A 55,807-nucleotide genomic window follows, 5' to 3' on the forward strand; every position below is an offset into this window, starting at 1 on the left:
ACGTGGTGCTCAGCGAGCCGAGAGCAGCGCGCTGACCTCCTGCGCGGCGTCACCGGCCTGGAGGAGGTGCTCCAGGTTCTCCGGGAGGGTGTCGCCGCGCTTGGTCACGGCCTGGGCGTACAGCCGCCCGGCCCGGTAGGAGGAGCGCACCAGCGGCCCGGCCATGACGCCGCTGAAGCCGAGCTCCTCGGCGGTCTCCTTGTGCACCAGGAACTCCTCCGGCTTCACCCAGCGCTCGACCGGGTGGTGCCGGGGGGAGGGCCGCAGGTACTGCGTGATCGTGATGATCTCGCAGCCCGCCGCGTGCAGGTCGCGCAGCGCCTCGGCGACCTCCTCCGGGGTCTCGCCCATGCCCAGGATCAGGTTGGACTTGGTGACCAGACCGGCCTCGCGGGCGCGGGTGATCACCTCAAGGGACCGCTCGTAGCGGAACGCCGGGCGGATGCGCTTGAAGATGCGCGGCACGGTCTCCAGGTTGTGCGCGAGCACCTCGGGCCGGGAGTCGAACACCTCGGCCAGCTGCTCGGGCACCGCGTTGAAGTCCGGGATCAGCAGTTCGACGCCGGTGCCGGGGTTCAGCGCGTGGATCTGCCGCACGGTCTCCGCGTACAGCCACGCGCCGCCGTCGGCGAGGTCGTCGCGGGCCACGCCCGTGACCGTCGAGTAGCGCAGGCCCATGGCCTGCACGGACTCGGCGACCCGGCGGGGCTCGTCGCGGTCGAGGTCGGCGGGCTTGCCGGTGTCGATCTGGCAGAAGTCGCACCGGCGGGTGCACTGCTCACCGCCGATGAGGAAGGTCGCCTCGCGGTCTTCCCAGCACTCGTAGATGTTGGGGCACCCGGCCTCCTCGCAGACCGTGTGCAGGCCCTCGCGTTTGACCAGGCCCTTCAGGTCCCGGTACTCCGGGCCCATCTTCGCTCGGGTCTTGATCCACGAGGGCTTCTTCTCGATCGGCGTCTGGCTGTTGCGCACTTCCAGCCGCAGCAGCTTCCGACCCTCAGGTACGACGGTCACGACACCAACCCTACGTCACGCGGGGTCGGGCGCGACGCCCGTCAACTCGGCCGTGAGGTCCCACAACCGGGCCGCCGCGAGGTCGTCGCGGGCCGCCGCCGTCGACCTCGCCGGGGCCGGGTGGCCCCAGAAGCCGCCGAACCCGTCGGGCCCGTAGTAGCCGCCGCCGGTCACCAGTGGCGAGGTGGCCGCGCAGAGCTGCGGCAACGCTCCCATGGCCGGGGTCTGGGACACCGCGTCGGTGATCTTGCCGCCCCACTCGACCAGCGCGTTCCGGTGCGCCTTCGCCATGGTCGCGCTCAGCTCGGTCCGCGAGACGCCGGGGTGCGCAGCGACGGAGGTCACGTCCGCGCCGGACAGCCGCAGCCGCCGGTCCAGCTCGCGCGCGAACAGCAGGTTCGCGAGCTTGGACTGCCCGTAACCGACCCACGGGGTGTAGCGGCGCACCTCGAAGTTCGGGTCGGCCAGGTCGAGGCCGCCCAGCCGGTGCGCGACGGACGACACGGTCACCACGCGGGCGCCCGCGCGGGCCCGCAGCGCGGGCATCAGCAGCCAGGTCAGCGCGGCGTGCCCCAGGTGGTTGACGCCGAACTGCGACTCGAACCCGTCGGCGGTGCGGGCCAGCGGCGGGGCCATCAGACCGGCGTTGTTGACCAGCAGGTCCAGGCCGTCGCCCGCCAGCTCCAGCACCCGCTCGGCGGCGGCGCGCACCGACGCCAGCTCGCCGAGGTCCAGCCGCACCAGCTCGGCCCGCCCGCGCCGGGAGACCCGCTCGACGGCGTCCTGACCGCGCTCCGGCGAGCGGCAGGCCAGCAGCACCCTGGCGCCCCTGGCGGCCAGCACCGCGGCGGTGCGCAGGCCGAGGCCGGAGTTCGCGCCGGTCACCAGCGCGGTGCGCCCGGTCTGGTCGGGGATGTCGACTTCGGTCCACTTGGCCATGGTGTTCTTCTACCGGTCGGCGACCGCGGCGGTGGCGGCCGGGGTGGTCGAATCGCGGGAGCCCGGCACCCCTCGTTAGCGTTGGACCGGTGGAACTCCGGATCTTCACCGAACCCCAGCAGGGCGCGAGCTACGACGACCTGCTCCGCGTCGCCCGCGCCGCCGAAGCCGCAGGGTACGGGGCGTTCTTCCGCTCCGACCACTACCTGAAGATGGGCTCGGTCGACGGCCTGCCCGGCCCCACCGACCCGTGGATCACCTTCGCGGGCCTTGCCCGCGACACCAGCACCATCCGCCTCGGCACGCTCATGACCGCCGCCACCTTCCGCTACCCCGGCCCGCTGGCCATCAGCGTCGCGCAGGTGGACCAGATGTCCGGGGGCCGCGTCGAGTTCGGCCTCGGGGCGGGCTGGTACGAGGAGGAGCACACCGCCTACGGCATCCCCTTCCCGAGCGTGCGGGAGCGGTTCGACCGGTACGCCGAGCAGCTGGAGATCATCACCGGCCTGTGGGCCACCCCGGTCGGCGAGGACTACACCTTCCAGGGCGACCACTACCGCCTGATCGACGCCCCCGCGCTGCCCAAGCCCGCCCAGGACCGGGTGCCGGTGCTGATCGGCGGCAAGGGCGCCAAGCGCACGCCCGCGCTGGCCGCCAAGCACGCCACCGAGTTCAACCTGCCGTTCGTGGACGCCGAGTTCGCGGCCAAGCAGTTCGCCCGCGTCGACCAGGCCTGCCGCGACATCGGCCGCGACCCGGCGGAGATCACCCGCTCGGCCGCGCTGGTGGCCGCGATCGGCAAGGACGACGCCGAGGTCGCCCGCAGGGCCGCCGCGATCGGGCGCGACGTCGACGAGCTGAAGGCCAACGGCCTCGCGGGCACGCCCGCCGAGGTCGTTGACCGGCTCGGGCAGTGGCGGGAGCGCACCGGCGTCGAGCGGATCTACCTCCAGCTGCTCGACCTGGCCGACCTCGACCACCTGGAGCTGGCGGCGGCCGAGGTCGCGCCGCAGCTCAAGGGCTGAGTCCCACCCGGCGGCGGGACGTGCGCGCCCGCCGCCGGGACGCGCCCACCCGCCCGGCTCAGGCCAGCGCGGCGCGCAGGTCGGCGAGCAGCGCGCCGTCCAGCAGCGCGCCCAGGACCAGGTCCTCGAACTCCCGCGCCGCCGCGTGCCGCTCCTGCGGCACCTCCGCCAGCAGGACCGCCACGACGCCCACGCGGCCGTCCGCGAAGCGCGCGTGCCCACCCGCCGCGAGCACGCCAGGCAGCGCGCCGCCCGCGAGTCCGACGCCCAGCACGCCCTCCGGCGCCTCCCGCCCGGCCCCCAGCCACGCCCGGCAGCGGGGGAGCGCCGGATCGGTCGCCAGCGCCCGGTGCGCCCGGCTCAGGCCGTCGGCGGCGCCGCGCCACGTCGTGCGCGCCCACGGCCGCAGGCCCTCGTACCCGGTCGGCGCCTGCGGGAGCCTGCCGAGCACCTCCAGCCGCACCCCTGGGTCGGTGAGGTAGTCCGGCGCGTCCCGGTCCAGCACCAGGCGCACCCGGTGGTCCAGTGCGCTGGCCACGGGCGCGTCCGGCCAGCCCAGGCGGACCGCCGCCGCCCGCAGCGCGGGCTCGCCGAGCCGGTGCAGCAGCAGGTCCGCCGCCGCGTCGTCACCCCTCCTGACCAGCGCGGACGCCAGGTCGTCCAGGTCCACCGGGTGGTGCGGGTCGTCGGCGTGCGTCCCGTCGGTGGCGGTGATGCCGAGGTCGGCCAGGGCGGACGCGTGCGCGCCGCCGTCCTGGCCGAGGTGGTGGCGGTCCCAGTCGGCCGCCGGGACCGTCCCGGTCGCGCCCGACAGCTCGTGCGCGGCCAGGTGCAGCGGGGTGATCGCGGCGGCCAGGGGCTGCGGCGCGTGCGGGCGGTGCACCAGGGCGGGACCGGCGCCGGGGTCCACCACGGCGGCCACGCGCTCGCGGTTGTCGGCCAGCCAGTCCAGCCAGGTCGAGCCCGCGCGGGACTCGGCCTCGGCGGGGCGCCCCAGCAGCAGCGCGGCGCCCGCCGCGCCGGTCGCGCGCAGCAGGCCGCGTCGGGTCATCGGCACGGTGGACTCCCCTCGCAGGCTTCCGCGTCGGAACCCTAGGAGGGGAGTCGGCCCGCTGTCAGCGCGCGGATGCGGTCAGGACCCGTTCGGGGGCGGGACCCGCCGGGGACGCGCTACCCGTTCGGGTCAGGCGCCCTGCACCGCGAAGGTGATGCCGGGGGCGGACGGCGCCTGCTTGGCCAGGGTGCGGTCGGTCAGCGGCAGGTCGCCGTTGAGCGCGTCGATCACGGCGGCCTGCGCCAGCGGCAGCACCTCGGCGACCGTGACGTCCCTGCCCAGCTCGTGCGAGAGCGACGCGACGCCCGCGTCCCGGATGCCGCACGGGATGATGTCGGCGAACGCGTCCAGCGAGGCGTTGCAGTTGATCTCGAACCCGTGCATGGTCACGCCGCGCTGCACCCGGATGCCGATCGCGGCGACCTTGCGCTCGGGACCGCGCTCGTCGGCCGCGATCCACACGCCGCTGCGCCCCTCCACCCGACCGGTGGGCACGCCGAGCTGGTCGCACACGTGGATGAGGGCCTGCTCGACCCGCCGCACGTACTGGACCACGTCCAGCGGCTCGGCCAGCGCCACGATCGGGTAGCCGACGAGCTGGCCGGGCCCGTGCCAGGTGATCTTGCCGCCCCGGTCAACGTCGATGACCGGGGTGTCGCCGCCCTTCGGGCGCTCGTCGTCCTCGGTACGCCTGCCGCAGGTGTACACCGGGGGGTGCTCCAGCAGCAGCAGGGTGTCGGTGGCGGTGCCGTCCGCGCGGGCCGAGGCGAGCTCCCGCTGGAGGTCCCAGGCGGCCTGGTACTCGATGGTGCCCAGTTCGCGCACGTCGAAGGGGGTGTTCTCGGCGCGGCAGGAGGAGTCGGTGCTGCTCACCACTCGACCCTACGCCTGCCCGCGATCCCCGGTGACCAGCCGGGCCAGCCGCTCGGCGCTCGCGCCGCCCGGCCGCGCGGTGTGCAGCACGACCCGCAGGTCGTGGCCGGGCACCACGAGCGCGTGCACGTCCAGCTCCAGCCGCCCCACCACCGGGTGCGCCACGACCTTGCGCACCACCGGCCGCTCCCGCACGTCGCGCGCCGCCCACGCGGCGGCGAACTCCGGGCTGTGCGCGCCGAACTCCTCGGCCACCCGCGCCGCGCCCAGTCCGGGGAACCGCACGGCCGCCGCGCGCAGGTCGGCCGCCGCCCGCTCGGCGAACGCGCCCGGCTCGACCTCGCCGCACAGCGTCCCGCCGAACCGCCGGGACAGCGCGGCCAGCCCCCGCTCGCTCGCGGGCAGCTCGGCGAAGTCGGTGAACAGCGCCACCGCCGCCGCGTTCCAGGCCACCACGTCCAGCGCGGGCGTCACCGCGTAGGCGGGCGTCGCGCCCAGCCCGTCCAGCAGCGTGCGCACCGCCTCCGGGACGCCCGGCTCCGGCTCCTCGCCCACCGGCGCGTGCCCGGCCAACCGCGCCAGGTGCTCCCGCTCGGCCCCGGTCAGCCGCAGCGCCGCGCCCAGCGCGTCCAGCACCTGCGGCGACGGGTGCGGCGCCCGGCCCTGCTCGACCCGCTCGTAGTAGTTGACCGTCACCCCGGCCAGCGAGGCGACCTCCTCGCGCCGCAACCCCGGCGTCCGGCTCGACGGCGCCCGCCGCAGCCCGACCTGCGCGGGTCCCAACGACTCCCGCCGGGCCCGCAGGAACCCGGCCAGCTCACGCGCGCTCACCCGACCAACCTTGGCACGCCGCGCGCCGCAGAGCAGGTCCGCTCCCCTCCCCGCGAGCCCCGGACCGCCGGGAGGGGGCTCGACCGGCAGTGCCGCGCCCGGCGCGCGGCCCGCACGATCGACGGCGTGGACAACGACCCCGAGCTGACCTTCCGCCGACTGCTGGAGCACCTGCTGGCCAAGGACATGGACGCCGTGGCGGACCTGTGGGCGGTGGACGGGACCGCCGAGTTCCCGTTCGCCGAGGCGGGCTCCCCGACCCGCCTGGAGGGCCGCGAGCAGGTGCGCGCCTACCTGGCGGGCTACCCGGACCTGCTGGACGTCACCGGCGTCCCCGCCCTGGTCGTGCACCGCACGGCCGACCCGAGCACGGCGGTGGTCGAGTTCACCGCCGTCGGCCGCGCGACCGCGACCGGGGTCCCGTACCGGCTGGACTACGTCTCCGTCGTCACGGTCGAGGAGGGCCTCTTCACCGCGTACCGCGACTACTGGAGCCCTGTCGCCGCCGCGCGGGCCACCGGGGCGCTGGGCGGCCTGACCGCCGCGCTCGACCGGGAGGCGGGCGCGTGAGCGTCGCGGTGATCGGCGCGAGCGGGACCACCGGCCGGGCGCTCACCGCGCTGCTGGAGGCGGACGGCACGCCGTTCCGGCGGGCGAGCCGCACCCCGGCCCCCGGCGCGACCCGGTTCGACTGGCACGACCCGAGCACGCACCGGGCGCTCCTGGACGGCGCGACCGCCGTCTACGCCGTCCCGCCGCCGACCACCGGCGACCCGCTGCCCGCCGTGCGCCCGCTGCTCGACCTGGCCCGCCGCAGCGGCCTGCCCAGGCTGGTGCTGCTCGGCTCGCTGGCGGTCCTGCCCGACGCCCCAGGGGCCGCCGAGATGGAGGCCGAGGTGCGCGAGACCCCCGGCTGGACCGTGCTGCGGCCCGCCGGGTTCATGCAGAACTTCACCGGGGCGCACCCGGTGGCCGTGCGGCTGCGCGAGCGCGGGCAGCTGCTGTCGGCGGGCGGGGACGGGCGGGTCGGCTGGATCGACGCGCGTGACGTGGCCTCGGCCGCGCACGCCGCCCTGCTGGCCGACCGGACCGCGAGCGAGCACCGGCTGACCGGCCCGCAGGCGCTCAGCCACCGGGAGGTCGCGCGGGTCGTCGGCGAGCGGACCGGGCGGGCCGTGGAGGTGGTGGAGGTGACCGCCGCCGAGCTGGCCGGGCACTTCCGGGCGGCCGGGATGCCGGAACCGTTCGCCGACCGCCTCGCCCGCTACAACGCCTCGATCCGCGACGGCGGGGAAGGCGGGCTGACCGACGGGTTCGCGCGGCTGACCGGCCGCGAGCCGGGGACGTTCGCCGCGTTCGTGGACGACCACCGCGCGGAGTGGGCGGCTGGTTAGTCGCTCGGGGCGGGCGGGGGCGGACTGGTCGGGGGCCGAACTGGGCCGGGTCGGGCTGGGCTGGACCGGGCCAGGCCGCGCCGTGCTGGACCGGGCCGGGGTTGAGTCGAGCCGCGCCATGCCGGGCTTGGGTGGGCCGGGTTGGACCGCGCCGCGCTGGGCCGGGCCGGGCCATGCCGGGCTGGGGTTGAGCCGCGCCACGTCGGGCTGGGCCACGCAGGGCTGGGGCTGTAGCCGCGCTCGGCCGGGCTGGCTGGGGTGCGCAGGCCTGGGCCGGGCTCGCCAGGGGCGGCTGGGCCGTGCTGGTTGGGGCGGGCTGACCAGGCCCTGCCCGGTCGGGTCCGGGCTGATCACGCCCGGTCTGGTCAGGCCCGGTCTGGTCAGGCCCGGTCTGGTCAGGCCCGGTCTGGTCAGGCCCGGTCTGGTCCCGCCCGCCCCGGCCCGATCTGGCTTCGTCAGGCCCGGTCCCGCCGGGTCTGTCCGCGCTCGGGCCCGGCCGACGCCGGGCTCGGCGGCAGCCGCAGCACCGCGCAGCAGAGCAGCCCGGCCCCGGTGGTGGCCAGCACCGCCCCGACCGTGTCGGTGAACCAGTGCATCTCCAGCACCACCCGGCTGAGCGCCGTCAGCACCACCGCCAGCGCCCCGCCCGCCACCACCAGGCGCAGGTACCGCCTCGCCAGGCTCGCGCACACCACCGAGGCGGTGAACGCCACCGCCGTCACCGCCGTGACGTGCCCGCTCGGGTAGCTCCACTGCGGGTAGTCGATCGGCCTGATCCGCCGGTACCCGTACCTGGCCCACACGGTCATCCAGCACACCGCCAGCAGCACCGCCCACCGCGCCACCAGCGGGTCGCGCGCGATCACCGCCCGCGCGGCCAGCGACACCAGCGCGACCGCCGCCAGCCCTGGGCTCAGCAGCAGGCTGATCACCGTCGCGGGCAGCACCACCCCCGACCCCAGCTCCAGCGCCGCGTCGTGCAGCGCCACGTCCACCCCCGGCGCGGGCGCGCCCCGCACCAGCAGGCCGAGCAGCACCGAGCAGCCCAGCAGCAGCGCCCCCAGCGCGAAGAGCGTGCGCACTACCGGGGTGTGATCGCGGCGGCCACGGCCGACCCGAGCGCCGGGTGCAGGAACGTGAAACCGGACCGCTCCAGCGCCTTCGGCACCGCCCGCTGCCCCACCAGCACGCCCTCCTCGGCCAGCCCGCCCAGCACCGCCTTCAGCGCGAACGACGGCACCACCCAGGGCGTCGGCCGGTGCAGCGCGTGCCCGAGCGTGCGGGTGAACTCGGCGTTGGTCACAGGGCTCGGCGCGGTCAGGTTCACCGGCCCGTCCACGGTCCCGGTCTCCAGCACGTGCCCGATCGCGGCGACCACGTCGTCCAGCGCGATCCACGGCATGTACTGCCGCCCCGACCCGAGCCTGCCGCCGAGGCCGAGCGAGAACAGCGGCTTGAGCTTGCCGAACAACCCGCCCGACGGGCTGATCACCAGCCCGGTGCGCAGCTTCACCACCCGCACCCCGGCCTCCTCGGCCTGCCGGGTCGCGCCCTCCCACTCGCGGCACAGCGCGGCCAGGAACCCGGTCCCGGACGGGGTGGCCTCGTCCACCAGCGCGTCACCGGTGTCGCCGTAGAACCCGACCGCGCTCGCGTTCACCAGCACCGGCACCCGGTGCTGCACGACCGCGGCGGCCAGCACCTCGGTGGGCGCGGTGCGGGTGTCGAGCAGGACCTGCTTGCGCGCGTCGTTCCACCGGCGGTCCCCGATCCCGGCCCCGCACAGGTTCACCACGGCGTCGACCCGCTCCAGCGCGCCCTCGTCGATCTTGGCCGAGGGCGGGTCCCAGGACCGCTCGTCCGGGGCGGCGGGCCTGCGGCGCACCAGCCGGAGCACGTCGTGGCCCCCGGCTCGCAGCGCCGCCACCAGAGAAGTGCCGATGAGACCCGAGGAACCAGCGATGACCACGCGCATGGGGTTGATCGTCTCTCAGCGCGGCGCGGCTCGCACACCGGCTCACCGCGCGGGTGGGGTGCGGTCCGTCGCACCCACCCCCGGAAAGCCCTCCCCCTGGGAAAGCCCCACCCCGGAAAAGCGGAGAACCCGCTCCCCCTGATCGGGGAGCGGGTTCTCGCGGGTGCTGCCGACCGTCAGAGGCCGAGGTCGCCCTCGAAGGCGCCTTCCTCCAGGCGGTTCTTCATGGTGCTCAGGAAGCGACCGGCGTCCGCGCCGTCCACCAGGCGGTGGTCGTAGGTCAGGGCCAGGTAGGCCATGGACCGGATCGCGATGGTGTCGTCGCCGCTCGCGTCGGTGATCACCACGGGGCGCTTCTTGACCACGCCGACGCCCAGGATGCCGACCTGCGGCTGCTGGATGATCGGGGTGTCGAAGAGGGCGCCGTTGCTGCCCAGGTTGGTCAGCGAGAACGTGCCGCCGGTCAGCTCGTCCGGGGTCAGCTTGTTCGCGCGCGCCCGACCGGCCAGGTCGTTGATCTTGAGCGACAGGCCCGCCAGGTTCAGCTCGCCCGCGTTCGAGATCACCGCGTTGAGCAGGCCGCGCTCGGTGTCGATCGCGATGCCCAGGTGCTCGGCGCCGTGGTACGTGACCTCCTTCTTCGCCTCGTCGATGGAGGCGTTCAGCACCGGGTGCTGCTTCAGGGCCTCGACCGCCGCCTTGGCGAAGAACGGGAGGAACGTCAGCTTCGTGCCCTCCCGCTGCTCGAACGCGGCCTTCGCCCGGTTGCGCAGGCGCGCGATCCGGGTGACGTCCACCTCGAACACCTGGGTGAGCTGGGCCGACATCTGCAGCGACTCGCGGGTCCGCTGGGCCACGATCTGGCGCAGGCGGGGGAGCTTCTGCGTGGTGCCGCGCTTGCCGCTGGTGTCCACGGCGGGCGCGGCGGCCGGGGCCTTCTTGGCCTCGACCGCGGCCAGCACGTCCTGCTTGCGGATTCGGCCGCCGACGCCGGTGCCCTTCAGGGAACCGAGTTCGATGCCGTTCTCCGAGGCCAGCTTGCGCACCAGCGGGGTGACGTAGGGCGCGCCCTCGTCACCGGACTTCTCGGCGGCCGGAGCCGGGGCGGCGGCGGGCTTGGGGGCCTCCTGCTTGGGGGCCTCGGCCTTGGGCGCCTCCTGCTTCGGGGCCTCGGCCTTCGGGGCCTCCTGCTTGGGGGCCTCGGGAGCCGGGGCGGGCTTCGGGGCCTCCTGCTTCGCCGGGGCCGGGGCGCCGGAGCCGATCACGGCCAGCTTGCCGCCGACCTCGACCGTCTCGTCCTCGCCCGCGGTGATCTCCAGCAGCGTGCCCGCCACCGGGGACGGGATCTCGGTGTCGACCTTGTCGGTCGAGACCTCCAGCAGGGGCTCGTCGACCTCCACCGAGTCGCCGACCTGCTTGAGCCAGCGGGTCACGGTGCCCTCGGTGACGCTCTCGCCCAGCGCGGGCATCGTCACCGGGGTGCCGTCGGCGCTGCCGCCGGACGGCGCGGCCGGGGCGGCCTCGGGCTCGGGGGCGGACTGCGGCTCGGGCTCGGCCTCCTCGGCGGGGGCCGCCGGGGCGGGCGCGGAGTCCGAGGGCGCGTCGCCCTCGGAACCGTCGCCGATCACCGCCAGCTCGGCGCCGACCTCGACGGTCTCGTCCTCCTGGGCGACGATCTTCTGCAGGACGCCCGCTGCGGGCGAGGGGATCTCGGTGTCGACCTTGTCGGTCGAGACCTCCAGCAACGGCTCGTCGACCTCGACCCGGTCACCCTCCTGCTTCAACCAGCGGGTGACCGTGCCCTCGGTGACGCTTTCACCGAGTGCGGGCATCGGAACGGAGATGGCCATCGTTCGCTGACTCCTCGTGCGTTAAGTCGTTCGGCTGACTGGGGTGCGGCGGTCAGCCGTGCACGTGCAGCGGCTTGCCGGCCAGGGCGAGGAAGGCCTCGCCGAGGGCTTCCGTCTGGGTCGGGTGGGCGTGGATCAGGGGAGCCACGTCCTCCGGGTATGCCTCCCAACCGTAGATCAGCTGGGCCTCGCCGATCAGCTCGCCGACCCGCTCGCCGACCATCGTGACGCCCACGACGGGACCCTCGGGCGCCTTGACCAGCTTGATGCCGCCCGCGGTCTTCAGGATCTGGCTCTTGCCGTTGCCCGCCAGGTCGTAGACGAAAGTCTCGACCGAGCCGTACTTCTCCTTGGCTGCCGCCTCGGAGAGGCCGACGGAGGCGACCTCGGGCTTGCAGTAGGTGACGCGCGGGATGCCCGCCTCGTCGATCACCTTGGGGTTCTGCCCCGCGATCTCCTCGGCGACGAAGATGCCCTGCTGGAAGCCACGGTGGGCCAGCTGCAGACCACGGACGATGTCGCCGACCGCGTAGACGTTGGGGAGGTTCGTGCGCAGGCGCTCGTCGGTGGTGACGAACCCGCGGTCGATCTCGATCCCGGCTTCCTCGTAGCCGTGGCCCGCGCTGTTCGGGCCCCGGCCGACGGCCACCAGGAGCAGGTCGGCGTCCAGCACGTCGCCGTTCTCCAGCGACACCGACACCCCGGTGTCGGACTGGGTGGCCCCGGTGAACTTCACGCCGGTCTTGAACTTGATGCCCCGGCGGCGGAACGCGCGCTCCAGCTGCTTCGAGGCGTACTCGTCCTCGGCGGGGACCAGGCGGGGCAGCGCCTCCACGATGGTCACGTCCGCGCCGAAGGAGGCCCACACGCTGGCGAACTCGACGCCGATGACGCCGCCGCCGAGCACGACGACCTTCTCCGGGACGTAGTCCAGGTTCAGCGCCTGGTCGCTGGTGATGACCCGGCCGCCGATCTCCAGACCGGGCAGGCTGCGCGCGTACGAGCCGGTGGCCAGCACGACGTTCTTGCCGGTGTACTTGACGCCGTCGACCTCGACGGTGTTCGGGCCGACGAACGTGCCCGCGCCCTGGACCATGGTGACCTTGTTGGCCTTCGCCAGGCCCTGCAGGCCCTTGTACAGCCTGCTGATCACCCCGTCCTTGTACGAGTTGACCCCGGCCATGTCGATGCCCGCCAGCGAGGACTTGACGCCGAACTGCTCGCCCTCGCGCGCGTTGTCCGCGACCTCGGCCGAGTGCAGCAGCGCCTTGGTCGGGATGCAGCCGCGGTGCAGGCAGGTCCCGCCCAGCTTGTCCTTCTCGACCAGGATGACGGACAGGCCCAACTCCGCCGCGCGGAACGCGCAGGCGTAGCCGCCCGATCCGCCACCGAGGATCACCAGGTCGGCGGAGGTGTCGGTCACGGATTTCTCCCTAGGAGAGCTTGATGCCTTACTCCGCGCGGGTGCGCGCGGGTGATTGCCATCTTGTCACTACACCGGCGGGCGCGGCGACGCGGTGTCCTCTTCGGAGGATTTGGCCGGGCTTTCACACCTCAGCCGGCACCATGTCCGACAACAGTGGCTTTGGGAGGTTCGCAGGTGGGCCTTTTCGATCGTTTCCGCAGGAAGAGCCGTCCCGGCGTGCTGCGCGCGCCGACCTCGGCCGACACCGGCCACCTGGAGCGGTGGGCGGCCGAGCGGCGCGGGGTCGAAGCCTACGTCGAGCCCAAGACGACCGTGACGGAGACCACTGTCGTCCTGGTGGCCCACGACGGCGAGTGGACCAGGCGGCGCATCGACGGCGAGGAGGGCGCGAAGCGGTTCGCGCGCAAGCTCGGGATGCCCATCTACGACGCGGGGATCGTCGGCTACCCCAAGCGGATGCGCGAGTACAGCCGCCGGAAGTCGGCCGGTGAGAGCTGACCGGAGCAGGCCGTTCGGCTGCCCGGACTGTCGGGAAGATCACCCCTTCGGGAGCCGCCGGGGGTGGGCGGAAGCGTCGCGCGCGTGCGTAGTACTGCTGTGCACATGATCAACTCCCTGTCCCCCGAACCCCTGCTCGTCGTGCGCCTCGGGGGCGCGCGGTGAAGCTCGCAGTGCTCGGCGCGAGCGGCCGGACCGGCGCGCTCGTCGCCCACCTGGCGCGCGGGCGCGGCCACCACGTGACCGGTGTCGTGCGCACCGGCAACGGCACCGGCACCGGCCGCGACCACGTGGCCGACCCGCTCGACCCGGAGGCCCTCGCGCCCGCGTTCGCCGGCGCGGACGCCGTGGTCAGCGCCATCGGGCCGCGCTCGGCCCGCAAGCCCACCAGCGTGCTCGTCGACAGCGCCACCAGCGCGATCGCCGCCATGCGGCTGGCCGGGGTGCGCAGGCTGCTCGTGGTCAGCAGCAGCGCCACCGCCGAGTCCGGGGACACCCCGGTGGTCGCGGCGCTGGTCAAACCGCTGCTGTGCTCGGTGTTCCGGCACGCCTGGGCGGACGTCTCGGCGATGGAGCCGGTCGTGCGCGCCAGCGGTCTCGACTGGACGCTCGTGCGCGCGCCGATGCTCACCAACGGGCCCGCGCGCGGGCGCTACCGGGTGCAGGAGGAGCGCAGCGTGCTCGGCGGGCTGTCGCTGTCCCGCACCGACCTCGCCGCGTTCCTGCTCGACCGGGTCGAGGACCCGGAGTCGATCGGGAAGGCGCTGTCGGTGGCGTACTGAGAACGCGCGCGGCCCCGGCGGGGAAGTTCCCGCCGGGGCCGCGCGATCGGTCAGAACCCGGAGGTCAGCCCTTGTCGGCGATGTCCGCGAGCAGCGCAGCCAGGGTCCGCACCGGGACGCCCGTGCCGCCCTTGGTGGTGTACCCGCTGGCCCCGCCCGTGTGGTACGCCGGGCCCGCGATGTCGATGTGCGCCCACTGCACGCCCTCGGCCACGAACTCCTTCAGGAACAGGCCCGCCGACAGCATCCCGCCCCACCGGTGCCCGGTGACGTTCGCCAGGTCGGCCAGCCGCGAGTCCAGGTCGCCGCGCAGCTCCTCCGGCAGCGGCATGGCCCACGCCTGCTCGCCCACCGCGCGGCCCAGCTCGGCCACCCGGTCGCGCAGCTCGTCCGTGCCCATGACGCCCGAGGTGCGCTTGCCCAGCGCCACGACCTGCGCGCCGGTCAGCGTCGCGACGTCGACCAGGTAGTCCGGGCCGTCCTCGCACGCGCGGGTGATCGCGTCAGACAGGATCAACCGGCCCTCGGCGTCGGTGTTCAGCACCTCGACGGTCTTGCCGCCGTACATCTTCAGCACGTCGCCGGGCCGGTAGGCCGCGCCGGACGGCATGTTCTCCGCCATCGGCACCCACGCGGTGATGTCCAGCGGGTACTTCAGCTTCGCCGCGAGCACGACGGTGGCGACCACGGCCGCCGCGCCGCTCATGTCCGAGGTCATCTCGTCCATGCCGCCCGCGGGCTTGATGGAGATGCCGCCGGTGTCGAACGTGATGCCCTTGCCGACCAGGGCGACCTTCTTGGTGGCCTTCGGGCCCTTGTAGGTCAGCCGGACCAGGCGCGGCTGGCGGGTCGAGCCGCCGCCGACGCCGAGGATGCCGCCGAAGCCCTGCTTGCGCAGCGCCTTCTCGTCGAGCACCTCGGTCTCCACGCCCTCGGCCGAGGCCAGCGCCACGGCGCGCTCGGCGAACGAGGCCGGGTACAGGTCGTTCGGCGGGGTGTTGATCAGGTCGCGGGTGGTGGTGACCGCCTCGGCGATCGCGGTCGCGGCCTTCAGCGTGGCGTTGTGCGCGCGCTTCACGCCCTCGGCGGGCGGCACCAGGTCCAGCTTGGCGACCGGGCCCTCGCCCTTGTCGGACTTGTACTCCTTGAAGGTGTACCCGCCCAGCAGGGTGCCCTCGACCGCGGCGGCCAGGTGCACGGAGGACAGGGTGGTCACGGCGCGCTTCTTGCCCACCAGCGCGCGGGCCGCCGCGCCGGAGGCCTTGCGCACCTGCTCCTCGCTGATCTGGCCGTCCGCGCCGGGCTTGCCGAGGCCGACCGCGAGCACGATCGGGGCCTCCAGCTTGCCCATGGTCGGGACGGTCACGACCTCCTCGGTCTTGCCGGTCGCGCCCAGCGCGCCCAGCACCTCCAGCAGGGCGCCGTCGAAGGCGGTGTCGACGGGCTCGGCGGCCGGGACGAGCGCGAGCCCGTCCGGGCCCTGGAGGATGCCCACCACGATGGCGTCGGTGGCGGCGGTCAGGTCACTGTCGGTGATGGACAGCTTCGGCGCGGTCAAGTTGCTGCTCCTCGTCGGGTTTCCTCCCGGCACTTACCAGGTGTGCTGCGGGAACGGGTGACGGATGCTGACGAATGCTAAAGGTCTTGCTCCGACCCGGCTGGGCGTGCCACAGCTGACTGCGTCGAGTAACAATTAACACGATCGTGCGTCAAGCGGGTGGCCGTTAGCGGCTGCCGGGTCCATCTGCGACTGTGTCACGGTGACAGTGACGCACCGATCCGGGGCAGTGGTGCTGGTGCTGGGGGCCTCGCTCGGCGCGGGCGTCCTCGCCGGTCTCGCCCCCGCCGCGGCGCTCGCCGGACCGCTCGCCCCGCTCGCGCTCCTGGTCGCGGGCATCGCCGCGCTCTGCTGCGCGACCGCCTCCGCCGCCGCGCCCGCCACCACCGGCCACCTGCACGTGCGCGCCCAGCTCGGCCCGTGGCCCGCCCGGATCACCGCCGCCGCCCGGCTCACCTCGGCGGCCGGGGTCGGCGCGGCCGTCGCCCACGCCGTCGCCGCCACCGCCGCCCCGCAGCACCGGCTGCCGCTCGCGCTCGCCCTGCTGGCCTGCGTCACCGCGCTCGGCGGGCGCTGGCCCGCCCGCGCCACCCGACCGCTCACCGGGTTCGTCGTCGTGGTGCTGCTGCTCGTGGTCGTGGTGTGCCTGGCCGTCGCCCCACCCGCGAACCCGGTCGTGCTGGACGCGCAACTCGGCGTCGAGGGCGTCATGGGCGCGGCCAGCGTGCTGTTCCTGGTGTTCACCGGCCACGAGCGGGTCACCGAGGCGGGCGACCCCGCCCTCGCCGGGCCGCTGCGCCGGTTCGCCGCCCCCGCCGGGGTGCTGCTGTCGCTGGTGCTGGCCGCCGCGCTCTGGTTCGCGCTGCGCCACCAGCTCGGCGACGCCCGGCTCGCCCTGTCCCGCGCCCCGCTGCGCGACGCCCTGCTCGTCGCGGACGGCGGCTGGCTGCTACCCGTGCTCGGCCTCGCCGCGCTCGCCGCCGGTGTCCAGGTGCTGGCCCACGTGCTCGCCGGGGCCCGCCGCGCGCTCGCCGGCCTGGTCGAGTCCGGCGACCTCCCGAAGGTGCGCGGCCGGTGGACCCCGCACCTGCTCGCCTCCGGCCTCGCCCTGGTCGGGGTGCTCGCGCTCACCCCCACCCAGGCGCTCGCGGTCGGCGCGTGCGCCTCGCTGTTCCACTGCTGCTTCACCAGCGCCGCGACCAGGGTCATGCTCCAGGACGACGGCGGTGGCGCCGCGCGCGCCGCCTGCCTGGGCCTTGGCCTGTCGGTGCTGCTGGCGATGGGCGCCCCGGCCGACGCGCTCGTCGTCGTGGGCGTCGCGCTCGCGGTCGGGACCGGTCTGCTCGGGTACGCCGCGCACACCGGGGCCAAGCGCGCGGCGGCCCGCGCCGAGGGGGCGGGGGAGAGCAGGGACGACGGTGTCCTGAGACCCCGGTGAGAGCTACTGTCTCCGCATGACCACACCGCCGCCGTTCACCGTCGACCCCAACGTCGGGCCCGCCACCCAGGACTACCTGGCCGAAGCGCTCGCGAACCCCGGCTTCGGGCAGCACTTCACCGACCACATGGTCGTGATCGACTGGAACCGGACCGACGGCTGGCACGACGCGGTGGTGCGCGGCTACGCCCCGATCACCCTCGACCCGGCGGCGATGGTCCTGCACTACGGCCAGGCGATCTTCGAGGGCCTCAAGGCCTACCGGCAGCCCGACGGCACCATCGCGTCCTTCCGGCCCGAGGCCAACGCCGAGCGCTTCCGCGCCTCCGCCCGCCGCATCGCCATGCCGGAGCTGCCCGACGAGCTGTTCCTCGCCTCGCTGAGCGAGCTGCTGGCCGTCGACTCCCGCTGGGTCCCCGAGGGCGGCAGCGAGTCCTCGCTCTACCTGCGGCCCTTCATGTTCTCCACCGAGCGCGGCCTCGGCGTGCGCCCGGCGGGCGAGTACCGCTACCTGCTCATCGCCTCCCCTGCGGGCTCCTACTTCACCGGCGGCCTCAAGCCGGTCACGGTGTGGCTGTCCACCGAGTACGTGCGCGCGGCCCCCGGCGGCACCGGCGCGGCCAAGTTCGCGGGCAACTACGCCGCCTCCCTGGTCGCCCAGGCGCAGGCCGCCGAGCAGGGCTGCGACCAGGTCGTGTGGCTCGACGCGGTCGAGCGCAGGTGGGTCGAGGAGATGGGCGGGATGAACCTGTTCTTCGTCCTCGGCTCCGGCTCGGACGCGCGGATCGTCACCCCCGAGCTGTCCGGCTCGCTGCTGCCCGGCATCACCCGCGACTCGCTGCTCCAGCTCGCGGAGGACTTCGGGCTGGGCGTCGAGGAGCGGAAGTTCTCCACCGAGGAGTGGCGGGAGAAGGCGGCCAGCGGCGAGCTGACCGAGGTCTTCGCCTGCGGCACCGCCGCCGTGATCACCCCGGTCGGGCACGTCAAGCACGACGGCGGCGAGTTCAGCGTCTCCGGCGGCGCGACCGGCGAGATCACGATGAAGCTCCGCGACCACCTCACCGGCATCCAGCAGGGCCGCGTCGAGGACCCGCACGGCTGGATGACCAAGCTGCTCTAGACCTCGGCTCCCGCTGTGGGCAGGCGCAGTGCGACCGGCCCACAGCGGTGGTCTAGCCGAAGGAGCAGACGACCAGCACGCACAGGGTCGCCGCCTCGCAGGCCGCGCCCAGCACGTCGCCGGTGAGCCCGCCGAAGCGGCGGCGGGTGTGCTTGACCAGCACGAGCACGACGGCCGCCGCGAGCGCCACGCCCAGCGGGCCGCGCCACGGGTCCACCAGCGCGCCCGCCGCCGCCAGCGCCACCCACCAGGCCGCCACCACACCCGCGGACTGCGACCCGGCGACCAGCGCCCCCAGCCCCTCGGGCCGCGCCGCCGGGACACCGCGCGCGCAGCACAGCACGAACGCCGCGCGACCAGCCGTCAGCGCCAGCACGACCGCGCCCCAGGACACCGCGCCCAGCGCGACCGCCTCGGCGCCCAGCACCACGATCAGCGCCACCACGCCGAACGGGCCCGCGCCACCGTCCTTCATCACGGCCAGGGCGCGTTCCGGCGGCCCGTAGCAGCCGAGGCCGTCCGCCGTGTCCGCCAGCCCGTCCAGGTGCATCCCGCGCGTGGCCAGCCCGAGCCCGCCCACCACGAGCAGCCCGGCGAGCAGCGGCTGGGCGCCCAGCGCGGACAGCCCGGCCAGGACGGCGGCGGCCAGCAGGCCCAGCAGCGCGCCCACCAGCGGGGCGGCCGTGATCGCCCGGCGCGCGACCCGGCGGTCCACGTCGTCGACCCGCACCGGCAGCACGGTGAGCCAGGACAGCGCGAGCCTCACGACGCGGGTCCCACGACCGCGCGCGTGCCGTGACCGACCGCGCGGCGGCTCGGCGCGCCGGAGGGCGGTGCGCTGAGCGGCTCGGCACCGTGGGCCTGCGCGTCGTGGGCCTGCGCGCCGAGCGCCCACGCGTCGTGGACCCATGCGTCGTGGACCTGAGCGCCGAGCGCCCACGCGTCGTGGGTCTGAGCGCCGCGAGCCCGTGCGGGGGACCCCGCCGCGCCCGCCCTCGGCGCCCCTGCCCTCGGCGCCCCTGCCTCCAGCGCCCCTGCCTCCGCGCCCGTCCCTGGCACGTGCGTCCCGGTCACGCCGGGCCCGTGACGCCCGCGCCGTCGAACGTCGCCATCTCCGCCAGCACCCGCGTGGCCATCACGACCAGCGGCAGCGCCGCCACCGCGCCCGAGCCCTCGCCCAGCCGCATCCCGAAGTCCAGCAGCGGCTCCAGGCCCAGGTGCCCCAGCGCGATCGCGTGCGAGGGCTCCGCCGAGCGGTGCCCGGCCACCCACCACTCGCGCGCGCCCGGCGCCAGCTCCTCCGCGACCACCGCCGCCGCGCCGCTCACCACGCCGTCCAGCACCACCGGGGTGCGCCGCACCGCCGCCTGCGCCAGGAAGCCCGCCATCGCGGCGACGTCCGCGCCCGACGCCACCGCCAGCAGCCGCACCGGGTCGCCGGTGTGCGGGCGGGCCCGGCGCAGGGCGTCCCGGATCGCGGCGGTCTTGCGCATCCAGCCGTTGTCGTCCACGCCGGTGCCCCGGCCCACCGCCGCCACCGGCTCGGTGCCGGTCAGCGCGGCCACCAGCACCGCCGCCGGGGTGGTGTTGCCGATGCCCATGTCACCGGCGATGAGCAGGTCCGCGCCGCCGTCCACCTCGTCGTCGGCGAGCCTGCGGCCCAGCGCGATCGCGCGCTCGGCCTCGTCCTGGGTGAGCGCGTCCTCGCGGTCGATCGAGCCGGAGCCGCGGCGGATCTTGTCGTCGCCGACGGCCGTGTCCGAGTCCACCGCCACGTCCACCACGCGCACGGTCGCGCCCGCGACGTTGGCCAGCACGTTCACCGCCGCGCCGCCGGTGAGGAAGTTCGCCACCATCTGCCCGGTGACCTCGCTCGGGTAAGCCGAGACGCCGTGCCGCGCCACTCCGTGGTCGCCCGCGAAGACGATCACCCTCGGTCGGGTGAACGGGCGGGGCGGGCACTGGCCCTGGCAGGCCGCGACCCACGCGCCGAGGTCCTCCAGCCTGCCGAGCGACCCGACCGGCTTGGTCAGCGCCGCGTGGCGGGCGACGGCCTCCAGGCGCGCGCTCTCGCTGGGTGCCTCCACGGGCGGGAACTCGATGGTCACCGACTACCTCCGGCTTCGCGCAGTCGCAGTGGGATTCCGGCGACGACCAGGGTCACCTCGTCGCAGACCTCGGCCAGCCGCGCGTTGAGCGAGCCGAGGTGGTCGCGGAAGAGCCTGCCAGAGCGGGTGGACGGCACGACACCGAGGCCGACCTCGGCGGACACCAGGACCAGGCGGAACGTGACCGCCGCCACCGCGTCGACCAGGGCGGCGCACTCGGCCTCCACCGCGTCGGCCGCGCCGCCGTCCCAGGCGTTGGCGTCGTCGAGCACGTTCGTGAGCCAGGTCGCCAGGTCGTCGACGATCACCGGGCCGGTCAGCGACGGCAGCAGCGCGGGCAGGCCGGACGGGACCTCGGCGGTGCGCCACGAGGCGGGGCGGGACCGCACGTGCCCGGCGATCCGGGCGTCCCAGTCGGGGTCGTCGGGGTAGCGCCGGGCGGTCGCGACGTAGGTGGCGTCCGGGCTGGTCAGCAGGCCTTCGGCGTGCGCGGACTTGCCCGAGCGGGTGCCGCCGAGCACCAGTGTCCGAAGAGTCACAGCATTCCACCCGACGAGTGAGGACGTTTAGCCTGACCGGGGGACCGTACCGGGAACGAGGAGGCGGCCGTGGACTACCGCTGGCGGTACCAGGACGAGCGGGGCGGCGAGGTCGACGGGCCGACTGCGGCGTTCCCCGGCCAGAGCGAGGCCGAGGAGTGGCTGGCGGCGCGGGGGCGCGAGCTGCGCGCGGCCGGGGTGGCGGCGGTGACGCTGCTGCGCAGCGAGTCCGAGGTGTACGGGCCGCTGGTGCTGGCCTGAGCGCGCCGAGCCGGGCGCCCCCTCGGTGGAGGGGACGCCCGGCTCCGGGGTCTCGCCGGTCGTGCGGTCCTACGGGGCCCTGGTCAGGCCGGGGTTGCTCTCCACGACGCCCTCCAGCACGGCGTCGATCTTCTCCAGCAGCTCGGGCTCCAGCTTCACGCCGGCCGCCTTCACGTTGTCGGTGACCTGCTCGGGGCGGGAGGCGCCGATGATCGCCGAGGCCACGTTCGGGTTCTGCAGCACCCACGCCACGGCGAGCTGCGCCATGGTCAGCCCGGCCTCCTCGGCCAGCGGCTTGAGCTTCTGCACCTTCTCCAGCACCTCGTCGCGCATGAACGAGGAGATCGCCTTGGAGCCGGACTCGTCCGCCGCGCGGGAACCGGCCGGGGCCTGCTGGCCGGGCAGGTACTTGCCGGTCAGGACGCCCTGGGCGACCGGGGACCAGACGATCTGGGACAGGCCCTCGCGCTCGGAGGTCGGCACGACCTGCGGCTCGATGACGCGCCACAGCATCGAGTACTGGGGCTGGTTGGAGATGAAGGGGATCTTCAGCTCGCGGGCCAGCGCGGCGCCGCGCGCGATCTGCTCGGCGCTCCACTCGGAGACGCCGATGTAGAGGGCCTTGCCGGAGCGGACGACGTCGGCGAACGCCGTCATCGTCTCCTCCAGCGGGACGGTCTGGTCGAAGCGGTGGGCCTGGTAGAGGTCCACGTAGTCGGTGCCGAGGCGCTCCAGGGAGGCGTCGATCGACTCCATGATGTGCTTGCGCCCGAGGCCCTTGTCGTTCGGCCCCTTGGGGCCGGTGGGCCAGAAGACCTTGGTGAAGATCTCCAACGAGGCCCGCCGCTCACCCTTGAGCGCCCGCCCCAGCACGGCCTCCGCCTTGGTGTTGGCGTAGACGTCGGCGGTGTCGAACGTGGTGATGCCCGCGTCGAGCGCGGCGCGGACGCACGCGAGCGCCTGCTCCTCCTCGACCTGCGACCCGTGGGTGAGCCAGTTGCCGTACGAGATCTCGCTGATGTTGAGGCCGCTGCGGCCGAGGCGTCGGAACTCCATGGTGGGCAGCCTAATACGAAGTCTTTCGACTAGCTAACGATGTTGAGGTGGGGGTGGTCGGGCGGGATGCGCCCGCCGTGGGCGAGGTGGTCGGCGAGGACGGCGCGGACCACGTCCAGGGGGACCTCGCGGTCTGCGGGGATGTCGGCGGTGTTGCCCTGCACGTCGTAGCCGACGGAACCGGTCGCGCCCGGTGCGCCCCTGGTGGCGCGCTCGGGGCGCCAGTTCTCGTGGACGAACCCCCGGTCCGCGCCGATGCCCGCGTTGAGGACGGGAGAGCGGTACGGGTCGTCGGCGTCGGTGATCTCGACGATGCTGGGGCACGGGTGGTCGGCTGACGCCGCGCGCACCCGTTCGACCAGTTCGTCCAGGTCGGACTGGGTGCGGATCAGGAAGGGGCGTTCGGCGGTCGCCCGGTCGTAGATCGCCTGCAACGTCACCACGGTGGCTTCTGCCCTCAGCCCGTGTTCTGGTCGAGGACCACGAGAGCCGGGTGGTCGGGCGGGATGCGCCCCTCGTGGGCCAGGTAGGCCGCGAGGACCTCGCGGACCACGTCGAGCGGGACCTCCTGATCGGCCGGGATGTCGGTCGCGTTGGCCACCAGGTCGTAGACCACCACGCCGTTCGCCCCGGCCCGGCCGCGCGTGGCGCGCATCGGGTCGTCGTGCACCTGGACGAAGCCCCGGTCGTCGCCGATGCCCGCGTACGCGGTCGGGGAGCCCCAGGGGTCGGCCGCGTCGCTGATCTCGACGATGCTGGGGCACGGGTGCCCGGTCGACCGCTCCCGCACGCGCTCCACCAGCGCGTCGAGGTCCTCCTGGGTCTCGATCAGGACCGGGTTCGCGCCCGTCTCGTGGTCGAAGATCGCGCTCAACGTGGCCACGGTGGCTTCCGCCCTCCGGTGAAGGTCCGCTCGTACCCGTTGCTCCCGTGGACCGTGAGGGAGCTCCCCTCGGGCAGCACCACGCCGATCAGGTTCTCGCAGCCCCACACCAGCGGGCAGGGGACGTTGTTGATCACGACGGTGGCGTGCTCGATGTTGTCGCGCCGCATGTGCGCGGCCAACTTTATCTCCACGTGCATCGCCACGAAGGGCATCCCCGGACGCGGGTAGCCCTCCTCGCGGAGCGCTTCGTAGGCGGCCCGCGCGTCCGGCCCCTCACCGCTGATCAGCTCCTTCGCGGCGCCCTGACCGGTGAACCACCAGCCGTGCGTCTTGGCGCTGGTGTTCGGGACCACGGTCGGCGGGAGCCGCTCGGCCAGCTCGTCGACCCGCTCGGACCCGTTCGCGTCAGGGGAAGCGCGTTCCCCGCCTGAGGTCCCGAGCGCCGCGACGATCCGGCGCACCGCCCCCAGCGCCGCGTCCAGGTCCCGGCCCACCACCCGGTCCGCGTCGTGCGCCACCTCGCGGAACGACGCCGCCGCGACCACCACGTCGGTCCGACCGCTGCCCGCGCCCGCCGACTCCACCAGCTCGGCGGCCTCCGCCGCCAGGTCCGCCGCCTGCGCCAAGCGCGCCTGCGCCCCGGCGGCGACCTCCGCGACCCGGTCGAGCGCCGCCCCGACGTCCCCGAGCGAAGCCATCGCCGCACCCGCCGGTCAGCAGTGGTGGAACCGACCGCCCCACGCTAACGCCGCCCACCCCCACCGCACGGGTGAAGCCCACCCCCCAAAAAAACCGACAGCGGGCCGCCTCCCGGAGGAGACGGCCCGCCGCGGCGAGGTGCCGAGGGGTGCTAGTCGATCTTCGCGCCCGGACCCACGCGCGGCTTGGGGACGCGGAGCTTGCGGAGCTGGCTCGCCCTGATGAACGAGTACCAACCCACCGACAGGCCCCGCACCTTCTCCTTCGGGAACTTCGCCCGCACGCGCTTGGTGACCGTCACGCCCAGGATGACGCCCTCCACGATCATCGCCAGCAGCATGAACGAGGTCGCCAGGGTCGCGTACTGCTGCACCACCAGCGACGGCACCAGCAGCGCCACGAACACCAGGATGGCCAGCGGCATGAACAGGCCCATGAGGTTGCGCCTGGAGTCGATCACGTCCCGGATGTACGCCTTCACGGGACCGCGGTCGCGCGGCAGCAGGTACTTGTCGTCGCCCGCCATCATGCGCTCGCGGCGCAGCGCGGCGGCGGCGCGGCGCTCCTCCTTGCTGGTCTTGCTCTGCCGCATCCGCTTCAGCGCCTCGCGCTGCGTCTTCGGCGGCGGCGCGACGGGGCCTCGGCGCCTGGTCTCGGCCTCCCGCCGCTTGGGCGTGGGCTTGCCCTTGCCGGGCGTGCGCCCCGGCTCGGCGGGGGTGCCGCTCACCTCCACCGGGGTCTCCTCGGCGGTGCTCTCAGCGGCTTCGTCGGCGTTGCGGCGCAGGAACCTCACGACGCCTAGGGTAGGAGATGCCCGGTTTAACCCCCTTCGCAAGGTGCGAATCGTGATGGGGCGCTCCGGCTGCACCGGGCGCCTGCCCGGCGGGAACGGCGCCGCGAGCGGGTGCTTTCGGTGAGTGGAACGTGCTGTTCCCCGCCGGCGGGTGTCACACCTTCGGGAGACCTGGGAACGGCCCGTGACCAGCTGTTCCGCGCCTCCCGCGCAGCTCAGCGCGACCCGCGCGGCCACGAGTCCCGACCACCCGCCGAGACGCCCGTCGCAGCCCCGGTCGAGCACCCCCTCGCCTGTGCGACGATGGGTGCTGGAACAAAGCGGGCACCAGTCGTGTTCGCAGGGGAATAGACGCCCGCAAAGGACCTCTGTAGGGAGAGCCATGACGACCGCTCAGGATTCAGCAGTCCCGACGCCCGACGCCCCGCCCACGCACGGTGTCACCCTGACCGACGCGGCGGCCTCGAAGGCCAAGGCGCTGCTCGACCAGGAGGGTCGCGACGACATGCACCTGCGCATCGCCGTGCAGCCGGGCGGCTGCGCGGGCCTGCGCTACCAGCTGTTCTTCGACGAGCGCAGCCTCGACGGTGACGCCCTCCGCGACTTCGAGGGCCTCAAGGTGGCCGTCGACCGGATGAGCGCGCCGTACGTCGAGGGCGCCGTCATCGACTTCGTCGACACCATCGAGAAGCAGGGCTTCACGATCGACAACCCGAACGCGGGCGGCTCCTGCGCCTGCGGCGACTCGTTCCACTGATCGACCCCGCCCGAGCGGGTGAACGGCCCCGGTCCCACCACCAGGTGGGGCCGGGGCCGTTCGCGTGCTCGGTGTGACGTGCGGCGGCGGCCGAGCGCTCGTGGTCCGGGCGCACCCGCCCCCGGACGGGGAGGGGCTCGGACCGGGAGGGCTCAGGCCCGGCTCAGGCCGTACGAGTCCAGTTCCTCGACCTGCCGGTAGTTGCTCTCCGCCACCCGCCACGGCGCGGCGGCGCGCTGCTCGGGCAGGTGCGCGCGGCCCGGTTCCGGGCGCAGCTCCGACGGCAGCTCGGTGCAGTCCGCGATGAGCTCTTCCAGCGTGTCCGCTTCATCCTGGATGTTCACGCCCGAAACGTAACCGGCCCACGAGCTTGACAAAAGTCCTACTGGGAAGTAATGGGGTTCTACCGGCCGGTAATGGTCGGGAAGGGTCAACCCGGACCGGCGCCCGCGCGCCGGGGAGCACCCGTCCACCCGGCCTGGTGAGCGAGAATGTGATTCAGCTCTCGATCAACGCCCGGTCCGCGCGGAGCGCGCCGCGCCCCGGAAGCGCGAAAGGCGCGGGCCACCACGGTGGTGACCCGCGCCCACAAGTCCGAAGCTTCGGGAATCCGCTGCTCAGGACGTCGCGCGGTCGGGCGGGCGAGCCGCCCGGCCGTCAGAGCTTGACCGGGTACTGCGGCTCCGGGATCTGCGGCCGGATGCGGCCCTCGACGAAGATGCCGTGCCAGATCATGAACACCAGCAGCGCCCAGATGCGGCGGCTGTGGTCCGCCACCCCGTTCCGGTGGTCCTCGATCAGGCGCAGCACCGCGTCCTTGTCGATGTACTGGTCGGTCTGCGACTGCCGGACGTTGTCCACCGCCCAGTCGTGCATCTCGTCCTTGAGCCAGTGCCGGATCGGCACCGGGAAGCCCAGCTTCTTCCGGTTCAGCACGTGCGCCGGGACGATGTCCCTGATCGCCCTGCGCAGCGCGTGCTTGGTCGTCTCCCTGGTGAGCTTGAGCTCCGACGGCACCTGCGACGCGATCCGGAAGACCTCCGGGTCCAGGAACGGGACGCGCAGCTCCAGCGAGTTCGCCATGGTCATCTTGTCGGCCTTGACCAGGATGTCGCCGCGCAACCAGGTGAACAGGTCGACGTGCTGCATCCGGGTGACCGGGTCCCAGTCCGCCGACTCGCGGTAAGGACCGGCGGTGACGTCCATGTGGGACACCGCCGGGTCGTAGGTGCGCAGCACCTGGCGCAGCTGGTCGTCCAGGAAGATCCGGGCGTTGCCGTAGTAGCGCTCCTCCAGGGTCAGCGCGCCCCGCCGCAGCAGGTCCTTGCCGCGCACGCCCTGCGGGATCTTCGTCGACACCCGGCCCATCGCCTTGCGCAGCGCGCTCGGCACCTTGTCGAACGGCGCCAGCGACAGCGGCTCGCGGTAGATCGTGTACCCGCCGAACAGCTCGTCCGCGCCCTCGCCGGACAGCACGACCTTCACGTACCGCCGCGCCTCGCGCGCGATGAACCACAGCGGCACCAGCGCCGGGTCCGCCACCGGGTCGTCCAGGTACCAGGTGATCAGCGGCAGGGCGTCCATCATCTCCTGCGCCGACACCGGCCTGACCACGTGCTTGACCCCGATCGCGGCGGCCGACTCGGCGGCCACGTCGATCTCGGAGTAGCCCTGCCGCTCGAACCCGGTGGTGAACGTGATCAGGTCCGGGTTGTGCTGCTTGGCCAGCGCGGCGACCACGGTCGAGTCGATGCCGCCGGACAGGAACGAGCCGACCGTGACGTCCGCGCGCATGTGCTTGGCGACCGAGTCGCGCAGCGCCTCGGTGATCTCGTCGTACAGGCGGTTCGCGTCCGCGTCGCCGTGCACGGTCCTCGGCCGGAAGGTGGCCGGGAAGTACCGCTCCACCACCGGGGTGCCGCCGGGGGTGACGGTGAACGAGGTGCCGGACTCGATGCGGTGAACGCCGCTGTGCATCGACTCGGGCTCGGGCACGTACTGGAGCGTCAGGTAGTGCTGGAGCGCCTTGCGGTCGACCTGCGGCTGCACGCCCAGGGCGTTGACCAGCTCCAGGACCGACTTCTTCTCGCTGGAGAACGCCACCCCGCCGGGGCCCGCCGAGTAGTACAGCGGCTTGATGCCGAACGGGTCGCGGGCGCCGAACACGACCTTGCGCGCGCTGTCCCAGATGACGAACGCGAACATGCCGCGCAGCCGGGCCACCGCGGCCGGTCCCATGTAGTGGTAGGCGGCGACGATCGTCTCGCTGTCGCCGTCGGTGGCGAACCGCGCGCCGTAGCGCTCGGTCAGCTCGGCCCGCAGCTCCAGGTAGTTGTAGATCTCGCCGTTGAACAGCATCGCGTAGCGGCCGGGGGCCTCGGGGGGACCCCACAGCATCGGCTGGTGCGAGTGCTCGATGTCGATGATGGACAGCCGGTTGAAGCCGAAGACGACCTCACCGCCCTGCCAGGTGCCGCTCTCGTCGGGGCCGCGGTGCCGCTGGCAGCGCAGAGCCCCCGCCACCGCCGAACGCGCTCGCTGGGCGTCGCTCTCGCTAGGGCAAACAAGTCCTACCAGGCCGCACACGGCGTAGCACCTTTCGTGTGGTGTGGAGAAGAGTCCAGTATGCCGGGACTACTTCGTGTGACCGAAACTGCACCGCACCCGCCCCGCCCCCGAGGGGTGACCGCCTTCGCGCTGGGTTACGCTCCCGCATGATCCGGCAAGGACCCAGGTACTTCGTCCTTTTGTCCTTGCCCGCGAATTTCCTGCAGCGAGGAGGCGGCGAGCAGTGGGCCTGAAGGAGGGCACCAGGGCAGCGCGGTTGGCCAAGGTCACCGGGCTGGTAGGCCTGGTCGGCATCGGGGCCACGGGTTGCTCCACGGATGAGGTGCTCCGCTTCGGCTGGCCGGTTTCGGTCACGCCGCAGGCGGAGGCGATGCGCGAGCTGTGGACCTGGTCGGTCGTCGCGGCCCTCGTGGTGGGTGTGATCGTGTGGGGCCTGATCCTCTGGTCCGTCGCGTTCCACCGCAAGAAGAGCGAGGAACTGCCGCGCCAGGTCGCGTACAACCTGCCGCTGGAGCTCGTGCTCATCGTCGTGCCCACGGTGATCGTGGCGGTCCTGTTCTACTTCACGGCGGTCACCCAGAACTACGTGACCGACAAGACGCAGGACCCGGACGTGACGGTCGACGTCATCGGCTTCCAGTGGAACTGGGAGTTCCAGCACCGGGACACCAAGGTCGAGGGCACCGACCAGCCGATCAGCACCGTCGGGACCTCGACGGAGATCCCCATGCTGGTCCTGCCCGCCGAGAAGCGCATCCGGTTCGTCCTGCGCTCCACGGACGTGATCCACTCGTTCTTCGTCCCGGAGTTCCACTTCAAGCGGGACGTCTTCCCCGAGCCGGAGAAGAACAACCAGGACAACGTGTTCCAGATCGACCAGATCGACCGCCCCGGCTCCTTCGTGGGCCGCTGCGCCGAGCTGTGCGGCACGTACCACGCGGTGATGAACTTCGAGGTCCGCGCGCTGCCCGCCGCCGACTACGACCGGTACATCGAGCTGCGCGCCCAGGTGAACGAGGCCACCGGCAAGCCCTACACCAACGCCGAGGCGCTCACCGAGATGAACTGCGGCGAGCTGTGCACGCCGTACGCCGTCACCACCCAGCCGTTCGACACCGACCGGACCGCCCGCGAGGCGTCCGGCGCGGGCAGCAAGTAGGAGCGCCCCGATGAAGGTCGAATCTCGGGTCTTTGACCTGGTCACTGGCTTCTCGTTCCTGATGACGATCGTGTACGCCTACTGGACCTGGGCGGACACGACCCACGTCGAGCCGGTCGGCACGGTCGCGCTCGCGCTGACCGGTGGGCTCGCGCTCCTCGTCGGCACGTACTTCCGGTTCATCGCGCGGCGCATCGAGGTGCGCCCGGAGGACAACCCGGACGCCGAGATCAGCGACGGCGCGGGCGAGCTGGGCTTCTTCAGCCCCGGCTCGTACTGGCCGGTCGCGCTGGCCGCAGCCGCCGCCGTCACCGGCGTCGCCCTCGCGTTCTGGCTGGTCTGGCTGATGGTGATCGGCGTCGTGCTGATCGTCCTGACGGTCGGCGGCCTGGTGTTCGAGTACCACACCGGCCCCGCGCACGACTGACGCTCCACGCGCTGAAGGGCCCCGCCACCTCCGGGTGGCGGGGCCCTTTTCGCTTTTCCGGTGCTCCGGTGCTCCGGCTGAACCGAACCAGGTCGGGAATCCGGTGGGAGCGCTCGGGAAAAGCGCAAAGCAATGATCTTGGGGTGACGCGCCGGGAGATGTCGGGGTAGAGGAAAAGGTCCCTGGACAATCCTCGGGCCGCCCGCTCCGCGACGCGCGAAAAGCGGGCGTCGGGGGTCGGCGGTGACGCTTCTTCCGGTGAGCGGAAAAAAGGAGCGGGCGCGCGACGGGGGAAATCGGCGCGGCGCCCGGTGCGCTCGTGGGGGCGGCCGTGACGTCCCGCGCGCGCCCGAGCGGCGGTTCCGGCGTTCGGAGCAGTGCCGCGCGGCGAACGGCCGACGCGGTGGCGCGACCGGAGCGGAGGGCTCGACGGCGCGCCGGGAGGGGGTCGCGGGGGAGCGGCGCTGCTCCCCCTCCGGACGTCCCTAGGCGGCTTCCTGACCGCCGGAGGCCTGGTAGCGGTCCACGTACTCCTGCTCGGACAGCTCCAGGATGCGGTACACGATCTCGTCGGTGACCGAGCGCAGCACCGGCAGCGAGTCCTGCATCCCCGCGTAGCGGGAGAAGTCCAGCGGCGCGCCGAAGCGGATCGTCACCGGGCGGATCCTGGGCAGCCTGCGGCCGACCGGCTGGACCTGGTCGGTGCCGATGATGCCGATGGGGATCACCGGGACGTTCGACTCCAGGGCCATCCGCGCCACGCCCGTGCGACCCCGGTGCAGCTTGCCGTCCAGGGAGCGGGTGCCCTCGGGGTAGATGGCGAACGCGTTGCCACCGGCCAGGATCTCGGCCGCGGTGTCCAGGGAGGCCCGCGCGGCGCGGCCGGAGCCGCGCTTGACCGGGACGTGGCCCATGGAGCTGAAGAAGGCCTTGCCCAGCCTGCCCTTGAACCCGGTGCCCTCGAAGTACTCGGCCTTCGCCAGGAAGGACACCCGCCTGGGCGCCACCATCGGGATCAGGATGCTGTCGATGAACGACAGGTGGTTCGGGGCGAGGATCACGGCTCCGGTGCGGGGGATGTTCTCCAGCCCCTCGACCTTCGGCCGGTACACCGCGCGGGCCAGGGGGAGCGCGACCCGCTTAATCACCGTGTACAGCATGGAAACAGCATGACTCCCTGTTGTTGCGGCCCGGCGAATGTGTGGTTCAGCCCACTGGATGACTGCGTCGGACCACCCGGACGCCGCAGAGTTGTCACTCTCGGTGGTCGAAGTGGGAGTTTAGTGTGGTGCGAACGGGGCACCTGCTGCGACCCGTGGTGATCGTTCGTCGGGGGACGGCCGGGTCCGGCGACCGGTGCGGGGCGCTGACCGGGGCGGACGCGCGCGGGGCGGTGGACCGGGGACGCCCCTCTGTGACGCCTCACGCGGTCCTCACGCCGCTCGAAGCGCCCGCGCGCGGCCACACCCCGTCACGCCCGGAAACGCCGCAGGGCGGCCCTGAGCCCCTCCGAGGAGCCCCGCCGCCCTGCCCGCTGCTCTTCGGGCCGCCCGGCGGCCCGTTCCGTCAGCTCACCGGTCCGTCAGCCCAGCCGCGCCTTCAGCTCGGTCGACCGCCCCGCCCAGCGCCGCAGCAGCTCGGCCGCCGCCCCGCTGTCCACGGCCTCCGCCGCGCGCGCCAGCCCCGAGGTCAGCGACGGCGCCAGCTCGCCGGACAGCCCGGCGTGCGCAGCGATCGCTCCCGCCGCGTTGAGCAGCACCGCGTCCCGCACCGCGCCCGGCTTGCCCGCCACCAGCTGCCGCACCACCTCGGCGTTCACCGAGGCGTCCCCGCCCCGCAGGTCCTGCGGCAGCGCGGGCGCGATGCCCAGGTCGGACGGGTCGACCCGGTCCTGCCGGACGGTCCCGCCCTCGACCACCCACACCGAGGTGGTCGTCGTCGTGGTGATCTCGTCAAGGCCGTCGTCGCCGCGCACCACCAGCGCCGTCGTGCCGCGCCGGGCGAACACCCCGGCCAGCAGCGGGACCGCGTTCGCCCGCGCGCAGCCGATCAGGCCCACCGACGGCTGCGCCGGGTTGGTCAGCGGCCCCAGCAGGTTGAACGAGGTCGGGATGCCGATCTCGCGCCGGGGCGCCGAGGTGTGCCGGAACGCCGGGTGGAACACCGGCGCGAAGCAGAAGCCCACGCCCAGCTCGGCCACGGTCGCCGCCACGCCCTCCGGGGGCAGGTCGATCGCGACGCCCAGCGCCTCCAGCACGTCGGCCGTGCCGCACTGCGACGACGCGGCCCGGTTGCCGTGCTTGACCACCGGGACCCCGGCGGCGGCGGCCACGACCGTGGCCATGGTGGAGATGTTCACCGAGCCGGAGCTGTCGCCGCCGGTCCCGACGATGTCGGCCGCCCTGCCCTCGACGCTGAACCTGCGGGCGTGCCCGAGCATCGCCGAGGCCAGCCCGTCGACCTCCTCGGGCGTCTCGCCCTTGGCCCGCAGCGCCACCGCGAACGCCGCCACCTGCGCGGTGGTGGCCTCGCCGGACATGATGCGGTCCATCGCCCAGCCGGTGTCGTCCTCGGCGAGGTCGATCCCGTCGAGGAGCCGGGTGAGCAGCAGCGGCCAGGTGCGGTCGGCCACGGCGATCAGCCGCGCACGGCGGGCAGCGCCAGCGAGCGCAGCACCTCGGCCACGGTCTCGGCCGCCGCCAGCGGGTCGAGCGGGTGCACCAGGACCGCGTCGGCCTGCGACCACGTCGCCAGCCACCGGTCGTCCTTGCGGCGCACCGCGATCACCACGGGCGGGCAGTTCGTGATCTCGTTCTTGAGCTGCCTCGACAGCCCCATGCCGCCGGTGGGCTGGGCCTCGCCGTCCAGGATGACCAGGTCGGCCTTGGCGTTGTCCAGCTCGTAGAGGACCTCGGCGATGGTGCTGGCCTCGGTGTACTCCACCCGTCCGAGGTCGGGCGCGGGTCGCCGCCCGACGGCCGTGATGATCGTCTCACGCACCTCGGGGCGGTGGCTGAACACGAGGATTGTGGTCGTCTGCGAAGTCATCGCGCGAACCTCCGGACGGGTCGGGGCCGAGAGGTCCCGATGCTATCCGGCGTCCTCCCGCTGATCCTTCCGGGCCTGGAGGGCGTCCCAGCCGATCCAGTCGCCGCCGAGCCGCTGGGCCAGGCCCGCCATCCGCGAGCGCTCCTGCGCGCAGTGCAGCGCGTCGAGCACCTGCACGCGCAGCGCGTGCGCGGGTTCGCCCTCCCGCAGCGCCCAGCCGTCCGGGGCGAGCAGCTCCCGCGCGCGTTCTACCTGATCAGCGGGCAGGTGGAGGTGGTGGCGGAGCACCGCGGGCTCTTCGGGGCGCCACCGGGGCGAGCGCGCCAGGGCGGCCGAATCGGCCTCCGCGATGTCGAACGCCTCGACGACGACCACGAGATCGGGTGAGTCGACCTCCAGGGGAACTGCCCCCCGTTCGGACCAACGCCTGCGCAACCGGACGAACCACTCCATACGACCCTCACCTCGTGTGTGACCCGGATGACCATGACTTAAGGCCCCGGACCCGATGGGCGAGGCGAAAACGTGCAAGCAATAATGCGTCGTGTGACAACGGCAGCGCCCTCAATCACCCAGCGCGTGCACTCGCTGAACCGGCCGAACATGGTCAGCGTGGGCACGGTCGTCTGGCTGTCCAGTGAGCTCATGTTCTTCGCGGGTCTCTTCGCCATGTTCTTCACGGTGAAAGCCCAGCACGAGGGCGAGTGGCCCCCGGTGCACCTGAACGTCCCCTACGCGATGTTCTTCACGATCATCCTGGTGGCGTCGTCCATCACCTGCCAGTGGGGCGTCTTCGCCGCCGAGCGCGGCGACGTCTTCGGCCTGCGCCGGTGGTACGGGCTCACGGTGCTGCTGGGCGCGATCTTCGTCGCGGGACAGGCAGGCGAGTACGCCACCCTGATCGGCGAGGGGGTGACGATCCCCAGCGGCGCCTACGGCACGGTCTTCTACCTGACCACCGGCTTCCACGGCCTGCACGTGATCGGCGGCCTCATCGCGTTCGGGTACCTGCTGATCCGCACGAAGCTGAGCAAGTTCACGCCCGCCCAGGCGACTTCCGCGATCGTCGTGTCCTACTACTGGCACTTCGTCGACGTGGTCTGGATCGGCCTGTTCGCCGTCATCTACCTCGTGCCCTGACACCAAGAACCCCGAACTCACTAGCAAGGGTTGCCGCACACATGACCACCACCAGTACCACGAGGGCCCGGAATCGCAGCACCAAGCTGCGGCGGCGGATCTCCGGCCTGCTCGCGCTGGGGTTCGCGCTGCTGAGCGCGGGCCTGCTGTTCAGCGCGCTCGCGCCGCAGCCGCAGACCGCGCAGGCGCAGTCCGACCCGGCCCAGGTGCGGCTGGGGGAGCAGCTCTACAACAACACCTGCATCTCGTGCCACGGCCAGAACCTGGACGGCGTCAAGGACCGCGGTCCGAGCCTGATCGGCGTCGGCGAGGCGGCGGTGTACTTCCAGGTGTCCTCCGGCCGGATGCCCATGGCCCGGCAGGAGGCGCAGGCCCAGCGCAAGCCCGTCAAGTTCAGCGCCGAGGAGATCGACGCGCTCGGCGCGTACATCCAGCAGTTCGGCGGCGGCCCGGAGACCCCCGAGGAGCGCGGCGAGGCGCTGCGCGGCGAGGACCCGGCCCGCGGCGGTGAGCTCTTCCGGCTGAACTGCGCGGCGTGCCACAACTTCACCGGTCGCGGCGGGGCGCTGTCGTCCGGCAAGTTCGCACCCGAGCTCGACGGGGTCACCGAGGAGCAGCTGTACACGGCCATGCTCACGGGCCCGCAGAACATGCCCAAGTTCTCCGACCGGCAGCTCACGCCGGAGGAGAAGGAGGACATCATCGCTTACATCAAGTCGGTGTCCGACGGGAACAACAACCCCGGCGGCGCCGCCCTCGGCGGCTTCGGGCCGGTTTCAGAGGGTCTGATCGCGTTCATCGTGGGCATCGCCGCGCTCGTCGGCGTGACCCTCTGGATCGGAGCCAAGGCATGAGCGGCGACAAGCCGAACGGGCTGCCCGACGAGGCGCAGCTCTCGAAGATGAGCCGGGACGAGCTGGTCAAGCTCGGCACGGAGCTGGACGGCGTCGAGCTGGTCCACTACGAGGAGCGCTGGCCCGTCAAGGGCACCAGGGCCGAGAAGCGCGCCGAGCGCCTGGTGGCGCTGTGGTTCGCCATCGCCGCGCTGTCGGGCGTCGGCTTCCTGGCCGCGTTCCTGTTCTGGCCCTGGAAGTACGAGGCCCCGCACACCGACAACCACTGGCTGTACCAGCTGTACACGCCGGTCATCGGCCTCACCCTGGGCCTGTCGGTCCTGGCGCTGGGCGTCGGCGCGCTGCTGTACACCAAGAAGTTCATCCCCGAGGAGCTGGCGGTCCAGCAGCGCCACGACGGCGGCTCGTCCCCGGTGGACTCCGCGACCCTCGTCGCCGAGCTGGGCGACGTCGGCGAGCGCAGCACCCTCGGCCGCCGCTCGCTGATCAAGCGCACCGCCGGTCTCGGCGCGGGCGTGTTCGGCCTCGGCGTCCTCGCGGTCCCGCTCGGCGGCATGGTGAAGAACCCGCACGCCGACAGCGAGACCAAGGACTCGCTGTGGCACACCGGCTGGAAGTCGGAGAACGGCGAGAAGGTCTACCTGCGCCGCCACACCGGCAACTTCCACGACGTCGAGCTGATCCGGCCCGAGGACCTGGACGCGGGCGGCTTCGAGACCGTCTTCCCGTTCCGCGAGTCCGAGCGCGGCCACGAGCACGAGCTGGTGCAGGCCCTCAAGCGGGCCGACAACCCGGTCATGCTGATCCGCCTGCGCCCCGGCCAGGCCGTGACCAAGCGCGCGGGCCAGGAGGACTTCAACTACGGCGACCTGTACGCCTACTCGAAGATCTGCACCCACCTCGGCTGCCCGACCTCGCTGTACGAGCAGCAGACCGGCCTGCTGCTGTGCCCGTGCCACCAGTCGCAGTTCGACGTCTTCCACTACGGCAAGCCCCGCTTCGGCCCGGCCACGCGCGCCCTGCCGCAGCTTCCGATCACGGTGGACGAGGACGGTTACTTGATCGCCCGCAGCGACTTCATCGAGGCTGTGGGTCCGGCGTTCTGGGAGCGTAAGTCATGAGCGGCATCACGACGCCGACGAAGCGGCAGCCCGCCGCGGCCCGCGCGGCCGCGGGCGCCGCCAAGTGGGCAGACGACCGGTTCCACATGGCCGGCGGGGTGCGGAAGCAGCTCAACAAGGTCTTCCCGACCCACTGGTCGTTCCTGCTCGGCGAGATCGCGCTCTACAGCTTCATCATCCTGCTGCTGTCGGGCACCTACCTCGCGCTGTTCTTCGACCCCTCCATGCAGGAGGTCACCTACAACGGCGCGTTCGTGAACCTGCAGGGCATCGAGATGTCCCGCGCGTTCGAGTCCACGCTGAACATCAACTTCGAGGTGCGCGGCGGCCTGTTCGTGCGCCAGGTCCACCACTGGGCCGCGCTGCTGTTCATGGCGGCGATCGTGGTGCACATGTTCCGGATCTTCTTCACGGGCGCGTTCCGCCGCCCGCGCGAGATCAACTGGGTCATCGGCATCCTGCTGTTCATGCTGGGCGCGATCGAGGGCTTCCTCGGCTACTCGCTCCCCGACGACCTGCTGTCCGGCACCGGCCTGCGGGTCATGGCGGCGCTGCTGATCTCGTTCCCGGTCATCGGCACCTGGACGAACTGGCTGCTCTTCGGCGGCGAGTTCCCCGGCATGGACATCATCCCCAGGCTCTACACGCTGCACATCCTGGTGGTCCCGGCGGTCATCCTCGCGCTGATCGCGGTCCACCTGGGCCTGGTGTGGTACCAGAAGCACACGCAGTTCCCCGGCGTCGGCCGCAAGGAGACCAACGTCGTCGGCGTGCGCATCATGCCGGTGTTCGCGGCCAAGGGCGGCGGCTTCTTCGCCGTGGTCGTCGCGGTCACCGCGATCATGGGCGGCGTCTTCCAGATCAACCCGATCTGGAACATCGGCCCGTACAACGCCGCGCAGGTCTCCGCCGGTTCGCAGCCCGACTGGTACATGGGCTGGACCGACGGCCTGGTCCGCCTGTGGCCCGCGTGGGAGCTGTACCTGGGCGACTACACGGTGCCCGCGCCGTTCTGGCCGTTCATCCTGGGCCTGCCGCTGCTGACCGGCATCGCGGCGGCGTACCCGTGGATCGAGCGCAAGATGACCAAGGACTACGCGCACCACAACCTGCTCCAGCGCCCCCGCGACGTGCCCGTCCGGACCTCGCTGGGCATGATGGCGATCACCTACTTCATGGTGATGCTGCTGATGGGCGCGAACGACATCATCGCGTTCAAGTTCGACATCTCGCTCAACGCGACGACCTGGATGGGCCGCATCGGCCTGCTCGTCCTGCCGCCGCTGGCGTACTACCTCACCTACCGGCTCTGCATCGGTCTGCAGAAGTCCGACCGCGAGGTGCTGGAGCACGGCGTGGAGACCGGCATCATCAAGCGGCTCCCGCACGGCGAGTTCATCGAGGTGCACCAGCCGCTGGGCCCGGTCGACGACCACGGCCACCCGGTCGCGCTGGAGTACCAGGGCGCCCCGGTGCCGAAGAAGATGAACAAGCTCGGCGCGGCCGGTCACCCGGTCCCCGGCTCGTTCTTCACCCCGGACAAGCCGGAGGAGACCGCCGCCCTGGCGCGGGCTCGCGCGGCGCAGGGCTCCGGCGTCGGCACGCTGTCGGCGGAGAACAAGCCATCGGCCGAGGTCGAGGCTGCGGCTGACGAGCCCGGCCTGAGCTAGCGAAGGCCGGGAGACCCCCGGCCGGTGCAAGCTGGCCGGGGCAGCTCCACCGGACGCTCACACAGCAAAAGAGAAGGACCCCGCATCAGAGGATGCGGGGTCCTTCTTTTCTTCTCAGCTCAGGAGTCCAGTCCAATCGCGAACGCCGCTTCGGTGTCCTTCTTGGAGTACGACCGGAACGCGATGTGCGTGTCGGTGTTCAGCACGCCGGGCACCTTGCTGATCCGGCCGGGGATCAGGGCGGCCAGCTCCTCGTGCTCGCTCACCTTGACCATGGCGATCAGGTCGGCGTCACCCGCGCAGGAGTGCACCTCGGTCACGCCGTCGATGTCGACGATCGCCTGCGCCGCGTCGGTGATGGACTCCGCTGAGACTTGGATCAGCACGATCGCGGTGATCACAGGGGCACTCCTCGTCCTCGTGGGTGTGCCCGCAATGCTAGTGCCCCTCGAACCGGTACTGGTCGCGCCCGGCCTCGGCCACGCCCACCCAGGTCCGCCAGCTCCCCGCGCTCCACGCGGGCACCGCCCACGGCCGGGAGCAGCTCACCATCCGGGTCCCCGGCTGCTCCACCCACCGCAGCACCACGCCGACCTCCTCGGCGCTGCCGCCCAGCAGCGGTCCCGCGCCCGGCAGCACGGTCTCCGCCGAGGCCACCAGCGCGTCCACCACCGGCATCGGCGGCACCCCGCGCGGGGCGGTCCCGGCGCTCGCCAGCCGCCCGTGCCGCACCACCGCGAACCACCAGCCGCCCGCGCCGTCCGGCCGCGCCGCCACCAGCTCCTCGACCGAGGCGAGCGCGGCCAGCCGCTGCCCCCGGTCCAGCGCCCGCACCAGCCCGGCCAGCCGGTCCCGCCGCAGCGCCGCCTCCTCGAACCGCTCCTCCACCGCCAGCTCGCCCAGCTTCGCCGCCGCGCCGCCGAGCGCCTCGGTGGACTCCCCGGCGATCAGCGCCCGCGCCCGCTCCACCGCGCCCGCGTAGTCGTCGACCTCCTGGAGCCCCGCGCACGGGGCCTTGCAGCGCCCCATCTCCAGCAGCGCGCACGGCGTGCCGGACGCCCCGCGCGCCGGGATGCGCTGGGCGCACGCCCGCAGCGGCACGGCCTCCAGCAGCGCCTCCGCCGCCGCGTCCGCCGCCCGCCTGGTGGGGAACGGCCCCAGCGCGCCGTCGCGGGCCGCGCGCACCACCGACAGCCTCGGGAACGCCTCGTCGGTCAGCGCCAGCCACCACGACGCGGTGTTCTTCGACCGGCGGTTGTAGGCGGGCCGGTGCGCGGCGATCAGCCGCAGCTCCCGCACCTGCGCCTCCAGCGGGTGCGCGCACTCCACCCAGTCCACCCGCACCGCGAGCGCCACCATCTCGCGCAGCCGGTGCCGGGTCTCCGACGCGGTGAAGTACTGCCGCACCCGCCTGCGCAGGTCCGAGGCCGTGCCGACGTACAGCACCTCCTCGCTCGGGCCCCGGAACAGGTACACGCCCGGCGCGGACGGCAGGTCGGCGGCCAGCGAGCGCTTGCGGCGCTGCTGCGGGCTCACGTCCGGCAGGTACGCCAGCAGCTCCTCCAGCGAGTGCACGCCCACCGACCCGACCCGCTCCAGCAGCCGGTGCAGCACCTCCACCGTGGCGCGCGCGTCGACCAGCGCCCGGTGGTTCGGCGCCTCGGGCACCCCGAACAGGGCGGACAGCGCGGACAGCTTGCAGCTGGGCGCCTCCTCGCGGCTGAGCACCCGCCTGGCCAGCTTGACCGTGCACACCACCGGCGGCTTGGGCCAGGCGTAGCCGTGCCGCTCGCACGCGGCCTTCATGAAGCCAACGTCGAACCCGGAGTTGTGCGCCACCAGCACCGCGCCCTCGGCGAACTCCAGGAACGCGGGCAGCACCGAGGCGAGCACGGGCGCGCCGGTGACCATGTTCTGGGTGATGCCGGTCAGCGCGACGATCTGCGGCGGGATGCCGCGCTCCGGGTCGACGAGCGTGCCGAACTCGCCGATCACCCGCCCGCCGCGCACCTTCACCGCGCCGATCTCGGTGATGCCGTCCTCGGCCGCGCGCGGACCGGTCGTCTCCAGGTCGAAGACGACGAACGTGGTCTCCCGCAGCGGGGTGCCCAGCTCGTCGAACGACAGCTGCGCGGGCGGCGTGGTCGGCATTCCGGGCACGGTAACCCCGGACACCGACAATCCGGTGGTGGAGGTGGTCGGTGACGGGGGTCGGCGCGCCGTAGCCTGTACGGGTGCGGGACCCGATCACGGCAGCGGACGAGGACGACGAGCGGGGCGACGGTGAGCCGGAGCCGCTCGTCGAGTCCGCTGTGGAGCCGGTCGGGGAGCCGGGCCGGGAGGCGGCCGGGGAGTCCGGCGCGCGGCCGGACGCGGGCTCCGGGGCCGACGACCGGTCCGCTGAGGAGCCTGCTGAGGAGTCCGCCGGGGTGCTCGCGGGAGAGCCCGACGAGGAGTCCGCCGCCGAGGCCGAGGCCGCCGCTGAGCGCGACGCCGAGTCCGCCGTGGACTGGACCGCGCTGCCCGACCCGCTGCGCGCCAGGCTCGCCGAGCTGAGCGCCCACGCGCTGGGCGAGCTGCCCAAGGTGGACGTGCCGCAGTCGCTGCGCGCCGTCGCCAGGTTCGCGCCCGCCAAGCGGGCCAGGCTGGGCGCGCCCGCGCTGATCGGCGCGCTGCGCTCGTCGGCCGGGTTCCGCACCGCCGTCGTCGACTGGTTGCGGCGCAACCGGCCGTCCGCGCTGGAGCACACCGCGCCCGACCCGGTCACCGCCGGGGCCGCCGCGCTGCTGCTGGGCGAGGACGGCGCGGAGCACCTGGTGGAGCTGGTGGGGCGGCGCGCGACCGACGCCGGGCTGCGGGCCGAGCGGGACAGCGCGGTGGCGCGCCTGGAGCGGCTGGAGTCCGAGCTGGAGCGGCTGCGGGCCGAGCGGGTCGAGGTCGGTGGCGCGGCCGACCGGGTGCGGGTCGAGGCGGACGCCGAGCTGGAGCGGTTGCGCAAGCGGCTGCGGGAGCAGGGCGTCAAGCTGCGCGAGGCCAAGGACCGGGCCGAGGCCGCCGCCCTGGAGGCGCTGCGGGTGCGGGCCGAGGTGGACGTCGAGGTCGGCAAGCTGATCGCCGAGCGGGACCGGGAGCGCGAGCGCGCCGAGGCCGAGCGGGTCAGGGCGCGGCGCGCGGTCGCCGACGCCGAGGTGGCCCGCCAGTCGGCGCGGGAGGCGCGGCAGGCCGACGAGGTGCGGCTGGCGCTGCTCGTGGACACCCTGGACGGCGCGGTCAGCGGGCTGCGCAGGGAGCTCGCGCTGGGCGGCGGCACCGGGCCGCGCCCGGCGGACATGGTGCGCGGGGCGAGCGCGGGGCAGGGCTCGGTCAACCGGGTCGAGGACCCGGCCGCGCTGGACCGGCTGCTGGCGCTGCCCGCCGTGCACCTGATCGTCGACGGCTACAACGTCACCAAGACCGGCTACCCGGAGCTGGCGCTCGCCGACCAGCGGGACCGGCTGGTGCACCAGCTCGCCGTGCTGGCCGCGCGCACCGGGGCCGAGGTGACCCTGGTGTTCGACGGCGCGGGCGTGGTCGCCGTGCCTGCCGCCGCGCCGCGCGGGGTGCGGGTGCTGTTCAGCGACCCCGGCGTGCTGGCCGACGACGTCATCCGGGCGCTGGTGACCGCCGAGCCCGAGGGCAGGCCGGTGGTCGTGGTGACCTCCGACCGGGCGGTCGCCGACTCGGTGCGCAGGCGCGGCGCGCACCCCGTCCCGTCCGCCGTGCTGCTCGCCCGCCTCGGCCGCGTCTGACCCCCGTTCGGGGGAGTGGCGACCGGCTGTGACCGGGGTTCGTCGGCGGAGGGTGACCGTTCGGGGGTTGCGCAGGGTGACCGCGCGGAGTGTGATCAAGCTCTTAGTCCGGGGTGTCCCGCGTCACCCGACCAGGTGAGCCGATGCGTCATCGATCCAGTCGCGATTACTCGCCGGACAACGGTGGACGCGGGCATCCCGCTCTCATAACCTAGCCGGGACCTCGCGGAGGATCGTCGGCCGGCGTGGCAGGCGACGCGGGTCACCGCCGGATCGGCGCTGTCGGGGAGCCGAGTCGCGCACGCCCCTCCACCTCGTTTTGGTGCCGCCAGGGGCTGCGCCGCGTCCGCGCTGAGCGGGGACCGGTGGCGGTTCACACGACAGGAGACTCTGGCGAGAGTGGCGTCGCAACGACTCAAGCGCGGTGTGCGTGGGGTAATGGCCGCCACGGCGGTGGCCGTGGCGGCTGTGGGCATCACGCCGGTCTCGGCCGGGGCCCAGCCCGCCACCGCCTCCGACGCGTTGAAGAAGTACAACGAGCTGGGCGAGCAGGCCACCAAGCTCAACGAGGAGCTGCTCCGCGCTCAGGAGCAGGAGAAGAACAACCAGGCCGAGCTGGACAAGGCCAAGGGCGAGGTCGAGGCCGCGACCAAGGCCGGTGACGCGGCCCGCGCCGACGAGGAGAAGTTCCGCAGCCGGGTCGACCGGCTCACCGAGGCCTCCTTCGAGGGCGCGCGGTTCAACCAGCTGTCCGCGCTGCTGGTCAGCGACTCGCAGCAGGACTTCCTCAACCGCATGTCCGCCCTGGGCGTGCTGGCCATGGACAACGGCGAGGCGCTGGACGAGCTGTCCGGCGCGGTCCAGGCCGCCGACACGGCGCGCGACACCGCCTCCGAGGCCGAGAAGCGCGCGCAGACCGCGACGGACGAGGCGAAGAAGATCGCCGACGACGTGCGCAAGCGCAAGGACGACCTGGACAAGCAGCGCACCGAGGTCCAGGCGCAGATCCAGCGGCTGACCGTCTCCGAGAAGGCCGCGCTCAAGAACCCCGGCAGCGTTCCCACGAACGTGGACTACCCGGCGGGCGCTGCGGGCGCGGCGCTCCAGTTCGCGCTGGCGCAGATCGGCGACATGTACCAGTACGGCGCGACGGGCCCGAACGTGTGGGACTGCTCCGGCCTGGTCATGAAGGCGTACGCGAGCGCGGGCGTGTCGATCCCCCGCACCAGCCAGGGGCAGGCCGGGGTCGGCCGCGCGGTGACCCGCGCCGAGGCCCAGGCGGGCGACATCGTCGTCTACAACGGCGGGATGCACGTGGGCATGGCGGTGAGCAACAGCCAGGTGGTGCACGCGTCCACCGACGGCGTGCCGGTGAAGGTCGTGCCGTTCAACAACCCCGGCTCGATCTACGCTATCCGCCGGATCGGCTGACGGGCCTGCGAGCTGTTCCCCCTCGGCGGGGTCGTTCCGGGAGCGGAGCGGCCCCGCCGAGGCGCGTTCCGGGGGTGGGGTTCACTGTCCGGGTGCCCTCGACCGCCGCCGGAGCGGCCCGGTGAGCCGCGCGCGGACCGTCCTGGCGGTCCTGGCCGCGCTGGTGCTGTCGGCCGGGCTGGTGGCCGTCCTGCGGCACGGGACCGCGCCGGCCGGGGCGGACGCGCCAGCCGAGGAGGCCGTGCGGGCGCTCCTGGACCGCAGGGCGCGGGCCGTGCTGGAGCGGGACGAGGCGGCGTTCACCGCCGACCTGGACCCCGAGGCCGATCCCGCGTTCCTGGCCGCCCAGCGCGGGCTGTTCGCCGCGCTGGCCGAGGTGCCACTGGCCGAGTGGTCCTACCGGGTGGCCGACGCCGCGGGTGACGAGTCCGGTGGGGACGAGCGCGCTCTGACCGTCCTGCTGTCGCACCGGCTGTCCGGTGTGGACGAGCGCGCGGGGGAGAAGCCGCTCGGCTACCGCTTCAGCCGCCGGGACGACCGCTGGCTCCTGACCTCGGACACCGCGCCGGGCCGCACGACGTGGCGCGGCCCGTGGGACTTCGGGCCCGTGCGCGTCGGCGCCGCGCGCGGCGGGCTGGTCCTGGCGCACCCAGGAGGCGAGGCCCAGGCCGCGCGGGCGCTGGCGGAGCTGGACGACGCCGTGGACGCGGTCACCGACGTGCTGGGGCCGAGGTGGGGCGGGCGGGTGGCGGTGCTGGTCCCCTCCGGTGACGCGGAGCTGCGCGCGCTGGTCGGCGACGGCTTCGCGAGCGGGGGGCTGGCCGCCGTGGCGGTGTCCGACCCGGTCGTGCCCGGCCGGACGCCCACCGGCCAGCGGGTGGTGCTGAACCCGGCGGTCGTGGCCCCGCTGCCGGACGTCCAGTTCCGGGTCCTCCTGCGGCACGAGATCACGCACGTGGCGACGCGGGCCTCGGTCGTGGACGGCGCGCCGATGTGGCTGCTGGAGGGCTTCGCGGACCACGTCGGCTACCTGGGCAGCGGTCTGCCCGCCGACCAGGTCGCGCCCGCGCTGGCGGCCCGCGTGCGCGCGGGCGACCCGCCGTCCGCGCTGCCGTCCGACGCGGACTTCCGGGGCGCGGGGATCGACCTGGCCTACCAGGAGGCGTGGTCGTTCGCCGAGCACCTGGCCAGGGCGCACGGGGAACCCGCCCTGCTCGCCCTGCACGACCGCCTGACCGCGCTGGGCCCGGCCGCCGGGTCCGACGTGGACGCGGCCCTGCGCGCCACCACCGGCGCGGGGCTGGCCGAGCAGCTGGCCGCCTGGCGCGGGTTCCTGACCACGACGTTCACCCCCTGAGTCTGGTAGTCCCTGACCCCGCCACTCCCTGGCCCCGCCACTCCCTGGCCCCGCCACTCCCTGGCCTCGGCACCCCCTGGCCTCGGCACCCTCTGACCCCGGCACCCCTGGGCAGCAGCGCCCTGCGCGACACCACGGCCAAGCCGCCTCGCCGGATCGCCCGCACCAGGCGCCGGTCAGGCACGCTCCACCGCAGCGGCGCGGGCACGAGCCTGGCCGAGGGAAACCCGCCCCCGAGCCGCCGCGCAAGCGGCTGCTCCCGGCCCTCGCCGCCGAGCGGGAGGCCCTTCGAGCCCCGCACCGCCCCGGCTCCCGGTCCTCGCCCGCCCCCTGATCGTCACCCGTGCTCGCCCTGCCGCTCGACCCAACCGCGCCTGTCCCCGCCCTGCCCGGCCGTCCGTGCCGCGTCCTGCCCCACCCGCCTGCCCGCCCGCGCCCATCCCCTCGCCCGCCGCCCCCCGCACCCCCCACCTCCCTCGGGGTACCGTGCGCCCGTGCCGCGAACCCTCCTGGTGACCAACGACTTCCCGCCGCGCCCCGGAGGCATCCAGGGCTACCTGCACGAGCTCGTCACCCGCCTGCCCGACGTGGTCGTCTACGCCCCGTCCTGGGAATCGCCCTCCGGTTCGCACCCCGAGTTCGACGCCGCCCAGCCCTTCCCGGTCGTCCGCCACCCCACGAGCCTCATGCTCCCCACCCCCGACGTCCTGCGCCGCGCCGCCGACGTCCTCAGGGCCGAGCGCTGCGACTCCGTCTGGTTCGGCGCCGCCGCCCCCCTCGCCCTGCTCGGCCCCGCGCTGCGGAAGGCGGGCGCCCGGCGGGTCGTCGCCTCCACGCACGGGCACGAGGTCGGCTGGTCCATGCTCCCCGGCGCCCGCCAGGCGCTGCGCCGCATCGGGTCCACCTCGGACGTCGTCACGTTCGTCAGCCGCTACACCCGCTCCCGCTTCGCCGCCGCGTTCGGCCCGGCCGCCGCGCTGGAGCACCTGCCGCCCGGCGTGGACACCGACGTCTTCGCGCCCGACCCGGCCGCCCGCGCCGAGCTGCGCGCCCGCTACCGCCTCGGCGACCGGCCGGTCGTCGTCTGCGTGTCGAGGCTGGTGCCGCGCAAGGGGCAGGACGTGCTGATCAGGGCCCTGCCCGAGATCCGCCGCCGGGTCCCGGACGCCGCGCTGCTGCTGGTCGGCGGCGGGCCGCACCGGGGCGCGCTGGAGCGGCTGGCCCGCGAGAGCGGGGTCGAGGGCGACGTGGTGCTGACCGGGTCGGTGCCCTGGTCGGAGCTGCCCGCGCACTACAACGCGGGCGACGTGTTCGCGATGCCGTGCCGCACGCGCGGGCGCGGGCTGGACGTGGAGGGGCTCGGCATCGTCTACCTGGAGGCCTCCGCCACCGGGCTGCCGGTCGTGGCGGGCCGCTCGGGCGGTGCGCCGGAGACGGTGCGCGACGGCGTCACCGGGCACGTGGTGGACGGCCGCGAGGTGCACGCGGTGGCCGAGTCCACGGCGGCGCTGCTGGCCGATCCTGGACTGGCCGCGAAGATGGGGCAGGCCGGTCGCGAGTGGGTCTCCGACCGGTGGCGCTGGTCCGACATGGCCGCCCGCCTCGGCTCGCTCATCGCGGGCTGACCCGGCGGAAACCCTAGGTCAGCGCGGTCGGCGGGACGCGCGACAGCGATACGACAGAACCACCCGCGAGACTGGTCCCGTCCCACCGCCGAGCGGCGCCGGGACGGGAACTCTCGCGTCAAGCGATCACTGGGGGTCGGTTGGCCCACACCTCGGTGTGGGCCAACCGTCTGTTCCGCCCCCGGCCGGTCTCAGCGGGAGTAGATCGCCTCGATGTCGGCCTTGTAGGTCTTCGCCACGACCGACCGGCGCAGCTTCATGCTCGGCGTCATCTCGCCGCCCGCCTCGGTGAAGTCCACCGGCAGCACCCGGAACTTCTTGATCGACTCCGCCTTGGACACCGCCAGGTTCGCGTCGTCCACCGCCGCCTGGATGTCCTTGAGCAGCTGCTCGTCCTCCACCACGTCCGCGACCTTCGTGCCCGCGGGCCGGTTGTTGCGCTCCAGCCAGGACGGGAAGAACTCCGGGTCGATCGTGATCAGCGCGCCGATGAACGGCTGCGCGTCGCCGATCACCATGCACTGGCTGATCAGCGGGTGCGCCCGCAGCCGGTCCTCCAGCACGGCCGGGGAGACGTTCTTGCCACCGGCGGTGACGATGATCTCCTTCTTCCGGCCGGTGATCTTCAGGAAGCCGTCGGCGTCCAGCTCGCCGATGTCGCCGGTGTGGAACCAGCCGTCCTCCAGCGACTCCTCGGTGGCCTTCGGGTTGTTCCAGTAGCTCCGGAACACCACGTCGCCCTTGATCAGCACCTCGCCGTCCTCGGCGATGCGCACCGAGGTGCCGCCCACCGGCTTGCCGACCGTGCCGACCCTGGTCGCCGTCGCCGTGTTCAGGCAGGCCGCCGCCGTGGTCTCGGTCAGGCCGTAGCCCTCCATGACCGGCACGCCGATGCCCCGGAAGAAGTGCGCCAGCCGCTCGCCCAGCGGCGCGCCGCCGGACACCGCCGCGATGCACCGGCCGCCCAGCGCCGCCTTGAGCCTGCGGTACACGAGCTTGTCGAACACCGCGTGCTTGACCTTGAGCAGCAGGCCGGGCTTGCCCTCGGCCTGCGCGCGGCTGTGCTCGACGGCGGTCGCCTCCGCGATCGCGAAGATCTTGCCCTTGCCCTCGGCCTCGGCCTTCTGCTTGGCCCCGTTGTAGACCTTCTCGAACACGCGCGGCACCGCGACGACGAACGTCGGGCGGAACGTGCCCAGGTCCTCGACGAGCTTGCGCACGTCCTGGGTGTGGCCGACGGTCACCCGCGTGTACAGGGCGCACAGGGCCAGCACGCGGGCCAGGATGTGCGCGAGCGGCAGGAACACCAGCAGCGTGTTGCCCGCCTGCAGCAGGTGCGGCATCAGCGTGACCGCCTCGCGGATCTCCGAGAGGAGGTTGCGGTGGGTCAGCTCGCAGCCCTTGGGCTTGCCGGTGGTGCCCGAGGTGTAGACGATCGTCGCGACGTCGTCCGCGCCCGCGACCCGCCGCCGGGCGTGGGCGTCCTCGTCGGACACCTCGGCCCCCAGCGCGGTCAGCTCGTCCACCGCGCCGCCCGCCGAGCCCGAGCCGGACTCCAGCTGCCAGACGTGCCGCAGCTCCGGCAGGTCGGGCGCGATCGGCTCCAGCAGCGCGCGGTGGGCGCCCGTCTCGACGAACACGGCCTTCGCGCCGGAGTTCGACAGGATCCACTCGACCTGCTCCGCGGAGGAGGTCTCGTAGATCGGCACCACCACGCCGCCCGCGTGCCAGATCGCCTGGTCCAGCAGGGTCCACTCGTAGCTGGTCTTGGACATCAGCCCGACCCGGTCGCCCGGCTCGATCCCGGCGGAGATCATGCCCTTGGCGACCGCCAGCACCTGTGCGGCGTAGTCACGCGAGGTCACGTCGACCCACGTGCCGTCCACGCGCCTGCGGAAGCTGACCGCGTTGCCGAAGCGCTCCGCGTTCGCCCACACCATGTCGGTGAGGTTGTCCTCAGGCGCCACCGACGCGGTAGCGGGAACGCTGAACTCGCGCACGTTGCCTCCGTGACTTTCGACTTCGATTTGTCCGACTCGTTCGACCGGACACGGAACTTAACCTGTGATTCCGGCGATACACCAGGCCGGTGCGCTGGTTCGTGGCCATCTCGTGGCACGCTCGCGGCCGTGCCGAGCGTGGACGTCGTGGACGAGACCTTCCTGGCTGTTCCCCCCGAGACCGTGGCGGAGGCCTTCGCCGCGCCCGAGTCCTGGGCGCGGCACTGGCCCGATCTCATTCTCTCGGTCTACCTCGACCGGGGGGCGCAGGGGCTGCGCTGGACGGTCGGCGGCGCGCTCGTCGGGACCATGGAGGTCTGGCTCGAACCGGTCATGGACGGGACCCTCCTGCACTACTTCCTGCGGGCCGACCTGCCCGAGGGCGCCCCGGCCAAGCGGGTGCGCAAGGAGCTGCGCCGCCGCCAGCTCGACGCCAAGAGCGTGTCGCTGGGCCTGAAGCTGGCACTGGAGGCCGGTCGGGAGCCGGGGGTCGCCCCGGTCCTGCCGTAGATTCTCCCCCCGTGCGCGTACACGTGGTGTCGGACGTCCACGGCAACTCCGAAGCGCTGGCCCGCGCGGGTGACGGGGCGGACGCGCTGGTCGTCCTGGGCGACCTGATCGACTTCGTCGACTACTACGACCACTCCGGCGGCATCCTCGGCCGGGTGTTCGGGCCGGAGAAGGTCGCCGAGTTCGCCCGGCTGCGGCGCGGGCGCATGGGCCCGGAGGCGGGCGCCTTCCTGCGGACCCTGTGGGCGGGCCTCGACGACGCGGCGGCCGTGGTCAGGGAAGCGGTGCACGAGCAGTACACCCGGCTGTTCGGGGCCATGACCGCGCCGACCTACGCCACGCCGGGCAACGTGGACAGCCCCGAGCTGTGGCCGGAGTTCGCCCGCGACGGCGTGCACGTGCTCGACGGCGAGACGGCCGAGATCGGCGGGCTGCGGTTCGGGTTCGCGGGCGGCGCGGTGATCGCCCCGAACGTCCGCCGCACGCCCGGCGCGGCCTGGCGGGCCTACCTGCGCACCGACGCCGAGCTGACCGGGGTGCTGGCCGGGCTCGGCGAGGTGGACGTGCTGTGCACGCACGTGCCGCCCGCCGTGGCCGAGCTGACCTACGACGTGGTGGCCCGGCGCGCCGAGCAGGGCTCGACGGCCGTGCTGGACGCGATCCACCGGCTGCGCCCCCGCTGGTCGGTGTTCGGGCACATCCACCAGCCGATGACCAGGCGCACCCGCATCGGCCCGACCGAGTGCGTCAACGTCGGCCACTTCCGGCGGACCGGAACGCCGCACGTGCTGGCTTGGTGACCAGGCGCACCGGGTAGCCTGCGCGACATGGCCGACGAGTCCACCCAGTCCATCGTGATCGACGCTGCCCCAGCGCAGATCCTGGCGGTGATCGCCGACTTCGACTCCTACCCGGAGTGGGCGAACGGGGTGAAGCAGACCGAGGTGCTGAAGCGGGACGACGAGGGCCGGGCCACCGAGGTCGAGTTCGCGATCGACCAGGGGCCCATCAAGGACGACTACGTGCTCGGCTACACCTGGCGGCCCACCGGCGTGTCCTGGACCCTGCTCAAGGGCAACATGCAGAAGGCGCAGGAGGGCAGCTACGAGCTGACCCCGACCGGCGCGGGCGTCCAGGTCACCTACACGCTCTCGGTGCAGCTCGTCGTGCCGATGATCGGCCTGTTCCGCCGCAAGGCCGAGAAGGTCATCATGGACACCGCGCTCAAGGAGCTCAAGCGCCGCGTGGAAAGCGCTGGATGAGCGCCGGACTGCTGCTCTTCACCGGCAAGGGCGGGGTCGGCAAGACCACCCTCGCCGCCGCGACCGCCGCCCGGCTCGCCGAGAGCGGGCGCAAGGCGCTCGTCGTGTCCACCGACCCGGCCCACTCGCTCGGTGACGCCTTCGGCGTGCGCCTGGGCGCCGCGCCGACCGAGGTGGACCCGGACGGGCTGACCGGGCTGCACGCCGCCCAGGTCGACCCGCGCGCCCTCGTGGACGACGCCTGGACCGAGCTGCGCGGGCACCTGCGCACCGTCCTGGCCGGGGCCGGGGTGGACGAGCTGGACGCCGAGGAGCTGACCGCGCTGCCCGGCGTGGAGGAGCTGCTCGCGCTCGGCGAGGTGCGCAGGCTGGCCGCGAACGGGCCGTGGGAGGTCGTGGTCGTCGACTGCGGGCCCACCGCCGAGACGCTGCGGCTGCTCGCGCTGCCCGAGGCGTTCGCCGGCTACCTGGAACGGCTGTTCCCCACCCACCGCAGGGTCGTGCGCGGCCTGCTGGCCGGGGCCGCGGGCAGCGGCGCGGTCGACCGCTGGGACGCCACCGCCGACGCGCTGTCCCGGTTGGCCGAGCGGCTCGACGCGCTGCGGGGGATGCTGACCTCGGACGACACGGCCGTGCGGCTCGTGCTCACCCCGGAGCGGGTGGTCGCGGCCGAGACGCGGCGCACGGTGGCGGCGCTCGCGCTGCAGGGCGTGCGGGTGTCCGGGCTGGTGGCGAACCGGCTCGTGCCCGCCGTCGCGGCCGACGAGAGCGGCGCCGCGGCCTCCTGGCTGCGGACGCGGCGCGCCGAGCAGGACGCGGTGCTCGCGGACCTGGCCGACCTCGGCGGGGTGCGCGCGGTCGAGCACCGGGCGGCCGAGCCGGTGGGCGTCGAGGCGCTGCTGGAGGTGGCGCGCGGGCTGTACGGGGACGACGACCCGGTCGGGGAGCCCGGCGGGTCCGGGGCGCTGACCTCGGTGGAGCGGGACGGGGACGAGTACGTGCTGCGACTGGCGCTGGCGGTCGGCGAGTCCGACCTGGACCTGGCGCGGGTCGGCGACGAGCTGGCCGTGACCCTGGACGGCAGGCGCAAGCTGGTGCCGCTGCCGCCGCTGCTCAAGCGGTGCGTGGTGACCGGCGCGGAACTGGACGACGGTGGGTTGGCGGTGCGGTTCCGCCCCGACCCCGACCTGTGGATGCGGTGAGCGGCGTGGCCGATGCCAAGCTGGTCGAGGAGTTGCGGCTGCTGCTGGACGCGGCGGCCGAGCGGGCGGAGCCGTGGCTGCACCGCGTCGCGGCGGCCGAGGACGGGCACGACCCGGCGGCGTGCGGGTGGTGCCCGCTGTGCAACGCGGTGGCGCTGGCGCGCGGCGACCGGTCGCAGCTGGCGTCCAGGGCGGCGGAGCACGTGGCCGGGCTGATCGCGGTGCTGCGGACGGCGCTGGCCGAGGCGGACGCGAAGGCGGCGCGGGGCGGCGCCGGCGGCGGCGCGGCGGGTCCGTTCGGCGCGGAGCCCGACGCCGCCGGTCCCGAGGAGCCCGCTGTCGCGCGACCGCGCGTGCAGCGCATCCCCGTGGTGCGCAAGCCGTGCTGACGATCGGGATCGACGTCGGCGGGACCAGCGTGCGGGCCGGGGTGGTGGACGCGGACGGCGCGGTGCTCGACACCACGCGCGCGGCCACGCCCGGTGACGAGCGGGCGCTGGAGGAGGCCATCGGCGGGGCGGTGCACGAGCTGGCCGAGCGGCACGAGGTCGCGGCGGTCGGGCTCGCGGTCGCCGGGTTCGTGGCCTCGGACCGGCGCACGGTGATGTTCGCGCCGCACCTGGCGTGGCGGCACGCGCCGGTGGCCGAGCGGATCTCCGAGCGGGTCGGGATGCCGGTGGTGCTGGAGCACGACGCGAACGCGGCGGCGCTGGCCGAGCACCGGTTCGGCGCGGCGCGCGGCGCGGGCGTCGCGGTGCTGGTCGCCGTGGGCACCGGCATCGGCGGGGCGCTGCTGATCGACGGCGAGGTGTTCCGGGGCGCCCACGGCGTGGCGCCGGAGCTGGGGCACCTGCGGCTGGTCCCGGACGGCAGGCCGTGCCCGTGCGGCAAGAGCGGGTGCTGGGAGCGGTACTGCAGCGGCACCGCGCTGAGCTCGACGGCCGTGGAGCTGCTCGCGAAGCACCCCGGCGTGTCGACGGTGCTGGCGCGGGAGGCGCGCGGCGACGCGCGGGCGATCACCGGCAGGCGGGTGGCGGGCGCGGCCCGCGACGGCGACCCGCTGGCGCAGCGCGCGGTCGAGGACCTGGCCCGGTGGCTGGGGGAGGGGCTGGCGCTCGTCGCGGACGTGTACGACCCGGAGGTGATCGTGGTCGGCGGCGGGGTGTCCGAGTCGGCGACCCTGTTCCTGGACGACGCCCGCGAGCACTACGCGTCCGCCGTGACCGGCGCGGGCCACCGCCCGCTGGCCAGGATCAGGACGGCGCAGCTGGGCGACGACGCGGGGCTGGTCGGGGTCGCGACCCTGGCGCGTGACCTGGCGGTGGGCGCGGCGCAGGCGCCCGGCGGGCGGGTGGGCTGACGGGCGGTCGGGGCGGCGGGCCTCTCGTGGTCGGCGTACCGCTCGGATTGGTATACCGCTTGGATCAGCGCGCCGCTCGGGTCGGCGGGCCTCTCGGGGGCGGCGTACCGCTCGGGTCAGCGCGCCGCTCGGGGGCGGCATACCCCTCGGATCAGCGCGCCGCTTGGGGCGGCGCGCCGTTCGGATCGGCACGCGCGGCACCGTTCTCCGGTGGGGGACGGGCTCGACCGGACCCGGCTGGCGGGCCCGGTGGCGGCTGACCTGGGCGGGCGTCGACAGCGGCAGCCGGTGGCGGCAGCGGGTCTCGGCAGCGGGCAGCGGGTCGCCCGCCGGTGGGCGCGATGTCGCCCTGCGGCGGCCCTCCGGCCGACGCGGCGTCCATCGGCGGGGTCAGCCCGGTGGTCCCCACGGCCGGTGGGAGCGCTCTCATGACCGCGTCGCCGGGATCGTGGTCGTTCGGCCCGCGGATCATTCCGGCGCGGCGCGGCCCCCGCTGATCCACGTACGATCCACCCCGTGCGCGACTCCGGTGCCGACAACCCCGTTCGAGGGGCGGCGGTCGCCCCCGAGCGTGGTGGGCGACCCCGCCACCCGGTCGTTCCCGCACGCGGAGCCAGGACCGGACCCGCCTCCCGCGCCACCCCCGGCGCGAGCCACGACACCGTCCTGTGCTCCTCCGACTCCGACCTGCTCGCCTCCGCCGGTTCCTTCGCCGCCGAAGGCCTCGCCCTCGGCGAGCCGGTCCTCCTGGCCTGCGCCCCGGAGCGCGCCGAGCTGCTGCGCTCCCGCCTCGCCCCCGTCCCCGGCCTGCTCGACCTCCCCCCGGACGAGCGCCCCGCCGAAGCCCTCCTCGTGCTGCGCCGCAAGGTGGACGACCTCCTCGGGGGCGGCGCCCCCGCCGTCCGGGTGGTCGGGGGCGCGCCCTCCCCCCGCACCGGGGCGAGCTGGGACTGGTGGGCCAGGTTCGAGCTCGCGGTGACCGAGGTGTTCGCCGACGCCCCCGTGCGCGTCCTCTGCCCCTACGACCTGCCCGCCACCCCGGACCGGGTGGTGGCCGACGTCCTGCGCGCGCACCCCGGCCTGCTCCGCCCGGACGGCGAGCGGGTGCCCAACCCCGGTCACGCGCCCGGCGCGGTCGTGGCCGGGGACCCGCCGCACCCGCTCGAAGCGGGCCCCCCGCTGGTCGACGTGCTCGACCCCGCCCCGGCCGACGCGCGCCGGGCGGTCGAGCGGGCCACCTCGGGGACCGCGCTCACCGACGACGAGCACGACGACGTGGTCTACGCGGCCAGCGAGGCGGTCACCAACGGGCTCAGCCACGGCCGCGCCCCGGTGCGCCTGCGGGTCTGGGCGGACCGGGCGCGGGTCCTCGTCGTGGTCACCGACCGGGGGCAGGGGCCGCCGAACCGGCTGGTCGGCCTGGTCCCCACGGAGGGCAGCTCCACGGCGGGCCTCGGCCTGTGGCTCACCCACCGCACCTGCCGCGACGTCGCCCTCACCTGGGGGCGGGACGGGTTCACCGTGCGGGTGCTGGTCGGCGCGCCCAGCCCACCGCGCGAGCGCTGACCGCACTACCGAGAGGACGGCGAAGCGACATCCGGCCGACGAGCCTCCGGCACGCCGAATCGACCCGTCACCAGAAGGACCGGGCGGTCGGCCTCAGAGCTGGGCCCCGTCGTCCCACCCGGAGTCCGGCGGCGGCCCGTTGCGGATGCGCATGATCAGCAGCGCCACGCCCGAGCACAGCACAACCAGCGCCAGCGGCGCCCCGTACTGCGTGGTCAGCCCGAACAGCCCCGGCACCACGAGCAGCACCACACCCACCGCGATCAGCACCAGCGCCGCGATCGTCCCCTTGCGCAACGTCGGCAGCGGCGGCGGTTCCGGCGGGACGTAGTGGTCCTCCGGGTCCTCCTCGGCGACCACCGACGGCTGCCCCTCGGGGCGCAGCGGCACCGGTTCGGCCTCGGCCCTGCTCTCAGCCGACTTCTCGGCCTTCTCGCTCTTGGCCTCGGCCTCGTCGGGCCAGCGCGACCCGACGCCGTCGCGCTCCAGACCCGCGACGATCTCGGCGAACGCCGCGTCCACGTCCTCAGGGCCGTTCGAGTCGCGTCGGGAGTTCATCACCACTGCCCCCAGCCCTCCGGATCGCGGTCGGGGGCGCGGCGGCGCGTCCCCCTGCGGTATCCGGTCCATCGTCGCACGGACTCGCGGTGTTGCGGATTACGGCGACCGGAGGGACTTGCGCGAAACCGACCCCCGACGGGCTTCGTTGTGCCCTGAGGCCCTTGCTCCGTACGCTGGCAGGGGGTAACGGCTGTCGAGGAGGCGCTTCCAACAGTGCTCTACTGGTTGATCAAAAACGTCTTGGTCGGGCCGCTGCTCCAAGTCTTCTTCCGCCCGCGGATCGTCGAGGGCGCCGAGCACGTGCCCGCCGAGGGCGGGGTGATCCTCGCCAGCAACCACCTCGCGGTGTCCGACTCGTTCTTCCTCCCGCTGAAGCTCTCCCGGCGGGTCACGTTCCCCGCCAAGCTGGAGTACTTCACCGGCAAGGGCGTCAAGGGCACGCTGAAGCGGTGGTTCTTCCGGGGCATGGGCCAGGTCCCGATCGACCGCTCCAGCGCCTCGGCCGCGCAGGGCGCGCTGGACACCGGCGTGCGGATCGTCCGCGACGGCAAGGTGCTCGGCATCTACCCCGAGGGCACCCGCTCGCCCGACGGGCGGCTGTACAAGGGCAAGGTCGGCGTCGCCTGGATCGCGCTGGAGTCCGGCGCCCCGGTGATCCCGGTGGCGATGATCGGCACGGACAAGGCCAACCCGATCGGGTCGAAGGTGTGGCGGCCGTACCCGATCAAGATCAAGATCGGCAAGCCGCTGGACTTCTCCCGGTACGCGGGCCTGTCCGGCGACCGGTTCGTGCTGCGGTCGATCACCGACGAGATCATGTACGCGCTGATGGAGCTGTCCGGCCAGGAGTACGTGGACGTCTACGCGGCCAAGGCCAAGGAGGCCGACGCGGCGGGCGGCAAGCCCGGCACGCCGCCCGCTGCGGGCAGGCTCCCGGACAGCAAGGCGAGCTGAGGACGGCGCGGCCGGGCGCTGGGGGCCCGGCCGGGTTTTTCTCGAATACTTTTCATGTTTTGCCCCCCGTTCGGGGGCGGCGGGCTCCCACGTGTGGCGTACAGCTCATTTTTCCGGTCACCGACCGCCGAGCCCCGGAACCCGCCCCCGAGCCCGCCACGAGCGCGCTGGGGCGTCCTGCGCGGCCACCGCGCGGCCCCGGCGTCCGGTGCGCCCGCACCGGCCCCCTAGGGTGTTCCGATGCGGTTCTTCTACGACTGTGAGTTCATCGAGGACGGGGTCACGATCGACCTCGTCTCCATCGGCGTCGTCGACGAGGAAGGCCGCGAGTTCTACGCCATCTCGACCGAGTTCGACCCCGAGAAGGCCGGGCCGTGGGTGCGGGAGAACGTCCTCAACCAGCTCCCGCCGCCCTCCAGCAAGGCCTACATGAGCCGCACCCGCCTGCGCGCTGAGCTGCTGGAATTCCTCGGCGGGGCCAAGGCGAACCGGGACCACGTCGAGCTGTGGGCGTGGTTCGCCGCCTACGACCACGTGGCCCTCGCCCAGCTGTGGGGCGCCATGCCCGCGCTGCCGCGCAGCCTCCCCAGGTTCACCCGCGACCTGCGCCAGCGGTGGGAGGACGTGGGCAAGCCCGCCCTCCCCGCGCCGCCCAAGGACGCCCACGACGCGCTCGCCGACGCCCGCCACAACCTCGTGAAGTGGAAGGTCATCGAGGAGCACTGGCAGCGGCGCGGGCACACCGCCCGCTGAGGCACCCCCCTCTTCGCTGCACCGATCCAGCGCGTGTCACGCTTGGGTGACCCACGACACGACGATGAAGAGATGGGTGACGAGCAGATGCGCATCGGTGTGCTCACCGGCGGTGGAGACTGCCCCGGCCTCAACGCGGTGATCCGCGGTGTTGTCCGCAAGGGCGTGGAGACCCACGGCTGGGACGTCCTCGGCTTCCGCAACGGGTGGCAGGGGCCGATCGAGGGGCTCACCAAGCCGATCGGTCTCGCCGACGTCGAGGACATCCTCACCCGCGGCGGCACCATCCTCGGCTCCTCGCGGACCAACCCCTACAAGGTCGAGGGCGGCGTCGAGGCCATCCGCAAGACCCTCAAGGAGCACGGGGTCGACGCGCTGATCGCCATCGGCGGCGAGGACACCCTCGGCGTGGCGAAGCGGCTCACCGACGACGGCATCGGCGTCGTCGGCGTCCCGAAGACCATCGACAACGACCTCGGCGCGACCGACTACACGTTCGGCTTCGACACCGCCGTGCACATCGCCACCGAGGCGATCGACCGGCTGCGCACCACCGCCGAGTCGCACCACCGCGC

General features: G+C 73.8%; 58 protein-coding genes (2 of these 58 cut by a window edge). 30 read left to right on the forward strand and 28 right to left on the reverse strand.

Annotated features, from left to right (window positions below; translation table 11 throughout):
• Positions 1–35 carry the final stretch of a saccharopine dehydrogenase family protein gene (locus tag LV78_RS05385; protein WP_253843599.1) on the forward strand. 997 nt of this gene lie to the left of the window's left edge, so the window shows 35 of its 1,032 coding nt (coding positions 998–1,032); the start codon falls outside the window, past its left edge; it ends in the stop codon at positions 33–35.
• On the opposite strand, the gene lipA is transcribed toward LV78_RS05385, so the two are convergent.
• Together lipA and LV78_RS05395 are read right to left on the reverse strand one after the other, a co-directional pair.
• On the reverse strand, positions 10–1,014 hold the full coding sequence (gene lipA, locus LV78_RS05390) for a lipoyl synthase (protein ID WP_015800182.1): 1,005 nt from the start codon (positions 1,012–1,014) through the stop codon (positions 10–12). The two genes, LV78_RS05385 and lipA, sit on opposite strands and share 26 nt — an antisense overlap.
• 15 nt (positions 1,015–1,029) lie before the next feature.
• Entirely contained in the window at positions 1,030–1,953 is a 924-nt protein-coding gene (locus LV78_RS05395) for an oxidoreductase (protein WP_253843600.1), read from the reverse strand.
• An 89-nt stretch (positions 1,954–2,042) separates the two neighbouring features.
• Between LV78_RS05395 and LV78_RS05400 the strand changes: the two genes are divergently transcribed.
• Positions 2,043–2,978, forward strand: coding sequence for an LLM class F420-dependent oxidoreductase (locus tag LV78_RS05400; protein WP_253843601.1), 936 nt, complete (start codon positions 2,043–2,045; stop codon positions 2,976–2,978).
• Positions 2,979–3,036: 58 nt separating this feature from the next.
• Here LV78_RS05400 and LV78_RS05405 read toward each other — a convergent pair whose 3' ends face one another.
• The 3 genes from LV78_RS05405 to LV78_RS05415 form a co-directional block, all read right to left on the reverse strand.
• Positions 3,037–4,035 (reverse strand): twin-arginine translocation signal domain-containing protein, encoded by a 999-nt coding sequence (locus tag LV78_RS05405; protein WP_344621223.1) that lies wholly within the window; start codon positions 4,033–4,035, stop codon positions 3,037–3,039.
• A 126-nt stretch (positions 4,036–4,161) separates the two neighbouring features.
• Entirely contained in the window at positions 4,162–4,905 is a 744-nt protein-coding gene (gene lipB, locus LV78_RS05410) for a lipoyl(octanoyl) transferase LipB (protein ID WP_253843602.1), read from the reverse strand.
• A gap of 9 nt (positions 4,906–4,914) precedes the next feature.
• Positions 4,915–5,736, reverse strand: coding sequence for a helix-turn-helix transcriptional regulator (locus LV78_RS05415; RefSeq protein ID WP_253843603.1), 822 nt, complete (start codon positions 5,734–5,736; stop codon positions 4,915–4,917).
• A 126-nt stretch (positions 5,737–5,862) separates the two neighbouring features.
• On the opposite strand from LV78_RS05415, the gene LV78_RS05420 reads away from it, so the two are divergent.
• Both LV78_RS05420 and LV78_RS05425 read left to right on the forward strand, forming a co-directional pair.
• A complete protein-coding gene (locus LV78_RS05420; protein WP_253843604.1) occupies positions 5,863–6,306 on the forward strand; it encodes a nuclear transport factor 2 family protein in 444 nt (147 codons plus the stop codon).
• Entirely contained in the window at positions 6,303–7,130 is an 828-nt protein-coding gene (locus LV78_RS05425; RefSeq protein WP_253843605.1) for a Rossmann-fold NAD(P)-binding domain-containing protein, read from the forward strand. The genes LV78_RS05420 and LV78_RS05425 overlap by 4 nt, the downstream gene beginning before the upstream one ends.
• A gap of 455 nt (positions 7,131–7,585) precedes the next feature.
• Here LV78_RS05425 and LV78_RS05430 read toward each other — a convergent pair whose 3' ends face one another.
• From LV78_RS05430 to lpdA, 4 genes are all read right to left on the reverse strand, one after another.
• Positions 7,586–8,212 carry a phosphatase PAP2 family protein gene (locus tag LV78_RS05430; RefSeq protein ID WP_253843606.1) on the reverse strand — a complete coding sequence of 209 codons (627 nt, stop codon included), beginning with the start codon at positions 8,210–8,212 and terminating at the stop codon, positions 7,586–7,588.
• Positions 8,212–9,105: a TIGR01777 family oxidoreductase gene (locus LV78_RS05435; protein ID WP_253843607.1), complete on the reverse strand. Its 894-nt coding sequence runs from the start codon at positions 9,103–9,105 to the stop codon at positions 8,212–8,214. The genes LV78_RS05430 and LV78_RS05435 overlap by 1 nt, the downstream gene beginning before the upstream one ends.
• 176 nt (positions 9,106–9,281) lie before the next feature.
• On the reverse strand, positions 9,282–10,955 hold the full coding sequence (gene sucB / locus LV78_RS05440; protein ID WP_253843608.1) for a 2-oxoglutarate dehydrogenase, E2 component, dihydrolipoamide succinyltransferase: 1,674 nt from the start codon (positions 10,953–10,955) through the stop codon (positions 9,282–9,284).
• A 52-nt stretch (positions 10,956–11,007) separates the two neighbouring features.
• Positions 11,008–12,378 (reverse strand): dihydrolipoyl dehydrogenase, encoded by a 1,371-nt coding sequence (lpdA, locus tag LV78_RS05445; protein ID WP_253843609.1) that lies wholly within the window; start codon positions 12,376–12,378, stop codon positions 11,008–11,010.
• Between the two features lie 177 nt (positions 12,379–12,555).
• On the opposite strand from lpdA, the gene LV78_RS05450 reads away from it, so the two are divergent.
• Together LV78_RS05450 and LV78_RS05455 are read left to right on the forward strand one after the other, a co-directional pair.
• Positions 12,556–12,879, forward strand: a complete 324-nt coding sequence (locus LV78_RS05450; protein WP_253843610.1) for an oxidoreductase — start codon at positions 12,556–12,558, stop codon at positions 12,877–12,879.
• Positions 12,880–13,040: 161 nt separating this feature from the next.
• Entirely contained in the window at positions 13,041–13,661 is a 621-nt protein-coding gene (locus tag LV78_RS05455) for an NAD(P)-dependent oxidoreductase (RefSeq protein ID WP_253843611.1), read from the forward strand.
• A gap of 64 nt (positions 13,662–13,725) precedes the next feature.
• Here the strand turns inward: LV78_RS05455 and LV78_RS05460 are convergent, their stop codons facing one another.
• Complete coding sequence (locus LV78_RS05460) at positions 13,726–15,219, reverse strand: leucyl aminopeptidase (protein WP_253843612.1); 1,494 nt, start codon at positions 15,217–15,219, stop codon at positions 13,726–13,728.
• Positions 15,220–15,427: 208 nt separating this feature from the next.
• On the opposite strand from LV78_RS05460, the gene LV78_RS05465 reads away from it, so the two are divergent.
• Complete coding sequence (locus LV78_RS05465; RefSeq protein ID WP_253843613.1) at positions 15,428–16,657, forward strand: amino acid permease; 1,230 nt, start codon at positions 15,428–15,430, stop codon at positions 16,655–16,657.
• 16 nt (positions 16,658–16,673) lie between these two features.
• Positions 16,674–17,777 carry a branched-chain amino acid aminotransferase gene (locus LV78_RS05470; protein ID WP_253843614.1) on the forward strand — a complete coding sequence of 368 codons (1,104 nt, stop codon included), beginning with the start codon at positions 16,674–16,676 and terminating at the stop codon, positions 17,775–17,777.
• 52 nt (positions 17,778–17,829) lie between these two features.
• Here the strand turns inward: LV78_RS05470 and cobS are convergent, their stop codons facing one another.
• The 3 genes from cobS to cobU form a co-directional block, all read right to left on the reverse strand.
• A complete protein-coding gene (gene cobS / locus LV78_RS05475; RefSeq protein ID WP_253843615.1) occupies positions 17,830–18,543 on the reverse strand; it encodes an adenosylcobinamide-GDP ribazoletransferase in 714 nt (237 codons plus the stop codon).
• A gap of 304 nt (positions 18,544–18,847) precedes the next feature.
• Entirely contained in the window at positions 18,848–19,885 is a 1,038-nt protein-coding gene (gene cobT, locus LV78_RS05480; protein ID WP_253843616.1) for a nicotinate-nucleotide--dimethylbenzimidazole phosphoribosyltransferase, read from the reverse strand.
• Entirely contained in the window at positions 19,882–20,424 is a 543-nt protein-coding gene (cobU, locus tag LV78_RS05485) for a bifunctional adenosylcobinamide kinase/adenosylcobinamide-phosphate guanylyltransferase (protein ID WP_253843617.1), read from the reverse strand. Before cobU ends, cobT begins: the two co-directional genes overlap by 4 nt.
• A 69-nt stretch (positions 20,425–20,493) precedes the next feature.
• On the opposite strand from cobU, the gene LV78_RS05490 reads away from it, so the two are divergent.
• The gene (locus LV78_RS05490; RefSeq protein ID WP_253843618.1) at positions 20,494–20,685 is read left to right on the forward strand and encodes a hypothetical protein; all 192 of its coding nucleotides are present in this window, start codon (positions 20,494–20,496) and stop codon (positions 20,683–20,685) included.
• A 69-nt stretch (positions 20,686–20,754) separates the two neighbouring features.
• On the opposite strand, the gene LV78_RS05495 is transcribed toward LV78_RS05490, so the two are convergent.
• The 5 genes from LV78_RS05495 to LV78_RS05515 all read right to left on the reverse strand — a co-directional run bounded on the left by LV78_RS05495 (position 20,755) and on the right by LV78_RS05515 (position 24,119).
• Positions 20,755–21,741: an aldo/keto reductase family protein gene (locus tag LV78_RS05495; RefSeq protein ID WP_118945562.1), complete on the reverse strand. Its 987-nt coding sequence runs from the start codon at positions 21,739–21,741 to the stop codon at positions 20,755–20,757.
• A 29-nt stretch (positions 21,742–21,770) separates the two neighbouring features.
• Entirely contained in the window at positions 21,771–22,184 is a 414-nt protein-coding gene (locus tag LV78_RS05500) for an Imm1 family immunity protein (protein WP_253843619.1), read from the reverse strand.
• Positions 22,185–22,198: 14 nt separating this feature from the next.
• Positions 22,199–22,624: an Imm1 family immunity protein gene (locus LV78_RS05505; protein WP_253843620.1), complete on the reverse strand. Its 426-nt coding sequence runs from the start codon at positions 22,622–22,624 to the stop codon at positions 22,199–22,201.
• Positions 22,612–23,325 (reverse strand): DddA-like double-stranded DNA deaminase toxin, encoded by a 714-nt coding sequence (locus tag LV78_RS05510; RefSeq protein WP_253843621.1) that lies wholly within the window; start codon positions 23,323–23,325, stop codon positions 22,612–22,614. The genes LV78_RS05505 and LV78_RS05510 overlap by 13 nt, the downstream gene beginning before the upstream one ends.
• A gap of 152 nt (positions 23,326–23,477) precedes the next feature.
• The gene (locus LV78_RS05515) at positions 23,478–24,119 is read right to left on the reverse strand and encodes a DUF3043 domain-containing protein (protein ID WP_253843622.1); all 642 of its coding nucleotides are present in this window, start codon (positions 24,117–24,119) and stop codon (positions 23,478–23,480) included.
• 382 nt (positions 24,120–24,501) lie between these two features.
• Here LV78_RS05515 and LV78_RS05520 point away from each other — a divergent pair, with 382 nt between their 5' ends.
• Positions 24,502–24,876 (forward strand): HesB/IscA family protein, encoded by a 375-nt coding sequence (locus LV78_RS05520; RefSeq protein WP_015800206.1) that lies wholly within the window; start codon positions 24,502–24,504, stop codon positions 24,874–24,876.
• A 152-nt stretch (positions 24,877–25,028) separates the two neighbouring features.
• Here the strand turns inward: LV78_RS05520 and LV78_RS05525 are convergent, their stop codons facing one another.
• Together LV78_RS05525 and asnB are read right to left on the reverse strand one after the other, a co-directional pair.
• Entirely contained in the window at positions 25,029–25,220 is a 192-nt protein-coding gene (locus LV78_RS05525) for a hypothetical protein (protein ID WP_253843623.1), read from the reverse strand.
• Between the two features lie 313 nt (positions 25,221–25,533).
• The gene (gene asnB / locus LV78_RS05530) at positions 25,534–27,462 is read right to left on the reverse strand and encodes an asparagine synthase (glutamine-hydrolyzing) (protein WP_253843624.1); all 1,929 of its coding nucleotides are present in this window, start codon (positions 27,460–27,462) and stop codon (positions 25,534–25,536) included.
• Positions 27,463–27,667: 205 nt separating this feature from the next.
• On the opposite strand from asnB, the gene ctaC reads away from it, so the two are divergent.
• Together ctaC and LV78_RS05540 are read left to right on the forward strand one after the other, a co-directional pair.
• The gene (gene ctaC / locus LV78_RS05535; RefSeq protein WP_253843625.1) at positions 27,668–28,603 is read left to right on the forward strand and encodes an aa3-type cytochrome oxidase subunit II; all 936 of its coding nucleotides are present in this window, start codon (positions 27,668–27,670) and stop codon (positions 28,601–28,603) included.
• A 10-nt stretch (positions 28,604–28,613) separates the two neighbouring features.
• Entirely contained in the window at positions 28,614–29,030 is a 417-nt protein-coding gene (locus LV78_RS05540) for a cytochrome c oxidase subunit 4 (RefSeq protein WP_253843626.1), read from the forward strand.
• Positions 29,031–29,515: 485 nt separating this feature from the next.
• Here LV78_RS05540 and LV78_RS05545 read toward each other — a convergent pair whose 3' ends face one another.
• The 4 genes from LV78_RS05545 to LV78_RS05560 form a co-directional block, all read right to left on the reverse strand.
• A complete protein-coding gene (locus tag LV78_RS05545) occupies positions 29,516–30,190 on the reverse strand; it encodes a lysophospholipid acyltransferase family protein (protein ID WP_253843627.1) in 675 nt (224 codons plus the stop codon).
• Positions 30,191–30,612: 422 nt separating this feature from the next.
• Positions 30,613–31,662 carry an anthranilate phosphoribosyltransferase gene (gene trpD, locus LV78_RS05550; protein ID WP_253843628.1) on the reverse strand — a complete coding sequence of 350 codons (1,050 nt, stop codon included), beginning with the start codon at positions 31,660–31,662 and terminating at the stop codon, positions 30,613–30,615.
• Between the two features lie 5 nt (positions 31,663–31,667).
• On the reverse strand, positions 31,668–32,078 hold the full coding sequence (locus tag LV78_RS05555) for a response regulator (RefSeq protein WP_253843629.1): 411 nt from the start codon (positions 32,076–32,078) through the stop codon (positions 31,668–31,670).
• Positions 32,079–32,120: 42 nt separating this feature from the next.
• Positions 32,121–32,531 carry a hypothetical protein gene (locus tag LV78_RS05560; RefSeq protein WP_253843630.1) on the reverse strand — a complete coding sequence of 137 codons (411 nt, stop codon included), beginning with the start codon at positions 32,529–32,531 and terminating at the stop codon, positions 32,121–32,123.
• An 84-nt stretch (positions 32,532–32,615) separates the two neighbouring features.
• Between LV78_RS05560 and ctaE the strand changes: the two genes are divergently transcribed.
• Genes ctaE through qcrB form a run of 4 tightly spaced genes read left to right on the forward strand, consistent with a single transcriptional unit; the run spans position 32,616 to position 36,863 of the window.
• On the forward strand, positions 32,616–33,218 hold the full coding sequence (gene ctaE, locus LV78_RS05565) for an aa3-type cytochrome oxidase subunit III (RefSeq protein ID WP_253843631.1): 603 nt from the start codon (positions 32,616–32,618) through the stop codon (positions 33,216–33,218).
• A gap of 41 nt (positions 33,219–33,259) precedes the next feature.
• On the forward strand, positions 33,260–34,072 hold the full coding sequence (gene qcrC / locus LV78_RS05570) for a cytochrome bc1 complex diheme cytochrome c subunit (RefSeq protein WP_253843632.1): 813 nt from the start codon (positions 33,260–33,262) through the stop codon (positions 34,070–34,072).
• Entirely contained in the window at positions 34,069–35,193 is a 1,125-nt protein-coding gene (gene qcrA / locus LV78_RS05575; protein ID WP_253843633.1) for a cytochrome bc1 complex Rieske iron-sulfur subunit, read from the forward strand. Before qcrC ends, qcrA begins: the two co-directional genes overlap by 4 nt.
• Complete coding sequence (qcrB, locus tag LV78_RS05580; protein ID WP_301305841.1) at positions 35,190–36,863, forward strand: cytochrome bc1 complex cytochrome b subunit; 1,674 nt, start codon at positions 35,190–35,192, stop codon at positions 36,861–36,863. Before qcrA ends, qcrB begins: the two co-directional genes overlap by 4 nt.
• A 119-nt stretch (positions 36,864–36,982) precedes the next feature.
• Here the strand turns inward: qcrB and LV78_RS05585 are convergent, their stop codons facing one another.
• Positions 36,983–37,264 (reverse strand): Lrp/AsnC family transcriptional regulator, encoded by a 282-nt coding sequence (locus tag LV78_RS05585; protein WP_015800219.1) that lies wholly within the window; start codon positions 37,262–37,264, stop codon positions 36,983–36,985.
• A gap of 37 nt (positions 37,265–37,301) precedes the next feature.
• Entirely contained in the window at positions 37,302–39,014 is a 1,713-nt protein-coding gene (locus LV78_RS05590; RefSeq protein ID WP_253843634.1) for a DEDD exonuclease domain-containing protein, read from the reverse strand.
• A gap of 83 nt (positions 39,015–39,097) precedes the next feature.
• On the opposite strand from LV78_RS05590, the gene LV78_RS05595 reads away from it, so the two are divergent.
• From LV78_RS05595 to LV78_RS05610, 4 genes are all read left to right on the forward strand, one after another.
• Complete coding sequence (locus LV78_RS05595) at positions 39,098–40,651, forward strand: NYN domain-containing protein (RefSeq protein ID WP_372494799.1); 1,554 nt, start codon at positions 39,098–39,100, stop codon at positions 40,649–40,651.
• Between the two features lie 438 nt (positions 40,652–41,089).
• Positions 41,090–42,082, forward strand: a complete 993-nt coding sequence (locus tag LV78_RS05600) for a C40 family peptidase (RefSeq protein ID WP_253843635.1) — start codon at positions 41,090–41,092, stop codon at positions 42,080–42,082.
• 121 nt (positions 42,083–42,203) lie between these two features.
• Positions 42,204–43,439: a hypothetical protein gene (locus tag LV78_RS05605; protein ID WP_253843636.1), complete on the forward strand. Its 1,236-nt coding sequence runs from the start codon at positions 42,204–42,206 to the stop codon at positions 43,437–43,439.
• A gap of 494 nt (positions 43,440–43,933) precedes the next feature.
• Positions 43,934–45,064: a glycosyltransferase family 4 protein gene (locus LV78_RS05610; RefSeq protein ID WP_253843637.1), complete on the forward strand. Its 1,131-nt coding sequence runs from the start codon at positions 43,934–43,936 to the stop codon at positions 45,062–45,064.
• A 191-nt stretch (positions 45,065–45,255) separates the two neighbouring features.
• On the opposite strand, the gene LV78_RS05615 is transcribed toward LV78_RS05610, so the two are convergent.
• Positions 45,256–47,064, reverse strand: a complete 1,809-nt coding sequence (locus tag LV78_RS05615; protein WP_253843638.1) for an AMP-dependent synthetase/ligase — start codon at positions 47,062–47,064, stop codon at positions 45,256–45,258.
• A 129-nt stretch (positions 47,065–47,193) separates the two neighbouring features.
• Between LV78_RS05615 and LV78_RS05620 the strand changes: the two genes are divergently transcribed.
• The 7 genes from LV78_RS05620 (at position 47,194) to LV78_RS05650 (ending at position 52,964) form a co-directional block, all read left to right on the forward strand.
• Complete coding sequence (locus LV78_RS05620) at positions 47,194–47,574, forward strand: polyketide cyclase / dehydrase and lipid transport (RefSeq protein WP_253843639.1); 381 nt, start codon at positions 47,194–47,196, stop codon at positions 47,572–47,574.
• An 11-nt stretch (positions 47,575–47,585) separates the two neighbouring features.
• Complete coding sequence (locus LV78_RS05625) at positions 47,586–48,374, forward strand: metallophosphoesterase family protein (RefSeq protein WP_253843640.1); 789 nt, start codon at positions 47,586–47,588, stop codon at positions 48,372–48,374.
• 27 nt (positions 48,375–48,401) lie between these two features.
• Complete coding sequence (locus LV78_RS05630) at positions 48,402–48,836, forward strand: SRPBCC family protein (RefSeq protein ID WP_253843641.1); 435 nt, start codon at positions 48,402–48,404, stop codon at positions 48,834–48,836.
• Entirely contained in the window at positions 48,833–50,038 is a 1,206-nt protein-coding gene (locus LV78_RS05635) for an ArsA family ATPase (RefSeq protein WP_253843642.1), read from the forward strand. Before LV78_RS05630 ends, LV78_RS05635 begins: the two co-directional genes overlap by 4 nt.
• A 5-nt stretch (positions 50,039–50,043) precedes the next feature.
• Positions 50,044–50,427: a hypothetical protein gene (locus tag LV78_RS05640; protein ID WP_253843643.1), complete on the forward strand. Its 384-nt coding sequence runs from the start codon at positions 50,044–50,046 to the stop codon at positions 50,425–50,427.
• 8 nt (positions 50,428–50,435) lie between these two features.
• Positions 50,436–51,398, forward strand: a complete 963-nt coding sequence (locus LV78_RS05645) for an ROK family protein (protein WP_372494810.1) — start codon at positions 50,436–50,438, stop codon at positions 51,396–51,398.
• Positions 51,399–51,914: 516 nt separating this feature from the next.
• The gene (locus LV78_RS05650; RefSeq protein ID WP_253843645.1) at positions 51,915–52,964 is read left to right on the forward strand and encodes an MEDS domain-containing protein; all 1,050 of its coding nucleotides are present in this window, start codon (positions 51,915–51,917) and stop codon (positions 52,962–52,964) included.
• A 93-nt stretch (positions 52,965–53,057) separates the two neighbouring features.
• Here LV78_RS05650 and LV78_RS05655 read toward each other — a convergent pair whose 3' ends face one another.
• On the reverse strand, positions 53,058–53,522 hold the full coding sequence (locus tag LV78_RS05655) for a hypothetical protein (RefSeq protein WP_253843646.1): 465 nt from the start codon (positions 53,520–53,522) through the stop codon (positions 53,058–53,060).
• A 216-nt stretch (positions 53,523–53,738) separates the two neighbouring features.
• Between LV78_RS05655 and LV78_RS05660 the strand changes: the two genes are divergently transcribed.
• The 3 genes from LV78_RS05660 to LV78_RS05670 all read left to right on the forward strand — a co-directional run.
• Complete coding sequence (locus LV78_RS05660; protein ID WP_253843647.1) at positions 53,739–54,479, forward strand: lysophospholipid acyltransferase family protein; 741 nt, start codon at positions 53,739–53,741, stop codon at positions 54,477–54,479.
• Between the two features lie 240 nt (positions 54,480–54,719).
• Positions 54,720–55,232 carry a polyadenylate-specific 3'-exoribonuclease AS gene (locus LV78_RS05665; protein ID WP_253843648.1) on the forward strand — a complete coding sequence of 171 codons (513 nt, stop codon included), beginning with the start codon at positions 54,720–54,722 and terminating at the stop codon, positions 55,230–55,232.
• Positions 55,233–55,319: 87 nt separating this feature from the next.
• Positions 55,320–55,807: the beginning of a 6-phosphofructokinase gene (locus LV78_RS05670; protein WP_041837437.1), read on the forward strand. Its footprint extends 538 nt past the window's final position; the window shows 488 of its 1,026 coding nt (coding positions 1–488); it begins with the start codon at positions 55,320–55,322; its stop codon lies beyond the right edge, outside the window.

The sequence above is a fragment of the Actinosynnema pretiosum genome (assembly GCF_024171695.1).
GTDB classification, from domain to species: Bacteria; Actinomycetota; Actinomycetes; order Mycobacteriales; family Pseudonocardiaceae; genus Actinosynnema; species Actinosynnema pretiosum.

Excerpts from the sequence above, each read along its gene's own strand:
- LV78_RS05395 (WP_253843600.1), bottom strand. The coding sequence starts at position 1,953 with ATGGCCAAGTGGACCGAAGTCGACATCCCCGACCAGACCGGGCGCACC.
- LV78_RS05600 (WP_253843635.1), top strand. The coding sequence starts at position 41,090 with ATGGCCGCCACGGCGGTGGCCGTGGCGGCTGTGGGCATCACGCCGGTC.
- LV78_RS05635 (WP_253843642.1), top strand. The coding sequence starts at position 48,833 with ATGAGCGCCGGACTGCTGCTCTTCACCGGCAAGGGCGGGGTCGGCAAG.
- qcrC (WP_253843632.1), top strand. The coding sequence starts at position 33,260 with ATGACCACCACCAGTACCACGAGGGCCCGGAATCGCAGCACCAAGCTG.
- LV78_RS05495 (WP_118945562.1), bottom strand. The coding sequence starts at position 21,741 with ATGGAGTTCCGACGCCTCGGCCGCAGCGGCCTCAACATCAGCGAGATC.
- qcrB (WP_301305841.1), top strand. The coding sequence starts at position 35,190 with ATGAGCGGCATCACGACGCCGACGAAGCGGCAGCCCGCCGCGGCCCGC.
- LV78_RS05560 (WP_253843630.1), bottom strand. The coding sequence starts at position 32,531 with ATGGAGTGGTTCGTCCGGTTGCGCAGGCGTTGGTCCGAACGGGGGGCA.
- LV78_RS05590 (WP_253843634.1), bottom strand. The coding sequence starts at position 39,014 with ATGCCGACCACGCCGCCCGCGCAGCTGTCGTTCGACGAGCTGGGCACC.
- LV78_RS05630 (WP_253843641.1), top strand. The coding sequence starts at position 48,402 with ATGGCCGACGAGTCCACCCAGTCCATCGTGATCGACGCTGCCCCAGCG.
- LV78_RS05435 (WP_253843607.1), bottom strand. The coding sequence starts at position 9,105 with ATGCGCGTGGTCATCGCTGGTTCCTCGGGTCTCATCGGCACTTCTCTG.
- sucB (WP_253843608.1), bottom strand. The coding sequence starts at position 10,955 with ATGGCCATCTCCGTTCCGATGCCCGCACTCGGTGAAAGCGTCACCGAG.
- LV78_RS05520 (WP_015800206.1), top strand. The coding sequence starts at position 24,502 with ATGACGACCGCTCAGGATTCAGCAGTCCCGACGCCCGACGCCCCGCCC.
- LV78_RS05655 (WP_253843646.1), bottom strand. The coding sequence starts at position 53,522 with ATGAACTCCCGACGCGACTCGAACGGCCCTGAGGACGTGGACGCGGCG.
- LV78_RS05665 (WP_253843648.1), top strand. The coding sequence starts at position 54,720 with ATGCGGTTCTTCTACGACTGTGAGTTCATCGAGGACGGGGTCACGATC.
- qcrA (WP_253843633.1), top strand. The coding sequence starts at position 34,069 with ATGAGCGGCGACAAGCCGAACGGGCTGCCCGACGAGGCGCAGCTCTCG.
- LV78_RS05540 (WP_253843626.1), top strand. The coding sequence starts at position 28,614 with ATGAAGGTCGAATCTCGGGTCTTTGACCTGGTCACTGGCTTCTCGTTC.
- LV78_RS05470 (WP_253843614.1), top strand. The coding sequence starts at position 16,674 with ATGACCACACCGCCGCCGTTCACCGTCGACCCCAACGTCGGGCCCGCC.
- ctaE (WP_253843631.1), top strand. The coding sequence starts at position 32,616 with ATGCGTCGTGTGACAACGGCAGCGCCCTCAATCACCCAGCGCGTGCAC.
- LV78_RS05510 (WP_253843621.1), bottom strand. The coding sequence starts at position 23,325 with ATGGCTTCGCTCGGGGACGTCGGGGCGGCGCTCGACCGGGTCGCGGAG.
- LV78_RS05545 (WP_253843627.1), bottom strand. The coding sequence starts at position 30,190 with ATGCTGTACACGGTGATTAAGCGGGTCGCGCTCCCCCTGGCCCGCGCG.
- LV78_RS05555 (WP_253843629.1), bottom strand. The coding sequence starts at position 32,078 with ATGACTTCGCAGACGACCACAATCCTCGTGTTCAGCCACCGCCCCGAG.